Annotated in this window: 53 protein-coding genes (1 of these 53 only partly in view); 34 read left to right on the top strand and 19 right to left on the bottom strand. The window is 66.4% G+C overall.

Features of this window, described 5'->3' with window-relative positions:
• The 15 genes from ACV7JP_RS00540 to ACV7JP_RS00470 form a co-directional block, all read left to right on the top strand.
• Window positions 1-803, top strand: partial view of a UDP-N-acetylmuramoyl-L-alanyl-D-glutamate--2,6-diaminopimelate ligase gene (locus ACV7JP_RS00540; RefSeq protein ID WP_457797341.1) — the 3' portion only. 652 nt of this gene lie to the left of the window's left edge; only the last 803 of its 1455 coding nucleotides appear in the window; its start codon lies beyond the left edge, outside the window; its stop codon occupies window positions 801-803.
• Window positions 800-2218, top strand: coding sequence for a UDP-N-acetylmuramoylalanyl-D-glutamyl-2,6-diaminopimelate--D-alanyl-D-alanine ligase (locus tag ACV7JP_RS00535; RefSeq protein WP_457797340.1), 1419 nt, complete (start codon window positions 800-802; stop codon window positions 2216-2218). Before ACV7JP_RS00540 ends, ACV7JP_RS00535 begins: the two co-directional genes overlap by 4 nt.
• A gap of 12 nt (window positions 2219-2230) precedes the next feature.
• Window positions 2231-3313: a phospho-N-acetylmuramoyl-pentapeptide-transferase gene (gene mraY / locus ACV7JP_RS00530; RefSeq protein ID WP_457797339.1), complete on the top strand. Its 1083-nt coding sequence runs from the start codon at window positions 2231-2233 to the stop codon at window positions 3311-3313.
• 2 nt (window positions 3314-3315) lie between these two features.
• Window positions 3316-4743, top strand: coding sequence for a UDP-N-acetylmuramoyl-L-alanine--D-glutamate ligase (murD, locus tag ACV7JP_RS00525; RefSeq protein ID WP_457797338.1), 1428 nt, complete (start codon window positions 3316-3318; stop codon window positions 4741-4743).
• Window positions 4740-5900, top strand: a complete 1161-nt coding sequence (locus ACV7JP_RS00520) for an FtsW/RodA/SpoVE family cell cycle protein (RefSeq protein ID WP_457797337.1) — start codon at window positions 4740-4742, stop codon at window positions 5898-5900. The genes murD and ACV7JP_RS00520 overlap by 4 nt, the downstream gene beginning before the upstream one ends.
• Before the next feature lies 1 nt (window position 5901).
• Window positions 5902-7002: an undecaprenyldiphospho-muramoylpentapeptide beta-N-acetylglucosaminyltransferase gene (gene murG / locus ACV7JP_RS00515; protein WP_457797336.1), complete on the top strand. Its 1101-nt coding sequence runs from the start codon at window positions 5902-5904 to the stop codon at window positions 7000-7002.
• A 15-nt stretch (window positions 7003-7017) separates the two neighbouring features.
• Window positions 7018-8427 carry a UDP-N-acetylmuramate--L-alanine ligase gene (murC, locus tag ACV7JP_RS00510; protein WP_457797335.1) on the top strand — a complete coding sequence of 470 codons (1410 nt, stop codon included), beginning with the start codon at window positions 7018-7020 and terminating at the stop codon, window positions 8425-8427.
• Window positions 8428-8653: 226 nt separating this feature from the next.
• A complete protein-coding gene (gene murB / locus ACV7JP_RS00505; RefSeq protein ID WP_457797334.1) occupies window positions 8654-9574 on the top strand; it encodes a UDP-N-acetylmuramate dehydrogenase in 921 nt (306 codons plus the stop codon).
• A gap of 1 nt (window position 9575) precedes the next feature.
• Window positions 9576-11129: a hypothetical protein gene (locus ACV7JP_RS00500; RefSeq protein ID WP_457797333.1), complete on the top strand. Its 1554-nt coding sequence runs from the start codon at window positions 9576-9578 to the stop codon at window positions 11127-11129.
• A gap of 422 nt (window positions 11130-11551) precedes the next feature.
• Window positions 11552-12475 (top strand): D-alanine--D-alanine ligase, encoded by a 924-nt coding sequence (locus ACV7JP_RS00495; RefSeq protein WP_457797332.1) that lies wholly within the window; start codon window positions 11552-11554, stop codon window positions 12473-12475.
• Window positions 12472-13440: a cell division protein FtsQ/DivIB gene (locus ACV7JP_RS00490; protein ID WP_457797331.1), complete on the top strand. Its 969-nt coding sequence runs from the start codon at window positions 12472-12474 to the stop codon at window positions 13438-13440. The genes ACV7JP_RS00495 and ACV7JP_RS00490 overlap by 4 nt, the downstream gene beginning before the upstream one ends.
• 4 nt (window positions 13441-13444) lie before the next feature.
• On the top strand, window positions 13445-14758 hold the full coding sequence (ftsA, locus tag ACV7JP_RS00485; protein WP_457797330.1) for a cell division protein FtsA: 1314 nt from the start codon (window positions 13445-13447) through the stop codon (window positions 14756-14758).
• A gap of 157 nt (window positions 14759-14915) precedes the next feature.
• Entirely contained in the window at window positions 14916-16619 is a 1704-nt protein-coding gene (gene ftsZ / locus ACV7JP_RS00480) for a cell division protein FtsZ (protein ID WP_457797329.1), read from the top strand.
• A gap of 518 nt (window positions 16620-17137) precedes the next feature.
• Window positions 17138-18049, top strand: coding sequence for a UDP-3-O-acyl-N-acetylglucosamine deacetylase (lpxC, locus tag ACV7JP_RS00475; protein WP_457797328.1), 912 nt, complete (start codon window positions 17138-17140; stop codon window positions 18047-18049).
• A gap of 283 nt (window positions 18050-18332) precedes the next feature.
• Entirely contained in the window at window positions 18333-19223 is an 891-nt protein-coding gene (locus tag ACV7JP_RS00470) for an outer membrane protein assembly factor BamD (RefSeq protein WP_457797327.1), read from the top strand.
• A 3-nt stretch (window positions 19224-19226) separates the two neighbouring features.
• Here the strand turns inward: ACV7JP_RS00470 and ACV7JP_RS00465 are convergent, their stop codons facing one another.
• Entirely contained in the window at window positions 19227-20117 is an 891-nt protein-coding gene (locus ACV7JP_RS00465) for an alpha/beta hydrolase (protein WP_457797326.1), read from the bottom strand.
• A 98-nt stretch (window positions 20118-20215) separates the two neighbouring features.
• Between ACV7JP_RS00465 and recN the strand changes: the two genes are divergently transcribed.
• Complete coding sequence (recN, locus tag ACV7JP_RS00460; RefSeq protein ID WP_457797325.1) at window positions 20216-21892, top strand: DNA repair protein RecN; 1677 nt, start codon at window positions 20216-20218, stop codon at window positions 21890-21892.
• 254 nt (window positions 21893-22146) lie between these two features.
• On the opposite strand, the gene nth is transcribed toward recN, so the two are convergent.
• Window positions 22147-22836 carry an endonuclease III gene (gene nth / locus ACV7JP_RS00455; protein ID WP_457797324.1) on the bottom strand — a complete coding sequence of 230 codons (690 nt, stop codon included), beginning with the start codon at window positions 22834-22836 and terminating at the stop codon, window positions 22147-22149.
• A gap of 49 nt (window positions 22837-22885) precedes the next feature.
• Between nth and ACV7JP_RS00450 the strand changes: the two genes are divergently transcribed.
• A complete protein-coding gene (locus tag ACV7JP_RS00450) occupies window positions 22886-23389 on the top strand; it encodes a DUF2244 domain-containing protein (RefSeq protein ID WP_457797323.1) in 504 nt (167 codons plus the stop codon).
• A gap of 2 nt (window positions 23390-23391) precedes the next feature.
• Here ACV7JP_RS00450 and ACV7JP_RS00445 read toward each other — a convergent pair whose 3' ends face one another.
• A complete protein-coding gene (locus ACV7JP_RS00445; protein WP_457797322.1) occupies window positions 23392-24036 on the bottom strand; it encodes a DedA family protein in 645 nt (214 codons plus the stop codon).
• Between the two features lie 106 nt (window positions 24037-24142).
• Here ACV7JP_RS00445 and ACV7JP_RS00440 point away from each other — a divergent pair, with 106 nt between their 5' ends.
• Window positions 24143-24586, top strand: a complete 444-nt coding sequence (locus ACV7JP_RS00440; RefSeq protein ID WP_457797321.1) for a hypothetical protein — start codon at window positions 24143-24145, stop codon at window positions 24584-24586.
• Between the two features lie 349 nt (window positions 24587-24935).
• Here the strand turns inward: ACV7JP_RS00440 and ACV7JP_RS00435 are convergent, their stop codons facing one another.
• Window positions 24936-25376 carry a VOC family protein gene (locus ACV7JP_RS00435; RefSeq protein ID WP_457797320.1) on the bottom strand — a complete coding sequence of 147 codons (441 nt, stop codon included), beginning with the start codon at window positions 25374-25376 and terminating at the stop codon, window positions 24936-24938.
• Between the two features lie 222 nt (window positions 25377-25598).
• On the opposite strand from ACV7JP_RS00435, the gene ACV7JP_RS00430 reads away from it, so the two are divergent.
• Window positions 25599-26999: a cation diffusion facilitator family transporter gene (locus ACV7JP_RS00430; RefSeq protein WP_457797319.1), complete on the top strand. Its 1401-nt coding sequence runs from the start codon at window positions 25599-25601 to the stop codon at window positions 26997-26999.
• A 49-nt stretch (window positions 27000-27048) separates the two neighbouring features.
• Complete coding sequence (locus ACV7JP_RS00425; protein ID WP_457797318.1) at window positions 27049-27306, top strand: exodeoxyribonuclease VII small subunit; 258 nt, start codon at window positions 27049-27051, stop codon at window positions 27304-27306.
• Between the two features lie 5 nt (window positions 27307-27311).
• On the opposite strand, the gene ACV7JP_RS00420 is transcribed toward ACV7JP_RS00425, so the two are convergent.
• From ACV7JP_RS00420 to ACV7JP_RS00395, 6 genes are all read right to left on the bottom strand, one after another.
• Complete coding sequence (locus tag ACV7JP_RS00420) at window positions 27312-28619, bottom strand: DUF3422 family protein (RefSeq protein WP_457797317.1); 1308 nt, start codon at window positions 28617-28619, stop codon at window positions 27312-27314.
• Between the two features lie 60 nt (window positions 28620-28679).
• Complete coding sequence (locus ACV7JP_RS00415) at window positions 28680-28901, bottom strand: cysteine rich repeat-containing protein (RefSeq protein WP_457797316.1); 222 nt, start codon at window positions 28899-28901, stop codon at window positions 28680-28682.
• A gap of 146 nt (window positions 28902-29047) precedes the next feature.
• Window positions 29048-30676: an alpha-D-glucose phosphate-specific phosphoglucomutase gene (locus ACV7JP_RS00410; protein WP_457797315.1), complete on the bottom strand. Its 1629-nt coding sequence runs from the start codon at window positions 30674-30676 to the stop codon at window positions 29048-29050.
• A gap of 130 nt (window positions 30677-30806) precedes the next feature.
• Window positions 30807-31211, bottom strand: coding sequence for a hypothetical protein (locus ACV7JP_RS00405; RefSeq protein ID WP_457797314.1), 405 nt, complete (start codon window positions 31209-31211; stop codon window positions 30807-30809).
• A 124-nt stretch (window positions 31212-31335) separates the two neighbouring features.
• Window positions 31336-31797, bottom strand: coding sequence for a cyclic nucleotide-binding domain-containing protein (locus ACV7JP_RS00400; RefSeq protein ID WP_457797313.1), 462 nt, complete (start codon window positions 31795-31797; stop codon window positions 31336-31338).
• A 33-nt stretch (window positions 31798-31830) separates the two neighbouring features.
• Window positions 31831-32424: a winged helix-turn-helix domain-containing protein gene (locus tag ACV7JP_RS00395; RefSeq protein WP_457797312.1), complete on the bottom strand. Its 594-nt coding sequence runs from the start codon at window positions 32422-32424 to the stop codon at window positions 31831-31833.
• A gap of 55 nt (window positions 32425-32479) precedes the next feature.
• On the opposite strand from ACV7JP_RS00395, the gene ACV7JP_RS00390 reads away from it, so the two are divergent.
• Complete coding sequence (locus ACV7JP_RS00390) at window positions 32480-33010, top strand: L,D-transpeptidase family protein (protein WP_457797311.1); 531 nt, start codon at window positions 32480-32482, stop codon at window positions 33008-33010.
• A gap of 189 nt (window positions 33011-33199) precedes the next feature.
• Here ACV7JP_RS00390 and ACV7JP_RS00385 read toward each other — a convergent pair whose 3' ends face one another.
• Window positions 33200-33871 (bottom strand): YggS family pyridoxal phosphate-dependent enzyme, encoded by a 672-nt coding sequence (locus ACV7JP_RS00385; protein ID WP_457797310.1) that lies wholly within the window; start codon window positions 33869-33871, stop codon window positions 33200-33202.
• Window positions 33872-34008: 137 nt separating this feature from the next.
• Between ACV7JP_RS00385 and ACV7JP_RS00380 the strand changes: the two genes are divergently transcribed.
• The 4 genes from ACV7JP_RS00380 (at window position 34009) to holA (ending at window position 39251) form a co-directional block, all read left to right on the top strand.
• Window positions 34009-34596, top strand: coding sequence for an HdeD family acid-resistance protein (locus ACV7JP_RS00380; protein WP_457797309.1), 588 nt, complete (start codon window positions 34009-34011; stop codon window positions 34594-34596).
• A gap of 106 nt (window positions 34597-34702) precedes the next feature.
• Window positions 34703-37336 (top strand): leucine--tRNA ligase, encoded by a 2634-nt coding sequence (gene leuS, locus ACV7JP_RS00375; protein WP_457797308.1) that lies wholly within the window; start codon window positions 34703-34705, stop codon window positions 37334-37336.
• 76 nt (window positions 37337-37412) lie between these two features.
• Window positions 37413-38006, top strand: a complete 594-nt coding sequence (locus ACV7JP_RS00370; protein ID WP_457797307.1) for a hypothetical protein — start codon at window positions 37413-37415, stop codon at window positions 38004-38006.
• Window positions 38007-38228: 222 nt separating this feature from the next.
• Window positions 38229-39251 (top strand): DNA polymerase III subunit delta, encoded by a 1023-nt coding sequence (gene holA / locus ACV7JP_RS00365; RefSeq protein ID WP_457797306.1) that lies wholly within the window; start codon window positions 38229-38231, stop codon window positions 39249-39251.
• Here the strand turns inward: holA and ACV7JP_RS00360 are convergent, their stop codons facing one another.
• The 5 genes from ACV7JP_RS00360 to purC all read right to left on the bottom strand — a co-directional run bounded on the left by ACV7JP_RS00360 (window position 39252) and on the right by purC (window position 42221).
• Window positions 39252-39608, bottom strand: coding sequence for a DUF1428 domain-containing protein (locus ACV7JP_RS00360; RefSeq protein WP_457797305.1), 357 nt, complete (start codon window positions 39606-39608; stop codon window positions 39252-39254). It abuts the gene before it with no gap.
• A gap of 95 nt (window positions 39609-39703) precedes the next feature.
• A complete protein-coding gene (gene purQ / locus ACV7JP_RS00355) occupies window positions 39704-40393 on the bottom strand; it encodes a phosphoribosylformylglycinamidine synthase subunit PurQ (RefSeq protein WP_457797304.1) in 690 nt (229 codons plus the stop codon).
• Window positions 40394-40500: 107 nt separating this feature from the next.
• Window positions 40501-40737, bottom strand: a complete 237-nt coding sequence (purS, locus tag ACV7JP_RS00350) for a phosphoribosylformylglycinamidine synthase subunit PurS (protein ID WP_457797303.1) — start codon at window positions 40735-40737, stop codon at window positions 40501-40503.
• Between the two features lie 87 nt (window positions 40738-40824).
• Window positions 40825-41391 (bottom strand): Uma2 family endonuclease, encoded by a 567-nt coding sequence (locus ACV7JP_RS00345; protein ID WP_457797302.1) that lies wholly within the window; start codon window positions 41389-41391, stop codon window positions 40825-40827.
• Between the two features lie 35 nt (window positions 41392-41426).
• The gene (purC, locus tag ACV7JP_RS00340) at window positions 41427-42221 is read right to left on the bottom strand and encodes a phosphoribosylaminoimidazolesuccinocarboxamide synthase (protein WP_457797301.1); all 795 of its coding nucleotides are present in this window, start codon (window positions 42219-42221) and stop codon (window positions 41427-41429) included.
• 360 nt (window positions 42222-42581) lie between these two features.
• Here purC and ACV7JP_RS00335 point away from each other — a divergent pair, with 360 nt between their 5' ends.
• The gene (locus tag ACV7JP_RS00335) at window positions 42582-42905 is read left to right on the top strand and encodes a DUF1476 domain-containing protein (RefSeq protein WP_457797300.1); all 324 of its coding nucleotides are present in this window, start codon (window positions 42582-42584) and stop codon (window positions 42903-42905) included.
• A gap of 121 nt (window positions 42906-43026) precedes the next feature.
• On the opposite strand, the gene ACV7JP_RS00330 is transcribed toward ACV7JP_RS00335, so the two are convergent.
• Window positions 43027-44358, bottom strand: a complete 1332-nt coding sequence (locus ACV7JP_RS00330; protein ID WP_457797299.1) for an IS4 family transposase — start codon at window positions 44356-44358, stop codon at window positions 43027-43029.
• A 378-nt stretch (window positions 44359-44736) separates the two neighbouring features.
• On the opposite strand from ACV7JP_RS00330, the gene putA reads away from it, so the two are divergent.
• The 3 genes from putA (at window position 44737) to ACV7JP_RS00315 (ending at window position 49074) form a co-directional block, all read left to right on the top strand.
• Complete coding sequence (gene putA, locus ACV7JP_RS00325; protein WP_457797298.1) at window positions 44737-47781, top strand: bifunctional proline dehydrogenase/L-glutamate gamma-semialdehyde dehydrogenase PutA; 3045 nt, start codon at window positions 44737-44739, stop codon at window positions 47779-47781.
• Between the two features lie 117 nt (window positions 47782-47898).
• The gene (locus ACV7JP_RS00320; protein ID WP_457797297.1) at window positions 47899-48411 is read left to right on the top strand and encodes an Hsp20/alpha crystallin family protein; all 513 of its coding nucleotides are present in this window, start codon (window positions 47899-47901) and stop codon (window positions 48409-48411) included.
• Between the two features lie 186 nt (window positions 48412-48597).
• Window positions 48598-49074 (top strand): ferritin-like domain-containing protein, encoded by a 477-nt coding sequence (locus tag ACV7JP_RS00315; RefSeq protein WP_457799128.1) that lies wholly within the window; start codon window positions 48598-48600, stop codon window positions 49072-49074.
• 295 nt (window positions 49075-49369) lie between these two features.
• On the opposite strand, the gene ACV7JP_RS00310 is transcribed toward ACV7JP_RS00315, so the two are convergent.
• Window positions 49370-50626, bottom strand: coding sequence for an FAD-dependent monooxygenase (locus ACV7JP_RS00310; RefSeq protein ID WP_457797296.1), 1257 nt, complete (start codon window positions 50624-50626; stop codon window positions 49370-49372).
• Window positions 50627-50812: 186 nt separating this feature from the next.
• Here ACV7JP_RS00310 and ACV7JP_RS00305 point away from each other — a divergent pair, with 186 nt between their 5' ends.
• From ACV7JP_RS00305 to rlmH, 3 genes are all read left to right on the top strand, one after another.
• Window positions 50813-51784 carry a quinone oxidoreductase family protein gene (locus tag ACV7JP_RS00305; protein ID WP_457797295.1) on the top strand — a complete coding sequence of 324 codons (972 nt, stop codon included), beginning with the start codon at window positions 50813-50815 and terminating at the stop codon, window positions 51782-51784.
• A 427-nt stretch (window positions 51785-52211) separates the two neighbouring features.
• Entirely contained in the window at window positions 52212-52634 is a 423-nt protein-coding gene (rsfS, locus tag ACV7JP_RS00300; protein WP_457797294.1) for a ribosome silencing factor, read from the top strand.
• Between the two features lie 274 nt (window positions 52635-52908).
• Entirely contained in the window at window positions 52909-53388 is a 480-nt protein-coding gene (rlmH, locus tag ACV7JP_RS00295) for a 23S rRNA (pseudouridine(1915)-N(3))-methyltransferase RlmH (RefSeq protein WP_457797293.1), read from the top strand.
• Here the strand turns inward: rlmH and ACV7JP_RS00290 are convergent, their stop codons facing one another.
• Window positions 53389-53670, bottom strand: coding sequence for a hypothetical protein (locus ACV7JP_RS00290; protein ID WP_457797292.1), 282 nt, complete (start codon window positions 53668-53670; stop codon window positions 53389-53391).
• Between the two features lie 667 nt (window positions 53671-54337).
• On the opposite strand from ACV7JP_RS00290, the gene ACV7JP_RS00285 reads away from it, so the two are divergent.
• Both ACV7JP_RS00285 and ACV7JP_RS00280 read left to right on the top strand, forming a co-directional pair.
• Window positions 54338-54628 (top strand): lysozyme inhibitor LprI family protein, encoded by a 291-nt coding sequence (locus tag ACV7JP_RS00285; RefSeq protein ID WP_457797291.1) that lies wholly within the window; start codon window positions 54338-54340, stop codon window positions 54626-54628.
• A gap of 12 nt (window positions 54629-54640) precedes the next feature.
• Window positions 54641-55741, top strand: coding sequence for an alpha/beta hydrolase (locus ACV7JP_RS00280; protein ID WP_457797290.1), 1101 nt, complete (start codon window positions 54641-54643; stop codon window positions 55739-55741).
• The last annotated feature ends 54 nt before the right edge of the window (window positions 55742-55795 follow it).

The raw sequence follows: 55795 nt of genomic DNA, 5'->3' as shown, positions 1-55795 counted from the left end.
ACACGCTCATGCAGCCCGGCCAGACGGTGGTGATCGACGCGGACAGCGACGTCGCGGCGCGCGTATCGGAAATTTGCGAGGCGCGCGGGTTGAATGTCTTTGGCGTTGGCGCGAAAGGCGAGGCGATCGCGCTGAAGGAAGCGCGCGCCCATGCGTTGGCGACGTCTCTTGCGCTGAGCCACGCCGGCAGGGATTACGCGGTCGAATTGCCGCTCGCCGGCGCCTTCCAGACCTCGAACGCGCTCGTCGCGGCGGGGCTCGCCATCGCCTCCGGCGACGATCCCGCGCGCGTTTTCGGCGCGCTGAACAATCTCAAGGGCGCGCCAGGGCGCCTCGAACTCGTCGGCGCCAGAAACGGCGCCCCGGTCTTCGTCGATTACGCCCACAAGCCCGACGCGCTGGAGAAGGTTCTCGCGACGGTGCGCCCGCTGACCAAGGGGCGCCTCACCGTCGTTTTCGGCTGCGGCGGCGATCGCGACAAGGGCAAGCGTCCGCTGATGGGCGAGATCGCCGCGCGCGCCGCCGACATCGCCATCGTCACCGACGACAATCCGCGCAGCGAGGAGCCCGCGCTGATTCGCGCCGCCATCGTCGCAGGCGCCAAAGGCGCGGGACCGGCGGAAATCATCGAGATCGCCGACCGCGGCAAGGCTATTTCCCGCGCGATTGCCGGACTTCGCGAAGGCGACGCGCTCGTCGTCGCGGGCAAGGGGCATGAGACTGGCCAGATCGTCGGCGATCGCATATTGCCCTTTTCCGATCACGAAGCGGTCGCGAAAGCGCTGCAGGAGCATGGTTCATGAAGCAGGAACCCCTATGGTCGGGGCTGGCGCTCGTCGGCGCCTTGCAGGCGCGCATCAGCGGTTCGCTGGCGCGCGAGGCGACGGGCGTCTCGATCGACACGCGCACGCTGCAGCCGGGCGATCTCTTCGTCGCCATCAAGGGCGAGGCCCGCGACGGCCATGAATTCGTGCGCGCCGCTTTCGAGAAGGGCGCCGCCGCCGCCGTCATTGACGAAGCCCATGCGCAAGGGCTCGCCGGCGCCGGGCCGCTCTTCGTCGTGAAGGACGTGCAGCGCTCGCTCGAATTTTTGGGCATGCGCGCGCGCGACCGCACCGGCGCCTTCATCGCCGCCGTCACCGGCTCGGTCGGCAAGACCTCGACCAAGGACATGACGCGGCTGATGCTGTCGCGTTTCGGCGACACGCACGCCTCGGCGGCTTCCTACAATAATCACTGGGGCGTGCCGCTGACGCTTGCGCGCATGCCGGCTTCCTCGCGCTACGGCGTCTTCGAGCTCGGCATGAATCACGTCGGCGAGATCGCCGGCCTCGTCGCGCAGGTGCGCCCGCATGTCGCCGTGGTGACGAAAGTCGCGGCCGTGCATCTCGAACATTTCGATTCCATCGAAGCGATCGCCGACGCCAAGGCCGAGATTTTCTCCGGCCTTGAAGGCGGCGTCGCGATCGTCAATCGCGACGACGAATATTATCAGCGCCTCGCGGACGCGGCGGGCGCCTATGCCGGCCATATTCTCGATTTCGGCGAGACGGAAGGCGCGCAGGCGCGGCTTCTGTCCTACAAGCAGATCGACGCGGGCGCGGAGGTCGAGGCCGACATTCTCGGCCGGCGCCTCGCCTATCGCATCGGCGCGCCGGGCAAGCATATCGCGCTGAATTCGCTCGCCGCGCTGCTCATCGCGGTCGCTTTCGATCTCGATCTCGACAAGGCCGCCGCGGCCCTCGCCGAATTCGCGCCGCCCCCGGGCCGCGGACAGCGCGAGACGCTTGCGGCCGCCACGGGCGATTTCACGCTGATCGACGAGAGCTACAACGCCAATCCCACCTCGATGCGCGCGGCGCTCGATCTGCTGGGCGCGACGGCGCCGGGCGCGGGCGGGAGGCGCATCGCCGTGCTTGGCGATATGCTGGAGCTCGGGCCGCAAGGCGCGGAGCTTCATGCCGATCTTGCGGGCGATCTCCTGCGCAATAATGTCGACCTGCTCTTCACGGCGGGCCCGCTAATGCAGCGCCTCTATTACGCCGCGCCGGAGGCGATGCGCGCCGCGCATCGCGCCACGGCGCTCGAGCTGGAAGAAGCCGCGCTCGCCGCAATTCGGTCAGGCGACGTCGTCATGGTCAAAGGCTCGAACGGGTCGCGCATGTCGCGGATCGTCGCGGCGACAAGAGCGAAATTCGCGCCCGATAAGTTGAGCTGAGGAAGTTAGACGATGCTGACCCTGCTTGCGGACCTTTCCTATCTCTACAGTCCGCTCAACATTTTCCGCTATATCACCTTCCGCGCGGCCATGGCCGCGGCGACGGCGCTGTTCTTCGTCTTCTTCTTCGGCCCGAACATCATTTCGGCGCTGCGCATCAAGCAGGGCAAGGGGCAGCCCATTCGCGAGGACGGGCCGCAATCGCATCTCATCACGAAGAAGGGCACGCCTACAATGGGCGGCCTGATGATCCTGTCCGGCCTTATCGCGGCGACGCTGCTCTGGGCCAATCTGCGCAATTATTATGTCTGGATCGTGCTCTTCGTCACGGCGTCCTTCGGCGCCATCGGCTTCTATGACGACTATCTGAAGGTCACGAAGCAGTCTCACGCCGGCTTCTCCGGCAAGGCGCGTCTCCTGCTGGAGTTCGTCGTCGCAGGTCTCGCCTGCTATTTCCTGATGAAGGTCGGCGGCGAGAACATGTCGAAGCTCGCCATACCGATGGTCAAGGGCTATATCGGCTCGCTCGGCGCCTTCTTCATCGTCTTCGGCGCCTTCGTCATCGTCGCGGCGGGCAATTGCGTCAATCTCACGGACGGTCTCGACGGCCTCGCCATCGTGCCGTCGATGATCGCGGTGGGGACCTTCGCGATCTTCGCCTATCTCGTCGGCAATTCGATTTTCTCGAACTATCTCGGCGTCAATTACGTCGCGGGCGTCGGCGAATTGACCATCGTCTGCTCCGCCTTCATCGGCGCGGGGCTGGGCTTCCTGTGGTTCAACGCGCCGCCCGCGCAGATCTTCATGGGCGATACGGGTTCGCTCGCGCTTGGCGGCCTGCTCGGCACGGTCGCCGTCGCGGTGAAGCAGGAATTCGTGCTCGCCATCGTCGGCGGCCTCTTCGTGCTCGAGGGCGCGTCGGTCATCATTCAGGTCGCCTATTTCAAGGCGACCGGCAAGCGCATCTTCCTGATGGCGCCGATCCATCACCATTTCGAGCAGAAGGGCTGGAAGGAGCCGCAGATCGTCATCCGCTTCTGGATCATCGCCTTCGTTCTGGCGCTCACGGGTCTTGCGACCCTCAAGCTGAGGTGACGATGACTCCGGTTACCACCTTCAAGGGCAAGCGCGTCGCGCTTTTTGGCCTCGGCGGCTCGGGCCTCTCCACCGCCAAGGCGTTGATGGCCGGCGGCGCGCAGGTGCACGCCTGGGACGACGGTGAAGCCGGGCGCCTCAAGGCCGTCGCCAATGGCGTGCCGCTCGACGACCTCTCCCAGGCCGACTGGTCGCGCTTTTCGGCGCTCGTGCTTTCTCCGGGCGTGCCGCTGACGCATCCCGAGCCGCATTGGACGGTGACGCTCGCTCAAGCGATGGACGTCGAGATCATCGGCGACATCGAGCTGTTTTGCCGCGAGCGCGCGGCCCATGCCGGCGGCGCGCCTTTCATCGCCGTCACGGGCACCAATGGCAAATCGACGACGACGGCGCTCATCGCGCATATTCTGCGCGAGGCGGGCCGCGACGTGCAGCTCGGCGGCAATATCGGCGTGCCGATCCTCGATCTCGAGCCGCCGTCGGACGAGCGCATTCACGTCATCGAATGCTCCTCCTTCCAGATCGATCTCACGCCGTCGCTGAAGCCGACCATTGGCATTCTGATCAATCTCACGCCCGACCATATCGACCGTCACGGGACGATGGAGAATTACGCGGCCGTGAAGGAGCGGCTCGTCGCGGGCGCGGAGGTCGCGCTTATCGGCGTCGACGATACCCATACCCATGCGATCGGCGCGCGGCTTTCCGCCGATCCGCGCGAGGGTCAGCGCGTCGCGCCCGTTTCAGCCGTCCGCCCGCTCGAATGGGGCTTCTATGTCGAGAATGGCGACATCTATTTCCGCGAGCGGGAGCATCCGCCGGAAGAAGCGGAACTGCTCGCCTCGCTGAAGAACGCCCGCGCATTGCGCGGGGCGCATAATGCGCAGAACGCCGCCTTCGCCGCCGCCGCCGCCTGGGAATGCGGGCTGGAAGACGAGGAAATCGCGGCGGGCGTTGCGAGCTATCCGGGCCTTCCGCATCGCATGGAGGAGGTCGGCCGCATCGAGCGGGCGCTCTTCGTCAACGACTCCAAGGCGACCAACGCCGACGCGGCGGAAAAGGCGCTGGCGAGCTTTACCGACATCTACTGGATCATCGGCGGCAAGGCGAAGGAGGGCGGCATCGAGCCGCTGCGGCCTTACTTTTCGCGAATCCGCAAGGCCTATCTCATCGGCGCCGCGAGCGACGATTTCGCGCGCACGCTGCAAGGCGCGCTGCCTTACGAGCGTTGCGAGACGCTCGACGTCGCGACGACGAAGGCCGCTTTCGACGCGCTCGACGGCGATGCGCAAGAGCCGATCGTTCTGCTTTCGCCGGCCTGCGCCTCCTACGATCAATTCGCGAATTTCGAGGCGCGCGGCGACGCCTTTCGCGGCCTCGTCAATGGACTGCCCGCCGTCATCGCCGCCCGCAGAGGAGAGCACCCATGATTTCGCGCGCCGAGCGAACCGCATTTTCGGATTGGGCGTGGACGATCGATCGCTGGCTCCTCGCCGGCATCGGGCTTCTCATTGTCGCCGGCCTGGTCTTCGCCATGGCGGGCAGCCCGCCCGTCGCCGAGCGGCTGCATCTGCCGACCTTTCATTTCGTCAACCGCCAGGTGGCCTATCTGCTGCCGGCGCTCGCGGTGATGATCGGAGCCTCCTTTCTGTCGCCGCGCCATGTGCGCCGCGTTGCGCTCGTCATCTTCGTCCTCTCGCTCGCGCTCGTCATCGCGACCTTGTTCTTCGGGCAGGAAGTGAAGGGCGCCAAGCGCTGGATCTTCGGCATTCAGCCCTCCGAATTCCTCAAGCCCGCCTTCGTCGTCGTCGTCGCCTGGGCCTTTTCCGAAGGCGCGCGGCGCAAGGACGTGCCGGGCAACTGGATCGCCCTGCTGCTCTTTCCGCTCGCTGTGGGGCCGCTGGTTCTGCAGCCCGATTTCGGCCAGACCATGCTGATCTCGATCGTCTGGGGCGCGCTCTTCTTCATGGCGGGTCTGCATGTGATCTGGGTGATCGGCCTTGGCGGCGTCGCCGTGCTCGCGGCGCTGCTCGCCTATAAATTCGTGCCGCATGTCCATGCGCGCATCGAGGCCTTTCTCGAGCCGCCGCCGCCCGTCGCCGGCGTGCCGTCGAACTTCCAGTCCGAGACGGCGCTCGAAAGCTTCATCGCCGGCTCCTGGTTCGGCAAGGGCCCCGGCGAAGGCACGGTGAAGCGCATTTTGCCGGACTCCCACACTGACTTCATCTTCGCCGTCATCGGCGAGGAGTTCGGCGTGATCGTCTGCGTCGCGCTCGCGCTCGTCTTCGCCTTCATTGTCGTGCGCGGCCTGTTGTCGGCGGCGCGCAACGAAGACCCCTTCTGCCGCTTCGCGACGGCGGGCCTCGTCATGCTCTTCGGCCTGCAGAGCTGCATCAACATGGCCGTGAACGTGCATCTCATGCCGGCGAAAGGCATGACGCTGCCTTTCGTCTCCTATGGCGGCTCGTCGCTCATCTCGCTGTCGCTCGGCATGGGCTTCCTGCTCGCCGTCACGCGCAAGCGCCCGCGCACCCGCGTTCTCACGCAGGTCGCGGCGAGCGGCGAAGCCATTCCCGCGGCGGCGTGACATGAACGATCGACCCATCCTTCTCGCCGCCGGCGGCACGGGCGGCCATCTCTTCCCGGCCGAGGCGCTCGCTCACGCGCTCGGCGCGCGCGGCGTTCCGGTGGAACTCGTCACCGACGAGCGCGCGCTCGCCTATGGCGGCAATTTCCCGGCGCGCGCCATGCATTGCATTCCCGCCGCGACGCCGCGCGGCGGCTCCTTCGTCGCCAAGGCGCAGGCGGTGGCGCGTCTTGCTTACGGAACGGCGCAGGCCGCGAAGGTCTTCCGCCATTTGCAGCCGCGCGCGGTGATCGGCTTCGGCGGCTATCCCACCGTGCCGCCTATGCTCGCCGCCGCATTTCTCAAAATCCCGACCGTGCTGCATGAGTCGAACGCCATTATGGGGAAGGCGAACCGCTTCCTCTCCGGCCATGTCGACAGGATCGCGGCGGGCCTGCCCAATCTGCGCGCGCCGCCGCCTTTGCAAAGCAAGATCCTCTTCACGGGCAATCCCGTGCGGCCGGCCGTGCTGGAGGCGGCGAAGCTTCCTTATCCTGATTTCGCGGACGGCGCCTTCCGCCTGCTCGTCACCGGCGGCTCGCAGGGCGCGCGCGTGATGGCGGACATCGCGCCCGAGGCGATCGCCGCATTGCCGAACGATCTGCGTTCGCGCATCCGTCTCGTGCAGCAGACGCGATCCGAAGACATTCCGCGTGTCGAGGCGATCTATCAGGGCGCCGGCGTCAATGTCGAAATCGCGCCCTTTTTTAGGGATCTTCCGCTGCGCATCGCGCAGGCGCATTTCGTTATCTCACGCTCCGGCGCCTCGACGGTTTCGGAGCTTGCCGTCATCGGCCGCCCGGCGCTCTTCGTGCCGCTGCCGCATTCGCTCGATGGCGACCAGGCGGCGAACGCCGCTTTCATCGAGCAGGCGGGCGCGGCGGAGACGGTGAAGCAGAGCGACTTCACGCCGGCCTTCCTGACCAACCGTCTCGTGGAGTTGATCGGCGCGCCCGAGGCGCTGGCGCGACGCGCCGAGGCGGCGAAGCGCGTCGGCGTCGCCGACGCCGCCGAGCGGCTCGCCGATCTTATATTGAGCGTGGCGCAAGGCCGCGCTTCCTGAGGGAGACTTTCCAGGATGAAACTGCCGCGCGATCTCGGCCCCATTCACTTCGTCGGCATTGGCGGCATCGGCATGTCGGGCATCGCCGAGGTGCTGCTCAATCTCGGCTACACGGTGCAGGGCTCCGACGCCGCCGAGAACGCCAACGTCAAACGTCTTTCCGAGAAAGGCGCGACGGTCTTTGTCGGCCATGACGCCAAGAATCTCGGCGAGGCGGCGGTGGTCGTCGTCTCGACCGCGATTAAGCGCGACAATCCGGAGCTCGTCGCCGCGCGCGAGAAGCGCCTGCCGGTCGTGCGGCGCGCGGAGATGCTCGCGGAGCTGATGCGCCTCAAGCAATGCGTCGCCATCGCCGGCACCCACGGCAAGACGACGACAACCTCGCTCGTCGCGACGCTGCTTGACGCCGGCGGGCTCGATCCGACGGTCATCAATGGCGGCATCATCAACGCCTATGGCACTAATGCGCGTCTCGGCGCCGGCGAATGGATGGTGGTCGAGGCGGATGAAAGCGACGGCACCTTCTTGAAGCTTCCCGCCGACGTCGCCATCGTGACCAATATCGATCCCGAGCATCTCGATCACTTCCACACCTTCGACGCCATCAAGGAAGCCTTCCGCAATTTCATCGAGAATCTGCCCTTCTACGGTTTCGCGGTGATGTGCCTCGATCATCCGACCGTGCAGGAGCTCGTCGGCAAGATCGAGGATCGCCGCGTCATCACCTATGGCGAGAACCCGCAGGCCGACGTGCGGCTGCTCGACGTGAATCTCGACGGCGGCGTGTCGCGCTTCAATGTGCTGCTGCGCGACCGCAAGACGTCGCAGGCGACCTATCTCGAAAATCTGCTTCTGCCGATGCCCGGCCATCACAATGCGCTGAACGCGACGGCGGCGATCACCGTCGCCTATCAGCTCGGGCTGTCGCCGGACCAGATCCGCAAGGCCCTCTCCGGCTTTGGCGGCGTCAAGCGCCGCTTCACGCGCACGGGCGAGTGGAACGGCGTGCAGGTCTTTGACGATTACGGCCATCATCCGGTGGAGATCGGCGCCGTGCTGCGCGCGGCGCGCGCCTCGACCAAGGGCAAGGTCGTCGCCGTGATGCAGCCGCATCGCTATACCCGCCTGCAATCGCTCTTCGACGGCTTTTCGACCTGCTTCAACGACGCGGACGTCGTGATCGTCGCCGACGTCTATCCTGCGGGCGAGCAGCCGATCGAGGGCGTCGATCGCGACGCGCTGGTCAACGCCATCCGCGCGCATGGCCATCGCCGCGCCGTCGGCCTGCCGTCGCCTGAAGTGCTGCCGGCCATGGTGCGCGAGATCGCCGCGCCGGGCGATTATGTCGTATGCCTCGGCGCCGGCAACATCACGCAATGGGCCTATACGCTGCCGGAGCAGTTGGCGGCCGGCGGGCAGGGGTGAGGACGACTCTCATGCTCGTCAAGCCGGCGATTGCGGCCTCGCCCCTCGCCCTAACCCTCTCCCCGCTTTCGCGGGGAGAGGGAATGAGCCCGCCTCCTGTGCGGCAAGCTCTCTGGGAACGGGCCAACTCTCACTCCCGTCATTGCGAGCGCAGCGAAGCAATCCAGAGTCTCATCACGGCCCTGGATTGCTTCGCTTCGCTCGCAATGACGGCGGAGACGCTTGAATGACCTTCCCCGACCTCATCCCCGGCCTCAAGGAGCTCATGCCCGAGCTGCGCGGCAAGCTCTCGGGAAACGAGCCGCTCGCGCCTTACACATGGTTTCGCGTCGGCGGGCCGGCGCAGCTTCTATTCATGCCGGCGGACGAGGCGGACCTCGCTTATTTCCTTGCGCGGTTGCCGAAGGAAATTCCCGTCACCGTCGTCGGCCTCGGCTCCAATCTCATCGTGCGCGACGGCGGCGTGGGGGGCGTGGTCATTCGTCTCTCGGCGAAGGGCTTTGGCGAGATCGCGGTGGAGGACGATTGCCGATTGCGCGTCGGCGCCGCCGTCCCCGACGTGAAGGCCGCGCGCGCGGCCGCCGACGCCGGGATCGACGGTCTTTCCTTCTTTCGCGGCATTCCCGGCGCCATTGGCGGCGCGCTGCGCATGAACGCCGGCGCGCATGGCGGCGAGACGAAGGATGCGCTGATCGAAGCGCGCGGCGTCGACCGCGCGGGCAATGTGCGCGTCTTCTCCAACGCCGATATGGGCTATACGTATCGCCACTGCTCGGCGCCGGAGGACGTCATCTTCACCAGCGCGCTTTTTCAGGGCCGGCCCGGCGACCGCGAGGCGATCCTCGCCGAGATGGATCGCATCACTCAGGCGCGCGAGGCCTCGCAGCCGATCAAGGAAAAGACCGGCGGCTCGACCTTCAAGAATCCGGACGGCCACAAGGCCTGGCAATTGATCGACGCGGCCGGCTGTCGCGGCCTCGTCGTCGGCGACGCGCAGGTGAGCGAGATGCACTGCAATTTCCTTATCAATCGCGGCGGCGCCACGGCGGCGGACATCGAGAATCTGGGCGAGGAAGTGCGCCGCCGCGTCAAGGAACGGAGCGGCGTCGAGCTGCATTGGGAAATCAAACGGATTGGCGAGCCCTGACATGAGCGCCCTGACGTCGCGCGATTTTGCGGAACGCCGGCCCGCGCGGCTGGCGGCCTCTCTCGCCAGCCCTTTCACGACGCTGGCGCTGATCCTGATCGCAATCGGCCAGCAGGTTGCAGGTCATCTCAATTGCGACGTGTCATGGTTCATCACCTTCGCCGAGAAGTTTCTTGACGGCGCCGTCCCCTATGTCGACGTCACGGACCCCAATCCGCCCGCGGCCTTCCTCGTCATGGCGCCGGCGGCGCTGCTTGCGCGCGCCTATCATGTCGCGGTCGAGCCGATCGTCGGCTTCCTCGTCTTTCTCTTCGGCATTCTGTCGATCGCCCTGAGCGTCGTCATCTTCCGTTTTGGCGCGCCGCGCTCGCGCGAGGATTGGGGACTCATCCTCAACGCTTCCGTCTTCACGCTGCTGGTCGCTCCGGCTCTGATCTTCGCCGAGCGCGAACACATTGCGCTGCTCGCGCTCTCGCCCATGCTCGCGACGCTCGCCGCCTCGGCGGAGGGCGGGCGCGTTCCGCGCGCATTGCGTATCGTCGCGGGGCTCGGCGCGGGGCTTGCGGTCTGCTTCAAGCCCTTCTTCGCGCTCGCCGTCATGCTGCCCGCGCTGGCGCTTGCTTTGCGCGAACGCTCGCCGCGCCTGCTGCTCACCATCGAACTGGCGACGACGGCCGGGCTTTGCGGCGTCTATGCGATGGCGACCTTCGTTTTCTTTCCGGCCTATGCGCAATATGCGCTGCCGGTGATCGCCGACGTCTATCAGCCTGCGCGCGACACGCTCGCAAATCTTGCGCTCTTCACGCTCGCGCCCTTCAATGTCGCGCTGCTCGCGGCGCTCTTCGTCGTGTCGGCGAAGGGCTTCGCCCACCCGCCGGTCGCGCCGGGCTTCGTGGCGCCGGCCGCCGCGCGCGTCTGCGCTTTCGCCTCCATCGGCTTTCTCGTCAGCTTCTTCTTGCAGGGCAAGGGCTGGAGCAACCATGCCTATCCAGGCATTATGCTCGCGCTGCTCGCCTGGTGCTTCTTCGCGCTCGACGGCCATCCGCGCGCCCGCGCCGCAAGGGAAGGGCGGCTGTTCAAATTCGTATTCCTGCCCGCGCTCGCCGCCGCGCCCTTCCTGTTCGGCGCCCTCAAGGTCCTGACCGATATCGAGGAGCATCCCGGTCTGCGCGCCGAAATCGCGCGCGTCGCCCCGGAGCATCCTCGCGTGATCGCGATGGCGCGCCAGCTTGATTACGGGCATCCCGTGACGCGCCAGCTCGAAGGGATATGGGTTGGTCGTCCCAATGCGCTCTGGACGGCGAGCCTCGCGGCCTATCTTCTGCGCGACACGCAGGACCCCGCCCGGCGCGCCCGCCTCGAAGACTATCGGCGCCGCGATCTCGCGGGCTTCGTCGCGGACGTTCGCGCCGGCAAGCCGGACGTCATCATCGTCGAGGACGGGGATACGCGCGAATGGGTCCTGAAGCAGCCCGAAAGCGCGGCCGCGCTCGACGGCTATGACAAAGCCGGCGAAGCCGGGGAAATCGAAATCTGGACCCGCAAGGCTCGGTGAAGGGGAAAAATGTGAAATCGGACCGTCATTGCGAGCGAAGCGAAGCAATTCAGAGCAATGATAACGACCTCTGGATTGCTTCGTCGCTTCGCTCCTCGCAAGGACGGCGGAACAACCTTGCGGCTGGCGGCTTGCTTCAATCAAATTGCCAGGTTTTTGGACCCCCACCCCGACCCTCCCCCTTTCAGGGGGAGGGGGCAAAAACGCGCCATTCCCCTCCCCTGGAAGGGGGAGGGTTAGACGATCTCGCCCAGGCGGGTTTGCCGTCGCCCTCGATCGTCAGGCCGTCAAGGTCGCAAATATCGAACCCGCGCGCATTCTCCGGCGCGCGGGCCGGCTGAATTCCAAGCGGGCCGCCGTCATTTTTGGCGCGGTCAAATCCTTCATCGGGCGCTAAAGCCCTGTCAAAGAATGGGCCGAACATGACTAAACACATCGCCGTTCTCATGGGCGGGCTCTCTTCGGAGCGAGAAATCTCACTGCGCTCCGGCGAAGCCAGCGCCAAGGCGCTCGAAGGCGAAGGCTACCGCGTTACGCGCGTCGACGTCGGCCCTGACGTCGCTCAGCTTCTCTCGGCTTTGAAGCCGGACGTCGCCTTCAACGCGCTGCACGGCAAGTTCGGCGAGGACGGGTGCATACAGGGCGTCCTGGAGATTTTGCGCATTCCCTATACGCATTCCGGCGTGCTTGCGTCCTCGCTTGCGATGAAGAAAGACATCGCCAAGAGCGTAATGGCTGCGGCCGGAATCCCCGTGCCGGGCGGCCGTGTCGTTCATCGGCTGGAGGCGGCGGAGAGGCACGTGCTTGAGCCGCCATATGTGTTGAAGCCGGTCAGCGAAGGGTCCTCCTTTGGCGTTTTCATCGTCAAGGACGGACGCTCTCATCCGCCTCAGGAACTCCTGCGGGCCGACTGGTCCTATGGCGACTTCATGCTCGCCGAACCTTTCATCGCCGGGCGGGAGCTCACTTGCGCGGTGGTGGGCGACCGCGCCTTGGACGTGATCGAGATTCTCCCCGTATCGGAGGATTTCTACGGTTACGATGCGAAATACGCCGCCGGCGGCTCGAAACACGTTCTTCCTGCAAATCTTAAAGAGAATATTTACCAAGAGGTTCAACATTTAGCCATCGAGGCTCACAGAGCGCTCGGCTGTCGCGGCGTCAGTCGCGCCGACTTCCGATACGACGATCGGCCCGACGGAACGGGCGAGCTCGTCGTTCTGGAGGTGAACACGCAGCCGGGCGCGACGGAGACCTCGCTCGTGCCAGAAATGGCGGCTTACGCAGGTTTTTCGTTCGGCGAGCTAGTCAGATGGATGGTGGAAGACGCGTCCTGCGATCGTTGAGGGAGTCGGTTTCGACTGCCCTTCCGCTTGTTCATTTCCCCGTCGCAGAGCCTCAAGCCGCCGTCGCCGGCGCGCCCTTCGCCGGCGCGGCGCCGGTTAACCCTAACGTTTCGCGGCCTGCGCCGCGCCGGCGCGTCGAGGAGACGACGAAGCTCGCGAGCCTCGCCTTCCTCGGCAAGCCAGGCGTCGGCCTCGTCGCCCTCATCCTGCTCTTCGGCGGCGTCGGTTTCGCCGGGCTCGTCCAGAATGGCGGCTATGACCGGATCGTCGCGAGCGAAGGCCAGCCCTGGGACATCGCCGCCCGCGCGATCGGCTTCGATATTTCGGCGGTGACGATCGCCGGCCAGTCCCGCCTCACGGAAAGGGAGCTGCTCGACGCCTCCGGAGTCGGCCCGAAGAATTCGCTGCCCTTCCTTGACGCCAACGCCGTGCGCGAGCGCCTCATGGCCGTTCCGCTCGTCAAATCGGCGCGGGTGATGAAGCTCTATCCCAATCGCCTCGTCGTCGCGATCGAGGAGCGACAGCCCCACGCGCTGTGGCAGCGCGAGGGCCGCGTGTCGGTCATCTCCGAGGACGGCGTCGCGATCGACGAATTGCGCGACGAGCGCTATCTCGGCCTGCCCTTCGTCGTCGGCGAGGGCGCGCAGAAGCGCCTGCCGGAGTTCCTGCAGCTTCTAAAGGGCATGGAAGACCTCGCGCAGCGGGTGAAAGCGGGCGTGATGGTCGCCGGCCGTCGCTGGGACATCGAGATGACGAATGGAGTCGTCGTGAAACTGCCGGAAGAAAATCCCGGCCCGGCGGTTGAGACGCTGAAACGCCTTCAGCGCGAGGCGCGCATCCTCGACAAGGACGTGATGTCCGTCGATCTGCGCGCCTCCGACCGCGCCACCGTGCGCCTGACCGAGGAAGCCGCGGCCGCGCGCGAGGCGGGGCAGTCTCGCAAGACCAAGAAGACGGGTGGGTAGAGTAATGAAGTCTCAGCTTGTTCCGCCGCGTTTGAAGCCTCTTTCGCCGCGCCGCTCCACGACGCTCGCGGTTCTCGACGTCGGCACGTCCAAGATCGCCTGCCTCATCGCGCGCCTCACCCCGGCGGGCGAGGTCGCGCCCGGCGACTGGCGCACCCATCGCATTCGCGTGCTGGGCATCGGCCATCAGCGCTCGCTCGGCGTGAAGCACGGGCTCGTCATCGACATGGACGAGGCCGAGCGCGCCATCCGGCACACGGTCGACGCCGCCGAGCGCATGGCCGGCCTGCAGGTCGACCAGGTCGTCGTCACCGCGTCGGGCGGCCGTCTCGCTTCCGAGCACTTCGCCGCCAAGCGGGCCATTGGCGGCCGCGAGGTCGCCGAGGCCGACATTCATCGCGTGCTGGAAGCCTCGGCCGCGCATCATCTCCATCGCGGCCGCGTCGCCGTGCATTCGCTGCCCACGGGCTTCTCGCTCGACGGCGTCAACGGCATTCGCGAACCCAAGGACATGATCGGCGACGAGCTCGGCGTCGATCTGCATGTCGCGACCTGCGATCAGGCGGCCGCCCGCAATCTGATCCTCGCGGCGGAGCGCGGCCATCTCGGCGTCGCGGGCATGGCCGCGACCCCCTATGCGGCGGGCCTCTCCGTGCTGGAGCCCGACGAAGCGGAGATGGGCGTCATCGTCGTCGACATGGGCGCCGGCTCGACCTCGCTCGCGGTCTTCTCGCGCGGCGAGATGGCGCATCTCGACGCCGTGACGCTCGGCGGCAATCACGTCACCATGGACATCGCCCGCGGCCTCGATGCGCGCCTCGCCGACGCTGAGCGCCTGAAGACGTTTCACGGCTCGGCGATCTCCTCATCCTCGGACGAGCGCGAGACGGTCTCCTTCGATCATGTCGGCGAGCGCGGCCATCACAAGGCGCATGCGCCGAAATCGCATCTCGTGCGCATCATTCGTCCGCGCGTCGAGGAGACGTTCGAATTCCTGCGCGACCGGCTGGCGCGCGCCGGCTATCCGGCGAGCCCGAGCCGCCGCATCGTTCTCACGGGCGGCGCGAGCCAGCTCACCGGCGCGGCGGAATGCGCGCATCGCATTCTCGGCGGCCAGGTCCGCGTCGGCCGTCCGATCGGCGTCGAAGGCCTTCCCGATCCCGCGCGCAGCCCCGCCTTCGCGGCGGCGGCGGGATTGCTCGTCTATCCGCAGGTCGCGGGGCGCGAATATTTCGAGCCTCATCGGGCGGGGCGGGCGGCGACGGGAACCGACGGCTACATGACGCGAGTGGGTAGATGGTTAAGGGAAAGCTTCTAGAATCGGGAGCAAGTGATTCTCTCAACCGAGGCGATCCGGCCGGCAAAAGGCGGGCCTCACGACGAAATAGCCGAGGACGACGCGTTCGGCGACGGGGCGTCCAAGGATTGGGACAACCGACGCCGATGAGCAGTGTAGATTTCGAGAGGCCTGGCACATGACGATCAATCTGAAAGCTCCCGAGCTGAGGGAATTGAAGCCCCGCATCATGGTGTGCGGCGTGGGCGGCGGCGGCTGCAACGCCGTCAACAACATGATCGCGTCGGGCCTTTCCGGCGTCGATTTTCTGGTCGCCAACACCGACGCCCAGGCGCTGGCCTCGTCTCCCGCCGAGCGCGTCATCCAGATGGGCCTGCAGGTGACCGAGGGTCTCGGCGCCGGCGCCCAGCCGGAGGTCGGCCGCGCCGCCGCCGAGGAGGCGCGCGAAGAAATTCGCGAGCATCTGCAGGGCGCGCATATGTGCTTCGTCACCGCCGGCATGGGCGGCGGCACGGGCACGGGCGCCGCGCCGGTCATCGCGCAGATCGCGCGCGAGATGGGCATCCTCACTGTCGGCGTCGTCACCAAGCCCTTCCATTTCGAGGGGCAGCGCCGCCTGCGCATCGCGGAGTCCGGCATTGGCGAGCTCCAGAAATGCGTCGACACGCTGATCGTCATCCCGAACCAGAACCTCTTCCGCATCGCAACGGAGAAGACGACCTTCGCCGACGCCTTCGCCATGGCGGACCAGGTGCTCTATTCGGGCGTCGCCTCGGTCACCGACCTCATGGTCAAGGAAGGCCTCATCAATCTCGACTTCGCCGACGTGCGCTCGATCATGCGCGGCATGGGCAAGGCGATGATGGGCACGGGCGAGGCGACCGGCGAGCGCCGCGCCAATCTCGCGGCGGAAGCCGCGATCGCCAATCCGCTGCTCGACGAAGTGTCGATGAAGGGCGCGCGCGGCCTGCTGATCTCGATCACGGGCGGCCACGACCTCACCCTCTACGAAGTCGACGAGGCGGCGAGCCGCATCCGTCAGGAGGTGGACGAGGACGCCAACATCATCCTCGGCGCCACCTTCGATTCCTCGCTCGAAGGCGTGATCCGCGTGTCGGTCGTCGCGACCGGCATCGACCTCGCCTCGATCACCGCCGACGATCCGACGAGCCAGGCCCGCATGGCCGAGGCCGCCGAGCGCATGCGCGCCCAGATGCAGCAGTCGAAGCCGCAGCAAACGGCGCCGATCGCCGAGCCGACGGCGCAGATCTACGCGATGCCCGAGCGCGCGCCCGCGCCGGTCTATCAGCCTGAGATCCGCGAAGCGGCTCCGGCCCCGGTCTATTACGCCGAGCCGGCTCCGGTCGCGCCGCAGATGACCACGAACGGCGTCTATCTGGAGCCGGTCGCCGCGCGTCCGACCTATGCCGAGCCGATGCCCGAGCCCGCCCCGCGCATGGTCGCGGAGCCCGCCCCGGCGCCTTACGTGCCGCCGGCTCCGGAGCTGCCGCGCGCGCCGCGCATGCCCTCGATCGAGGACTTCCCGAAGCCGGTTCAGGATCAGCTTCGCCAGCATCGCGCCGAGGCGGCTCACGACCCGCGCCGCAAGTCGATCTTCGAGCGCCTGGCTTCTTTCGGCGCGAGCCGCCAGGAGGAAGCCTTGCAGGGCGCCGCCGCCCCGGCTCCGACGCCGCCGCGCGTCCCGCAGCCTTCGCCGGCGCATGCCGAATATGGCAAGCGCCCCGCCGCCGCTCCGGCTCCCCAGCCGGCGCCGTCCCATGCGGCGCTCGACCCGCATGGCCGCCGTGCGCCGCAGCCGCGCCCGGTGGAAGAGGACCATCTGGAGATTCCGGCCTTCCTGCGCCGGCAGTCGAACCATTAAGGTCCAGTCGGACAGCCGCGACGAGGGCCCGTTTTCAGCGGGCCTCCGACCGCTGATAGAATCGCGTTGACGCCCCTCATGCTTCGAGACGCCTGCTGCGCAGGCTCCTCAGCATGAGGGATTTCTATATCTGCGCCGAATAGTTAGGCCTCATGCTGAGGAGCGAGCGACGCCCCATGCTTCGAGACGCCTGCTGTTCAGGCTTCCTCGGCAATGAGTTTCTGATTCTGCGCCAAATAGTTAGGCCTCATCCTGAGGAGCGAGCGAAGCTCGCGTCTCGAAGGACGAGGCCGCCCTTGGAGGTTTGTCGGCAAACCGAGGCCCGTCTCGCGCAGGCTTTTGTTTGTACGGCGCTTTAGCCTTTGTAACAAACTGTAAGAAACCGTTACTGGAGCCTGACCGGCCATTTGGAATAGGATATGCTCTAACTGGCTCAAGCTCGGGCTTTTTCAAGCCTTCGCCGGGAGGATCGCCTTATTCGCCCGAAGTCCCGCGCCCTAGACGCTCAAAGGGCAAGAGTGGCTCAACTGGCCGCGATTTTGAAATTCGAGACCGCCGCGCAGACCACGCTGGCGCGCCGGGCGACGTTGTCCGGGTTTGGCGTCCATGGCGGCAAGCCCGCGCGGCTGACCCTGGCGCCGGCGCCCGCCGGTTCCGGCGTCGTTTTCAATGTCGCGGGCGTGGACCTCGCCGCCGATTGGCGGGTCGTGGACGCTACGCAATTGCGCACCCGGCTCGCGGCCGACGGCGCGAGCGTCTCGACGGTCGAGCACCTTCTGGCGGCGCTCGCCGGTCTCGGCGTCGATAACGCCCTTATCGAGGTCGAGGGCGGCGAAATCCCGGCCATGGACGGCTCGGCCGAGGCCTTCGTCGCCGCGATCGACGAGGCGGGCATTGTCCCGCTCTCCGCGCCGCGCGCTTTTCTCCGCGTCGTCGCGCCGGTGCGGGTCTCCGACGGCGCGGGCTGGGCGGAGCTGACGCCCGCCAAATCGGGCTTGCGGCTTGACGTCGAGATCGCCTTCGGCGGACGCATCGGCCGCCAGCGCCGGACCCTCGACGTCTCCCCGGACGCCTTCCGCCGCGAACTCGCCTGCGCGCGCAGCTTCGGCTTTTTGCGCGACGCCGAGCGCCTGTGGCGCGCCGGATTTGCGCTCGGCGCGTCGCTCGACAATACGGTGGTGCTGGACGGCGACGCCGTCCTCAATCCGCAAGGGCTGCGCTACGCTGATGAATTCGTCCGCCACAAAATGCTGGACGTCGTCGGCGACCTCGCGCTCGCCGGCGCGCCGATCATCGGCGCGTTCCGTTCCTATCGTGGGGGGCATGCGCTCAATCTGGCGCTGATCCGGGCGGCGATGCGGGAGGGGGCGTTCGCGGCGCTCTCGGCCCAGTCGCCCGCCGAGGCGCAGGCCTTTCAGACCTCGCCATAATCTCGCCAGAAGGAAGTCTTTCTTTACCGGCCATTGTCCATCGCCGCGCGCCGCCGGCGCCGCGATGACGCGGGTCGGCCGTCCAGCGCGCCGGCTCCGCGAGCGGCGGGATTGGCGAGGAGCGCGCGGCGAAGAAGGCGGAGGCCGGTTTTTCGCGAGACGCGCGCTTTTTGAAATCGATCACGTTCCAGATCGGGAATTCCGCCCGATCGCGGCGTGATCTAGGCTAATAGGCTCGCGAGCCCGGCCCGGCCGGGGCTCTTTGCCGCAAGGGGCGCTTCATATGTCGGTTTTCGCTGTTTCCTTCCGCTCGTCCGCCCTGCTGGCCGCGCTTGCGGCTCTGGCCTTCTCGGTCGCGCCCGCGCGCGCGGACATCATGGATTCGCTGACGAGCGGCTTCGGCCTTTTCGGCGGCGGCGAAAAATACAAGACCGAGATCACGCCCGACGTTCCGGCGGAAACGCTCTATAATCAAGGTCTCTCCCGCCTGCATTCCAAGGATTACGAAGGCGCCGCGAAGCGCTTCGGCGAGGTCGACAAGAATTACCCGCGGTCGGAATGGGCCCGCAAGGCCCTGCTCATGACCGTCTTCTCGAATTATGAGAAGCCGAACTACGAAGACGCGGTGCAGGCCGCCCAGCGCTATATCGGCGTCTATCCGAATTCGCCCGACACGCCCTATGTCTATTATCTCGCCGGCATGTCCTACTATAATCAGGTGCCGGACGTGATGCGCGACCAGAGCTCGGCGGAAAAGGCGCTCGGCATCTTCTCGGAGCTTGTCCAGAAGTTTCCGAATTCCGAATATGTGGCCGATGCCAAATACAAGATCGGCGTCGCGCGCGACCAGCTCGCCGCCAAGGAAATGCAGGTCGGCCGCTTCTATCTGACGCGCAAGAACTATCCCGCGGCGATCAACCGCTTTCACGACGTGCTCGGCAAATATCAGACGACCCGCCACACCGAGGAGGCTCTGTACCGCCTGACGGAGGCCTATCTGGCGATGGGCGTCGCCAACGAGGCGCAGACGGCCGCGGCGATCCTCGGCCACAACTATCCGGACTCGCAATGGTACAAGGATGCGCATGCGCTCCTGAAGACCGGGGGCCTGGAGCCGCATGAATATACCGATTCCTGGATTTCCAAGGTCGGCAAGGCGCTTCACGCGATCTGACCTTCAGGCGCCGGTATGCGCCCGAATGAATTCGCCCGCACTTTCCAGCGCGCGCCGGCCCTCGGTCAGGCGCGCGTTCCACATCATCCATGCGTGGATCATATGCGGCCAGATTTCGAGCGTGACGCGAATGTCCGCCGCGCCGGCCTTAGCGGCGAATCGGGTAGAATCCGCCAATAGCGTTTCGGCCGAGCCGACCTGAATGAGCATGGGCGGGAGCCCCTTCAGCTCCGCATAGAGCGGCGAGACGCGCGGGTCCTTGCGGTTGATCCCGCCGGGGACATAGGCGCTCGCCAATTCCTCCAGATACGCCTTGTGAATTAGCGGATCGACGCCGTCTTTCGTCGTAAGCGTCCCGCCGGACATTGCAAGGTCCGTCCAGGGCGAGCAGAGCCAGAGGCAGCCGGGCAGGGGCTCTCCCATGTCGCGAAGGCGCAAGGCGAGCGCGATCGAGAGCCCGCCTCCGGCGCTGTCGCCGCCGACGGCGATGCGGTTCGGCGCGATTCCCTGCGCGCGCAGGAAACGCCAGGCGGCGAGCGCATCGTCATAAGCGGCGGGGAAGGGATGTTCCGGGGCCAGCCGAAAGGCGAGGGCGAGCGTGCGCGCGCCTGCGGCGCGGCCGGCTTCGGTGACCATGCGCCGGTGACTGGCGATCGACCCCGAGCAATAGCCGCCGCCGTGGAAATAGAGCAGCGCTCGGGACGGCTGGGCGCCCGGCGCCAGCGACCATTCGGCCGCAAGCCCGTCGATCCGCGCGGGCGTAAGGGAAATATCCGGCGCCGCCGGCCAGACGGCGCCGACCTCGTCGATCCGCGCCCGGCGCTCCGCCCAACCGACCGGGCGCGGCTTCGACGCCAGAAGGGCGCGAATCTCGTTGATTTCATCGGCCGCCATGCCCAACCTCCGCGTAAGCGGCGAATCGCCGTCCGCCCACAGGATAACGGCGCGGCCGCCGCGCCGTTGCATGCGGCCGTCGCGCCGGAGTCATGCGTATGCTGGTTCGTCTGTCCATTCGCGACATCGTGCTCATCGACGCGCTCGATCTCGATTGCGGGCAAGGGCTGACGACGCTCACGGGCGAGACAGGCGCCGGCAAATCGATCCTTCTCGACGCCTTCATGCTCGCCCTTGGCGGACGCGGCGACGCCGCGCTCGTGCGCGCGGGCTGCGAGCAGGGGCAGGTGACGGCGGTTTTCGATCTCGCGCCCGATCACCCGGCGCATCTCGCCGCGCGCGAATTCGGCCTCGCCAGCGAAGAGGAGATGGTGCTGCGCCGCGTGCAGGCGTCGGACGGGCGCACCCGGGCCTTTGTCAACGACCAGCCCGCGACCGCGCAGGCGCTCCGCGCCATCGGGCGCGAGCTCGTGGAAATCCATTGCCAGCACGACGACCGCGCGCTCGTCGATCCGGGCGCGCATCGCGCTTTGGTCGACGCGCATGGCGGATTGCTCGGGGCGGCGAGCGACGTGCGCGCGAAACATGCGGCATGGCAGGCGAGGCGGCGCGCTTTGGCCGATGAGGAGGCGCGTATCGCCAGGGCGCGCGCCGACGCCGAATATCTGCGCCATGCGTATGAGGAGCTGACCAAGCTCGCTCCGGAAACGGGCGAGGAGGAGACGCTTGCCGAGCGCCGTCTCTTCATGCAGCGCGCCGAGAAGGTCGCGACCGACCTGCGCGACGCGCTCGCGGTCTTCGCGGACGACCGCGCGCCGGCAGTCGAAATCGGCCACGCCGCGCGTCGGCTGGAGCGGCGGCTGTCGCAGGCGCCGCAAATATTGGAGCCGCCGGCGAAAGCGCTGGCGCACGCCGTCGACGCGCTCTCGCTGGCCGAGCAGGCGCTGGAGCAGGCGCTTGCCGAGACGCGCTTCGATCCGGCGGAATTGGAGCGCGTCGAGGAGCGGCTTTTCGCCTTGCGCGGCGCGGCGCGCAAATATCAGGTCAGCGTGGCGGAGCTTCCGGGGCTCGCCGCGAAATTCGCCGACGACATCGCCGCGCTCGACGCCTCGGAAGCGCGGCTCTTGAAGCTCGGACAAGAATTGGAAGCCGCCAAAGCCGCCTATGACGCCGCCGCCCGCGCGCTTTCCGAGGCCCGCAAGAAAGCGGCGAAGAAGCTCGACGCCTTGGTGGATGCGGAGCTCAAGCCCCTGAAGCTCGACGGCGCGCATTTCTCGACGCAGGTGACGAGCGATCCCGAAAATGGCGGGCCGGAGGGGATCGACCGCGTCGAATTCTGGGTGCAGACCAATCCCGGCTCGCGGCCCGGCCCGCTGACCAAGGTGGCCTCGGGCGGCGAGCTTGCGCGCTTCATGCTGGCGCTGAAGGTCGTGCTTGCCGATCGCGGCTCCGCGCCGACTCTGGTCTTCGACGAGATCGACACAGGGGTAGGGGGCGCCGTGGCCGACGCCATCGGCCAGCGCCTCGCGCGGCTGGCCATGCGCGCCCAGGTGCTTGCGGTGACCCACGCCCCGCAAGTCGCCGCCCGCGCGTCGCGCCATTTGCGCATCAGCAAGAGCGCATCGAGCAAGGGAAAGGAAAAGCGCGTCGCGACGAGCGTCGCCGTGCTGGCGGAGGAAGAACGCCGCGAGGAGATCGCGCGGATGCTGTCGGGCGCCGCGATCACCGACGAGGCGCGCGCGGCGGCGATGCGGCTGTTGGAGGGGGCGGGGTAGAGTCGCCCTCGCCCGTCATTGCGCGCGCGGCGAAGCAATCCAGAGCCACGGCGCGGCCCTGGATTGCTTCGTCGCTTCGCTCCTCGCAATGACGGCGCCGATTGCTGCCGCAGCCCATACGGAACGCACGGCTCGCATTCCGGCTTATGCAAGGCCGCGCCCGTCATTGCGAGCGCAGCGAAGCAATCCAGGGCCATGGCGCGGGCGCCGGCTTGCTCGTCGCTTCGCGATCACAATGGCGGCGGGCGGCTTGCTTAAGCCGTTTTGTCCTTGAACCTGCACAGCTCATACAAAACGCACCGTCCGCATTCCGGCTTGCGCGCCTTGCACACATAGCGGCCGTGCAGAATCAGCCAATGATGGGCGTGCAGCAGATATTTCTCCGGAATGACGGCCTCGAGCCCTTTCTCCACGGCGTCGGGCGTCGCCCCCTTGGCGATGGGCAGGCGGTTCGAGACGCGGAAGATGTGCGTGTCGACCGCGATGGTGGGCTGGCCGAAGGCGATGTTGAGAACGACATTCGCCGTCTTGCGGCCGACGCCCGGCAGCGCCGTCAGCGCGTCGCGATCCTGCGGAACCTCGCCGCCATGGCGCTCGATGAGCAGCCGCGAAAGGGCGATGACATTCTTCGCCTTTGTGCGGAAAAGGCCGATGGTCCTGATCGCCTCCCGCACGCGGTCCTCCCCGAGCGCGACCATCTTCTCCGGCGTGTCGGCCAGGGCGAAAAGCGCGGGCGTCGCCTTGTTCACGCCCGCATCCGTCGCCTGGGCCGAGAGCACGACGGCCACAAGCAGCGTATAGGGATTCGTATAATAAAGCTCGCCCTTGGGCTCGGGATTGGACTCCGCGAGCCGGGCGAAAATCGCTTCGATCCTGGCCGCTTCCGCCGCCGGCAGGCGCTTCGGCCCCGCGGGTTTGCGATTAGCGCTGTTTCTTCCTGCCATTTCGGCGTTATATCTTCAGGTTCGCAGGGACGAAAGCGCTGTTCAGCCCATGCCGGAAATCAAGCCGGAACCCTTTGACGAGCCAATATACAGCACGCGCCTCTCGCCGCATCGCTCCATGACGCCCCGGGCGTTCTATCTCTTCATCGTCGCCTTCTGCCTTGCGCAGGTGATCTTCGCGATCCCCTTTCTGGTGATGGGCGCGTGGCCGGTCGCGGGCTTCATGGGGCTCGACGCGCTGGCGCTCTATGTCGCCTTTCTCATTAGTTTCCGAGACGCCCGCGCCTATGAGACGCTCGACGTCACGCCGCTCGAACTGGTCTTCGCGAAGGTCGGGGCCGGCGGCCGGCGGCGCGAATGGCGCTTCAATCCGTCCTGGGTGCGGCTCGAGCAGAAGGTCCATGAGGAATTCGGCACGATGAGCGTAACCCTCGTCTCCCGCGGCGAGACGATCGAGGTCGGCTCCTTTCTCGGGCCGGATCAGAAGGCCAAGGTCGCGAGGGAACTCGCCCGCGCCCTCGCCATTGCGCGCCTGGGGCCGCGTTTTTCCTGAGACTATTGCTTGCGCTGCGACAGCACGTCTTCGGCCTCGCGCAGCAGCCGCGCTTCATTGGCCTTGTAGTAGCGCCAAAGCAGAAAGACCGCCGCGAGGCCGCACAGCGCGCCGGCGGTCGCGATCGGTCCTTCGATCTTCTGAAACGTCGCCGTCAGCCAATAGGCGCCGAGCCCGAAAACAAGCGCCCAGACGATTCCGCCCGCGGCGTTGTAGAAGAAGAAGCGCCCCACCGGCAGATGATTGGCGCCCGCGAGCAGCGCCGCGAGAATGCGCAGCAATGCGACGAAGCGGCCGAAGAACACGATGGCGCCGCCCCATTTGTAGAAGAGATATTGTCCCAGCCGCAGCTTCTCGGCCCCGAGCCCGACGCGCCAGCCATGCCGCTCCAGAAAGCGATAGCCGAATTCGCGGCCGATCCAATAGCCGATATTGTCGCCGACAATGGCGCCTGCCGCCGCGGCGAAGATAATCGTCTCGATCGAGAGCGCGCCGGATAGCCGCGCATAGATGGCGGCGCCGACGAGCATGGTTTCGCCGGGCAAGGGAAGGCCCGAGCTTTCCAGGGCGACGACGAGAAAGATCGCCCAATAGCCGTATATGGCGAGGAGGGAGGCGATCTGCGCCTGATCCAGAAAATGGCCCATCCGTCCCGACCTCGCCTAACCGGAAACATAGGCTTGAAAAGCAGAAAAGCGACACCGCGGCGCGATGTCGCTTTTCATGCGTAAGCAGTCAGAGGGGCTACTGATAATGATGAACGCCCGCGCAGCTCAGTTCAACCGGATAGGCCCGACCGAGGATAATCTCGTCGTCCACGAACAGCGCGCCGTCCTCGAGCGCCGGCTCCAGCACCGCGCGCAGTCCCTTCAGCAGCGGCTGGTCGTCGCCCGTTATCCTTTCGCGCAGCGCCTCGCGGACATTCTCGTCCGCGCGGCGGGCGAAGTCGCGGACAACGACCGCTACGAATCTGCCGACATTCATGCCCTTCTCTTTCGCGGCCACACGGACGCGCTCGGCGAAGCGGTCCCCGATGCACATAAGCGCAGCCTGGGCGACCTTTTCGTTGGAGCAGGAATGGATCAGATCCGCAACCAGCATGGCATCCTCCGCTTTGTTTCTTGCTTCAGCCTGTTACCTCTCGTTTGCCGCGCCGCCTTCGCTCTGAAGACCGGCGCGTTTGCTCTTGAAAACTAAAGCGGCGCCGACTGAACCGTCGATGAACCGCCGCTCGCGCTCAAAAAAGCGGGTCTTGCGACCCGGGCGCGTCTATCGAGCTGCGGTCCCGTCGCGCTTCGGCGATCGGGATCGCGGCTCCAGTTGTGCTCGCGAACCGCTCTATCATTCGCCCATGACCGGGTTGCGACGAGCAGTTACGAATTTACGTGGAGGAGGCGCTGCGCGCCCGTGCCGCGCCTCCGTATCGTTCCAACGCGCCACCCTGGCCAGAGTTTCACCGTGCGAGGAAAATTTCTTCGCTGCGGCTGCACAGTAAAGGTGCAGCATCGCGCCTTGTGCGGCGCAAACCGAGCCGGCGCCCAGAGCGTCACCATACGCCGATATTCTGCGCCGAGGCCCATGGCTCCGCGGGTTCGAGCGGCTTGCCGTTCTGCAGAAGCTCGATGGAAATCGCGTCGGGCGTGCGCACGAAGGCCATATGGCCGTCGCGCGGCGGTCGGTTGATCGTCACGCCGGCCTTTTGCAGCCGGTCGCAGACCTCGTATATATTGTCGACGCCGAAGGCGAGATGGCCGAAATTGCGCCCGCCGGCATATTCGCGCTCGTCCCAATTATAGGTGAGCTCGATCGTCGGCGCGCCGTTGCGACCGGCCTCCTCGACATCCGCGGGCGCCGCGAGATAGACGAGCGTGTAGCGGCCCTTTTCGTTCTCTGTGCGGCGCACTTCCTTGAGCCCGAGAATGTCACAGAAAAAATGCAGCGAATGGTCGAGATCGCCGACCCGGATCATCGTATGCAGATATTTCATCCCGGAGCTCCTTTTGATGATCCATTCTAGCATCCCGGGCGGCGGGCGCTCCATTGCAAAGGAGCCTGCCGGCGACAGCCGGTTTCGAAGGGGAGTCGGCGGGCGCAACCTTCGAGATTGTCGTTCGCCCGAGCGCCCGGCGGGATTTCCTGCCGCTTGCGCAATTCCATGCGGGCGGAAAGCGCGCTAAGCAACGCCCGTCAATCGTTCCGGACAGGCCACATGACCGAGACGCGTGCGCTGGACGCCGCCGGCGCCAGCCGAAAACTCTCCGCCGCCAAGGCCTCCATCGCCGCCAGCGCCTTCCTCGCCGCCGCCAAGCTCGGCGCGGGGCTCTGGTCCGGCTCGCTGGCGCTTCTCTCGGAAGCCGGCCACGCCTTTGTCGACACGGGCGCGACGGCGCTGACCTATTATGCGGTGCGCGAGGCGGAAAAGCCGGCGGACGCCGAGCATCATTACGGACACGGAAAATATGAGGCGCTCGCGGCGCTTGTCGAGACGGGGCTGCTCTTCGGCCTCGCCCTCGTCGTCGTCGGCGAGGCGGTCCGCCGCCTGGGCGAGGCCGAGGTCGAAATCGACGCCGGCTGGCCGGCCTATGGCGTGCTGGGCGTCTCCATCCTGATCGACTTCGTGCGCGCGCGGCAGCTGGGCGAGATCGCCAGGGAAGAGCGCAGCGACGCGCTCGCGGCGGACGCCATGCATTTCGCGAGCGACCTCGTTTCCTCGGTCTTGGCGCTGATCGGCGTCGCCGCCGCCCATTACGGCTTCCCGCAGGGCGACGCGCTCGCCTCCTTCGGCGTCGCCGGCTTCATCGCCATTGCGGGCTATCGGCTCGGCCGCCGCACCATCGACACGCTGCTCGACGCCGCGCCGGGCGATCTGACGCCCCGGATCGAAGCCGCGATCCGCGATACGCCGGGCGTCATCACGCTGGACGAGCTGCGCCTGCGCAGCGCCGGGGCGGAGGTCATCGGCGACGCGACCATCGGCGTCGCCCGCACGCTGCGGGTCGAGCAGGCGGCGCGCATCAAAGCGGCGGTCTCCGCCGCGATCCTCGCCGCGGCGCCGCATGCTCGCGTCACCGTCACCGCGGACGCTCGAGCGCTCGACGACGAGACGGTGGTGGAGCGCATCCTGCTCGTCGCCGCCCGGCGCCATGTCGCCGCCCATCACATTATCGTCCAGCAGCTCGGCGAGCGGCTCTCCATCGGTCTCGACATCGAGCTCGACGGCGCCATGCCCCTGGGCCGCGCCCACGCCATCGCCACGGATTTCGAAAGCGCGATCCGCGACGAATTCGGCGTCGACGTCGAGATCGAGACGCATATCGAGCCGCTTTCGCCGCACGTGCTCGTCGGCCGCGACGTCGATCCCGAGCTGACGCAAGAGATCGCCGCCGCGCTCGACCGCTATAGCGGGCAGGTGGGCTATATCGCCAATGTTCACGATATTCGCGTGCGGGAGACCGCGGGCGGCCTCGTCGTGAATTATCATTGCGCCGTCGATCCCAGCGCGCCCGTCGAGACGGCGCATGAGGCGGTGGACGCGCTGGAGCGACATCTGCGCGGGGAATATCCCGAGATTCTGCGCATTGTCGGCCATGCGGAGCCGGACGATCACTGAGCCGGGCGCGCATAGCCAAGGGCGGATGGCTGGGCTAGAAGGTTTTCCCATGACAGAGAGTGAGAAAGCGGCCGACGACGTGGACGCCCTGCCTTTCGAAAAGGCGATGGCCGAGCTGGAGCGCATTGTCGGCGATCTGGAGAAGGGCTCCGTGCCGCTCGACGAGTCCGTTCGGCTCTATGCGCGCGGAAAGGCTTTGCAGGAGCGCTGCGAGAGGCTTCTCGCCGACGCGGAGGCGCGGGTCGAAAAGATCACGCTGGGGGAAAACGGCGCTCCGAAAGGCGTCGCGCCGCTCGACGTGGAATAGTTCGGCTAATCCACCTGCTCCTCTTTCGCGGCGCGGTTCGAGAGAACGCGCACGCGCGCCATGAAGGCCCAGGAAAAGAGAAGCGCGAAGGGCACGGAAACCGCCTCGACCATATCGGCCGAGAGCGCCGGCGGAAGGACGCCCGCCTCCTTCAGGCCCTTTGCGACGAAGGCGAAGAGGCCGACGAGATAATAGGCGAGGCCGGCGACGGAGATGCCCTGAACCATGCGGTTCAGGCGCATTTGCAGCCGCGTGCGCCGGACCATGTCGTCGAGCAGCGCGCCGTTCTGGCGCTCCATCTCCAGCGTGACGCCGGTGCGCATGAGATTGGTCGCGCGCGCGACGTCGGTCGAGAAACGCGTCTGCCGCGCCTGCACCGCGTTGCAGGTCTCTATCGCCGGATCGAGGCGGGCGTTGAGGAAGCTCGAAATCGTCGGATACTGCCCCTCCTTCGTTTCCTGCAACAAATCGAGCCGGCTTCTGACCAGCTTATGATAGGCGCGGCTTGCGCCGAAGCGAAAGGCCGTGCGCGTGGAGAGGGCCTCGTTCGCCGCGAGGAGGTCCGAGAGGCGTTTCAGCAGATCCTGGTTGTTGTGCGCCTCGCTCAGGCAGAGCGCATGCGTGATCTCGGAGAGCTCCTCCTCCATTGTCGTGAGATCGGGCGAGACGGCGCGCGCCAGCGGCAGCCCGAGCAGGGCCATGCTGCGATAGGTCTCGACCTCCAGCAGGCGTTGCGCGAGACGGCCCGCCTCCAAAGGCGGCGCATGCAGGATTCGGATCGCCATGCGCGTGAAGCCGTGGGAGTCGGCCGCGAAATCGGTGAAGGCGTGGCCCGCGTCCTTGCCGAGGCCGACGACGCAGAGGCTCTGTGAATTGAACATGCCGGCGAGATCGTCGAGCGGGATCGCGCGATCGACGACGCTGAGATGCGTCGCGACGATGAGCCGGCCCGGCGGGCGGAACTCGATCTCGCCGCTCGCCAGCGGATCGGGGCGCAGGAAGGGCGTCTCGGCGTCGAGGCCGGCGGCCCATGTATAGGTCGTGAATTCGGTATGCTGCTCCCAGCGCAGCCGCCAAGCGCCGAAATCGAAATGATGAAACTTGGCTTCGGGCCCCGGCGCCTCGACGCCCGCAAGTTTCGCAAGCGCCTCTATCGCGTCGCGGTCGGCCGTCGCCTCTTCATGGTTCGTCGCGAAAGCGAAGTGATAGATGCGGCGCGGGACCTGCAGCGGCAGGAAGGGCCGCGCGTGCAATTCCGCGAGAATGGCCGCGCGCGATTCGTGCTCCACCCAATGCGCGCTCGCCTTGTTCATTTTCCCCTCCCGGCCGGAACGTCCTTATAGCGGCGTCGGACGCCGGAAGGCGAGGGCGGCTTATTTTTCGAACTGAGCGCGGCACTCGGGGCTCAGGGCGCGCATATATCGGCGCAGGCAGGCTTCCGTCTTCTCCGGGTCCGGCACGTCATAGGGGCAGTATTTATAGGCGTCGTCCTTGCATGCGCGGCGCTGCTCGGGCGTGCCTTGATCGTCTTGCGCAAGAGCCGCGCCGAAGGAGAAGGCTTGGATAGCTGCGAAGACGAGGAGGACCTTGCGCATTGAAGAACTCCCGATTGACGGCGGGGGCCGTAACTGTAGGCGAGACTTTATCGATTCGTAAGACCGGATCACGCTGAGAATGAGGCGATTCCGCCTGTCCCCAGCGCCATCCGACGAGCTTCCGCAAAGCCGCTTTTGCTTAACTCTCAGGTGATCACGGTTGGCGCGTCTCGCCCTGTGAACCTTTCGATCTCGGCGATGCCGCGCGAGAGCGCGACGAGATCGGAGAGCGCATGTTGCGTTTCGATGAACTGCCTGGCGGGGTCCGGCTCATAGCGCTCGATATAGACGCGCAGCGTCGCGCCGGCGGTGCCCGTGCCCGAAAGCCGATAGACGATGCGCGAGCCGTCCGCGAACATCACGCGAAGGCCCTGATTCCTGGAGTCCGAGCCGTCGACCGGATCGTGATAGGCGAAATCGTCGGCTTCCTTCACTTCGAGCGCGCCGAACGTCTTGCCCTTCAGCGTCGGCAGCTTGCCGCGCAACGTCTCGATCAGCGCATGGGCGCCGCTCGCGTCCACCTCTTCATAATCGTGACGCGAATAATAGTTGCGGCCATAGGTCGCCCAATGCTCGCGCACGATGGCGTCGACGCTCCGCCCGCGCGCGGCGAGCACGTCGAGCCACATCAGCACGGCCCAAAGCCCGTCCTTCTCGCGCACATGGTTCGAGCCCGTGCCGGCGCTCTCCTCGCCGCAAATCGTCACCAGCCCGGCGTCGAGCAGATTGCCGAAGAATTTCCAGCCCGTCGGCGTCTCGTAAATGTCGACGCCGAGCTTCGCCGCGACGCGATCGGCGGCGGCGCTCGTCGGCATGGAGCGCGCAATGCCCGCAACGCCGTTTTTATAACCGGGCGCGAGATGCGCGTTCGCCGCGAGGATGGCGAGACTGTCGGACGGCGTGACGAAACGGTTGCGGCCGATGATGAGGTTGCGGTCGCCGTCGCCGTCGGACGCCGCGCAGAGATCGGGCGCGTTCGCGGACATGGCCAAATCATAGAGATGGGCGGCGTGAACGAGATTGGGGTCGGGATGATGGCCCCCGAAATCGGGCAGGGGCTCGCCATTCAGCACGCTGCCCGGCGCCGCGCCGAGCATGTCTTCGAGAATGGCCTTGGCATAGGGTCCCGTCACCGCGGACATGGCGTCGAACTTGATCGCGAAGCCGGCGCGGAAAGCGTCGCGAATGCGGTCGAAGTCGAACAGCGTCTGCATCAGCGCCGCGTAGTTCGCCACGCTGTCGACGATCTCGACGCACATGGCGCCGATCTGCGAGACGCCGATCGCGTCGATATCGACATCCGGGGCCTCCTCGATCCTGAACGAGGCGATCTCCTTCGTGCGCGCGTAGATCGCCTCCGTCACCTTCTCCGGCGCGGGGCCGCCATTGGCGACGTTGTATTTGATGCCGAAATCGCCGTCGGGTCCGCCCGGATTATGGCTCGCGGAGAGCACGACGCCGCCGAAGGCCTTGATGGAGCGGATGAGCGCCGAGACGGCGGGCGTCGAGAGAATGCCGCCGCGCCCGACCACCGCGCGGCCGAAGCCATTGGCGGCGGCGATCTTCAAAATGGTCTGGATCGCCTCCCGATTATAGTAGCGGCCGTCGCCGCCGACGACGAGCGTTTGACCCTGGAAGCCGTCGAGACAGTCGAAGATCGACTGCACGAAGTTCTCGACGTAATGGCGCTGCTGGAAGACAGGAACTTTCTTGCGCAGGCCCGACGTGCCGGGCCGCTGGTCGGTGTAGGGGGTAGTCGCGATCTCTTTCGCCATTCCTGCCTCTGCGCGAATGGAGCGCTCGAAGCGGCGCCCGGTGCGGCCGGAATCTATAGGCGGCAGGCGTTAAAAAAACGGCGGCGCATGGTCGCGCCGCCATCCGTGACGTGGTCCCGTGCGGGCGGTCTCACCAGCCCCAATAGCCGTAGGACGGATAGCCGTAATAGCCGTAGCCATAGGACGGATAGTAGCCGCCGTCGTAATAGGGGTAGTAGCCGCCGTAATAGCCGCTGCTCGAGGCCGCGAGGCCGGCGCCCAGAAGGCCGAGACCGACGCCGGCCGCGATCGCCGCGCCGGGATTATAGTGACGGCGGTAATAGCCGCCGTAATAGGGGCGATAGCCGTAGCCGCCGCGCCAGCCATAGCCGCCGCCCCAACGGCGATACCAGACCTTGTCGACCGGAGCCGACAGTCCGATGGTGGACGGCGGAGCCACGCCCATGGGTCCGGCCAGAGTCTCAGTGGGGATCGCGGTCGCCGTCATGGCGCCGAGCAGCGCGCCGGTGAGGGCCAATTTCAGGCTCTTACGCATTAATACCTCCCGTTAGCGGGCGAAAGGATGACGCAACGCAATTGGCCCGCCGAGCTCACGCGTCAATAAAACTAATCTAAACCTGAATCGGATCGAGTCGAGGGGGCCGGCGTCATTTCGCCGCTTAGCGTGAATCGTCCGCGCGGGGCGCGAGGCCCGCCGCCGCATGGCGCGAGAAATCGACGAGCCGGTCGCGGAAAAAATCGCGCGCGCGCGCGGCCGTGGCGGGATGCTGCTCTAAAATCTGATGAAAAATGCCGCGGCCGATCTTCAGGACGGTCGTCGGCTCCAGCGCCCGCGCGGTCACGGGACGCATGGAGGGCGCGACGAGCGCCATTTCGCCGATCAACGCCCATGGATGGAGAATATGCGCCGGCGGGCGGCCGTCGTCATGCGGCGAGAGGCCGACCGACCCCATGGTGAGGATATATCCGCCGTCCGACTCCTCGCCCCTTCGAAACAGCGCGTCGCCTGCGCGCAGCAGGCGCGTTTCCGAGGCGAAGGCGAGATTGCGCAGGGCTCCTGCCTCGAAAATCGCGAAAAGCGGAATGCGGGTGAGATTGTCGATATCGTCATCAAGCGTCATTTGCGATTCACAAACTGCGGAAGTGCCGCTTTATTATGGCGAAACCGGCTTTGATGAAGTTTCTTCCCCGGCATTCGCGAGACGGTAGCCGCCTTCTTCCGTCAGCAACCTGAGCGGGCGCCGCGGGTCCGCCTCGATCTTGCGCCGCAGCCGGTGAATATGCGTCTCCAGCGTGCGGGTGGAGACATTGGGGCCATAGCCCCAGACATCGGCGAGCAGCGCCGCCTTGGAGATGATGGCGCCTCCGGCTTGCGTGAGGCGATGCAGGATCGCCGCCTCCTTTTCGGTCAGCCGCGCGTCGCGGCTTTCGGGCGCGGCGGGGAGCGGCGCGTCGAGCAAAGCGAGGAGATCGGCGAAGCGGAAGGGGCGGGGCAGCGTCGCGCTCGCCTCCGGGGCGTCGGCGCCGACCAGAATGACGGCGCCGGGAAAGCCGGCGGCGCGCAGGCGGCGGGCGAGGGCGGGGGCGTCGCAAAAGGCGCCGTCGAGCAGCGCGGCGCGCGGCCAAGGCGCGGCGAAGGGCGCCGCCGCGCCGATCTCGCGCAGCTCATAGCGCCCGAGCGCCTCGAATTGCTCGGCGAGGCTCGCCATGAGCCCGGGGCTGGCGGCGACGAACAATGTGCGGATCATCGCGTCGGCGGAACTCTGCTAAGAAAGCGGGAAAGACGAAAGGCGATCTTGGTCCATGGCTGATCTGCGCGCAACAGGCGTCTCCCTCCTTCGCGTCTCCCGGCGGATCGGCGGCGAGCCGCATGAGGGGCGGCTGATCGCCGGCGGGCTTGTCCTCCCTTGCGCGCTGGGCCGCGCCGGGATCGCGCATAACAAGCGTGAGGGCGACGGCGCGACGCCGGCCGGGCGCTGGCGGCTCTTGCGGTTCTACCTGCGGAAGCCGGCGCCTTTGCGCATGCCCTGGCGGCTCACGCGCAAGGATGACGTCTGGTGCGACGATGCGCGCAGCTTTCTCTATAACCGCCCGCTGCGCGCGCCCTCGCGGCTCGGCCACGAAGAAATGTGGCGAAAGGACAGGCTCTACGACGCCGTGGGCGTGATGGACTATAATCTCGTCCCGCGCCGGCGCGGACGGGGCAGCGCGATTTTCTTCCACGTCGCGACGGCGGATCTGGGTCCGACCGCCGGATGCGTGGCGCTGCGGGCGCGGGATATGGCGCGGCTGCTGCCCAGGCTTTCGCGGGGAACGATAATCGCCGCGCGCTGATGAATTCGCGACGGGAGGAACAACAACCACCGCCGTCATTGCGAGCGAAGCGAAGCAATCCAGAGTCGCGATGAGGCTCTGGATTGCTTCGCTTCGCTCGCAATGACGCCAATTTTGCCTTTTCCCGCCGCGCGATCAATGCGCGGTAACGCTCCCTCTCCCCGCAAGCGGAGAGAAGGGACAGTGGGATTACTGCGAATAATCCCGCGCCCCCATGATCGCCGACCCTACGCGCACATAGGTTGCGCCGAGCTGGATCGCGAGCTCGAAATCGGCGCTCATGCCCATGGAGAGCGCCTTGATTCCGTTGCGCTCGGCGATGTCGGCGAGCAAAGCGAAATGGGGCGAGGCCTGTTCGTCGACCGGCGGCACGCACATGAGGCCCGCAATTTCGAGCCCGTATTTCTCGCGGCAGGCGGCGATGAAGGCGTCGGCGTCTTCGGGAAGCACGCCCGCCTTTTGCGGCTCGGCGCCCGTATTGACCTGGACGAAGAGGCGCGGGCGCTTGCCCTGCTTCTTTATTTCTTCCGCCAGCGCCGCCGCGATCTTCTCGCGGTCGACGCTCTGGATCGCGTCGAAGGTCTCGACGGCCTCCTTCGTCTTGTTGGACTGAAGGGGTCCGATGAGATGCAGCTCGATCCCCGGAAAGCTTTCGCGCAGCCCCGGCCATTTGCCCGCGGCCTCCTGCACGCGGTTTTCGCCGAAGACGCGATGGCCGGCCTCCAGCAGCGGAACCACGTCCTCGGCCGGGAAGGTCTTGGTCACGCAGACGAGCGTGACGCTCGCGGGATCGCGCCCGCAATCGGTCGCGGCGCGGGCGATGGCGGCTTTGGCGTCGTTATAGCGGTCGATGATGGTCATGAGCGCTGGTTAAGGCCGCCGGCGCGCGAGGGCAAGAAGCGGATCAAGCCACTCGGCGGGGAACGATCCCCCGCGGCGGCGGTTAGCGTGCCGATATCCTCCTCCGCCGCCGTCGAGGCGGCTCTCCCGGGAGACTGATGATGACCAGCAGCGAAGCCTTCCCCACTCATCCCTCCGGCGTCCACACGGCGCATTGCCGCGCCAAATGGGGCTGGATCGTCGCCATGGGCGTCCTGTTCATCATCGGCGGCGTCGTCGCGCTCTTCAACGTCCTCGCGGCGACGCTCGTCGCCATCATCTATATCGCCGCCGCCATGGTCGTGGCGGGGGCGTGGGAGATCGTCACCGCCTTTCAGATCCGGCCATGGGGCCGCGCGGCGTTATGGGCCGCCGTCGGCGCGATCACGCTCCTGGCGGGCGTGGCGGCCGCGCGCTTTCCGTTCCTCGCCGCAATGTCGCTCACGGCGCTCGTCGGCGGGCTGCTGATCGCGGGCGGGGTCCTGAAGCTCGTGCTGGCCTATGAACTCCGGGACCTCAGCCGCTGGGAGCTGATCGCCATTGCGGGCGCCCTGAGCTTTTTGCTCGGCGTGCTTATCCTTGCGGAATGGCCGGCGTCGGGGCTCTATGTGCTGGGGCTGTTCCTCGGCGTGAACCTGCTTTTCGAGGGCGTGAGCTGGGTGGCGATGGGACTCGCGGCGAAACCGGCGGCGAGGCGGGCGGTCTAATTGGCGGTTGATCCAGGAGAGGCGCGGGTCTCCCTTTGACATCCCCCCGTCCGACCGGCATTTAGAGGCGCAAAATCCAACGCCTTCCATCGGACAGCCGCCCTCCATGAGACCCGACCGCTATAATTTCGCCGAAGCCGAGCCGCGCTGGCAGAGGACCTGGGAGGGGCGCGAAGTCTTTAAGGCGGGGGCGAAGCCCGAGGCGCCGAAATACTACGTGCTGGAGATGTTCCCCTATCCGTCGGGGCGCCTCCATATGGGCCATGTGCGTAATTATTCCATGGGCGACGTGATCGCCCGCTATATGCGCGCCAAGGGTTTCGATGTCCTGCATCCCATGGGCTGGGACGCCTTCGGCCTGCCGGCCGAGAACGCCGCGGCGCAGACCGGCGCGCATCCGGCCGAATGGACCTACGCCAATATCGCGGCCATGCGCGCCCAGTTGAAGACGCTCGGCCTGTCGCTCGACTGGTCGCGGGAGATCGCGACCTGCGATCCGGAATATTACAAGCATCAGCAGAAGCTGTTCCTGGATTTCCTGACGGCGGGCATTGTCGACCGCAAGAAATCCAAGGTGAATTGGGACCCGGTCGACCACACGGTGCTCGCCAATGAGCAGGTGATCGACGGGCGTGGCTGGCGCTCCGGCGCGCTCGTCGAGCAGCGCGAGTTGACGCAGTGGTTTCTGAAGATCACGAGCTATTCCGTGGAGCTGCTCGAGGCGCTGGATACGCTCGACCGCTGGCCCGACAAGGTGCGCCTCATGCAGCGCAACTGGATCGGCCGGTCGGAAGGCATGCTGGTGCGCTTCGCGCTGGCGCAGCCACTCGATGAAGCGCGCGAGATCGAGGTCTTCACCACTCGCGCGGATACGCTCTTCGGCGCGAAGTTCGTGGCGCTCGCCGCCGACCATCCGCTGGCGAAGGCCGCTTCGGAGAAAAACCCCGAGCTTGCCGCCTTCTGCGAGGAATGTCGCCGCGGCGGCACGTCGGCCGAGGCGATCGAGACAGCCGAGAAACAGGGCTTCGACACGGGGCTGCGCGTCATTCATCCCTTCGATCCGAACTGGACCCTGCCGGTCTATGTCGCGAATTTCATCCTGATGGATTACGGCGCGGGCGCCATTTTCGGCTGTCCGGCGCATGACCAGCGCGACCTCGATTTCGCGACGAAATACGGTCTCGGCTTCAAGGTCGTCGTGAGCCCCGAGGGCGTCGACGCCGCCGAGCTGGAAACGAAAATCGTGCAGAGCGGCGAGGCTTTCGACGCCGACGGCGAGCTCGTGAACTCCGCCTTCCTCGACGGCCTGACCGTCGAGCAGGCGAAGAGCGAGGTCGCCAACCGACTGGAGACGACGGCGCTGTTCAACGCGCCGCAGGGCGTGCGCAAGGTCAATTACAAGCTGCGCGACTGGGGCGTTTCTCGCCAGCGTTATTGGGGCTGCCCGATCCCCATCGTCCATTGCGAGACCTGCGGCCCCGTCCCCGTGCCGGAGGGCGACCTGCCGGTGACGCTCCCCGAGGACGTCACCTTCGATCAGCCGGGCAATCCGCTCGACCGCCATCCGACCTGGAAGAACGTCCCCTGTCCCTCCTGCGGCAAGCCGGCGCGCCGCGAGACGGACACGATGGACACTTTTGTCGATTCGTCCTGGTATTACGCGCGCTTCACGGACCCGCTGAACGCCGACGCGCCGGCCAGTCCCGAGGCGCTCAAACGCTGGCTGCCGGTCGACCAATATATTGGCGGAATCGAGCACGCCATCCTGCATCTCCTGTATTCTCGCTTTTTCGCCCGCGCCATGCGCGACTCGGGCCATGCGGCCGTGGCCGAGCCTTTCGCCGGCCTCTTCACGCAGGGCATGGTCGTGCACGAGACCTATAAGGGGCCGGACGGCTGGGTTTCGCCCGCCGCCATTCGTATCGAGGCGGGAGGGAACGGCCGCCGCGCCTTCCTGCTGGACACCGGCGCCGAGGTCGATATCGGCCCCATCGAGAAGATGTCGAAGTCGAAGAAGAATACGGTCGACCCCGACGACATCGTCGCGAGCTATGGCGCCGACACGGCCCGCCTCTTCGTGCTTTCCGACAGTCCGCCCGACCGCGACGTGATCTGGTCCGACGAAGGCGCGCAGGGCGCGTGGCGCTTCGTGCAGCGCCTGTGGCGCATCACCGGGGAGCTGGGCCGCGTCGCCGCGCCGGTGGGCGCGGAAGCGCCATCGGATTTTGACCCGGAGGCGCTGAAAATCCGCAAGGCGACGCACAGGACCGTCGCTCAGGTGAGCGAAAACATCGAGCGCCTGCGCTTCAACAGCGCCATCGCCCGCATCCGCGAATATGTGAACGAGCTGACGGCGGCGCTGGACGCCGTGACGGAGGCGCCCGTTTCCGCCGATCTTGCTTTCGCCTTCCGCGAGGCGGCCGACGCGCTCGCCCGCCTTGTCGCGCCTATGACGCCGCATGTGGCGGAGGAGTGTTGGACCGATCTCGGTCACAAAGGGCTGGTATCCGAAGCGCCGTGGCCGGAAGCCGATCCCGCGCTCGTCGCGCAGGACATGATCGTCCTGCCGGTTCAGGTGAACGGCAAGAAGCGCGCGGAGATATTGGTGGCGCATGACGCCGACGAGGAAACGATTCGCAAAGTGGCTTTGGCGCAAGATGGCGTGATCCGCGCCATCGAAGGCAAGCCGCTCAAGAAATTCATTCTCGTGCCGAAGAGGATCGTCAATGTGGTCGTTTAGCAGGGCGAGCCGTGCGGCGACGGATTTCCTCACCCAGAGGAGCCCGCTTGGCGGGCGTCTCGAAGGGCGAGGAATTATGTCGAGATGCTTCGAGACGCGCCGTTCCGGCGCTCCTCAGCATGAGGGGTTGAGAGGCTTGCGCTTCCTTTGCGCGCTCACGGTTTTGGCGTCGGCCCTTCCGCTCGCAGGCTGCATCGAGCCGCTCTATGGCGTAAATGGCGGCCTCGACAATTCGCCGCTCGCCTCGGAGCTGCAGGCGATTGAGGTGGACGAAATCCCCGGCCGCATCGGCCATTATGTCCGCAACGAATTGATCTACGGCTTCAATGGCACGGGCTCCACCGTGCAGCCGCGCTATCGCCTCAGCGTCACGCTGCGCGAGCGCGTGCAGACGCCGATCCTCGATACGGTGACGGGCCGAGCGACCTCGGCCACGGTCATCGCCGACGCCGACTACCGTCTCGTCACCTGGCCGCAGAATGTGGAAGTGACCCGGGGCACGGCCTTCAACATTGTGAGCTACGACCGTTTCTCGAACCGCTTCGCCAATGTCCGCGCCGCGCGCGACGCGGAGATCCGCGACGCCAAGGTGATCGCGGATTCGATCCGCACGCGCGTCGCGACGGAGATGGCGACGCGGGGGCCGGCCGCGACCCTAACGCCGCGCTGACGCTTTGAGAGGCTGATTGATGAGAGAGGCTGTCGCCGCTGAATCGCCCCCATCCCTCCCCGCGCTTTGCGGGGGAGGGATTGCGCGGCGCCGTTCGTGATCGCCGGCTTGCGTTGCGGTTTCGGCAAATTTGGGCGCGAACCGCCTCCCTCCCCCTTGTGGGAAGGGATAAAGGGTGGGAGGCGGCGCCGCTTCTTCTCTCTTCGGGATATGAGCTGAGCCTTGGCTGTTATCTCGAGCCGCGACGCCGAACGCTTCGTCGCCTCTCCGCCGGAGAGCGTCTTTCTCTTCCTCGTCCACGGCGCCGACGCCGGCATGGTGCGCGAGCGCGCTTTGGCGATCGTCAACAAGCGCGTGGATGATCGACATGACCCCTTTCAATTTGTGGAGCTCTCCGGCGACGCGGTATCGGCCGATCCGCTGACGCTTTTGGACGAGGCGAACACCCAGCCGCTTTTCGGCGGCAGGCGCGCCATTCTTGTCGAAACGGGCGCGAAGTCGGTCATCCCCGCCGTCACGTCTCTCATCTCGGCGCCGCCCGTCGCCTGCGCCGTGGTGCTCACGGCGGGCGCGCTGAAGAAGGACGCGCCGCTGCGCAAGCTTGTCGAGGGCGCGAAGCAGGGCGCGGGGATCGAGTGCCAGCCCGACACCGAGCAGGACATTCACGCGCTGGTCGACCGCACCCTGAAGGAGGCCAATCTCGTCGCGAGCCCGGAAGCGCGCGCGCTGCTGCTTGCGGCGCTCGGCGAAGACAGGCTCATGAGCCGCGCCGAGCTTTCCAAGCTCATCCTGTATATGCGCGGGCGCGAGCATGTGGAGGCCGCGGATGTTGAGGCGATCGTGGCGCATGCGTCGAGCATCGCCTCCGACCGCGTGGTGGCGGCGGCCTTTGCCGGCGAGGCGGGCGAAACGCTCGACGCCTATTTCGCGCAAGGCGGCGACGCCGGTTCGGTTCTGTTCGGCGCGCTGCGCTACGCCGTGGCGCTGCATCGGGCGCGCGCCGCGATGGAGCGCGAGGGCGGGCGCACGGATGTGGGCGTCAACGCGCTCTTCCGCGCCGGCTTCGGATTCATGCATCGCGCACTGATGGAGGAGCAGCTCAAGGCCTGGACCGCGGCGCGGCTGCAAGCGCTCATCGAGCCTTTGCGCGAAGCCCAGACCCGCGCCCGCGCCAACGCCGCGAGCGCGCGGATGGAGGCGGAGCGGGCGCTGTGGCGGGTGGCGAAGGCGGCGCGGCGGCGCTGATTATTCCTTGCCGAGATCGAGGAGCGGCGCGAAGCCGCCAAAGATCATGCGCTTGCCGTCGAAGGGCATGGAGAGATCCTTCATGCGGGGATCGTCCTTCATCTTCAGATGGCCCGCGTCGCGCGCTTCTTTCGACGGCCAGACGATCCAGGAGAAGACGACGTTCTCCTGCGCTTGCGCCGCGACGGCGCGCTTGAAGTCGGTGACGGTTCCGTCCGGCACGTCGTCGCCCCAGCATTCGACGACACGGAGGGCGCCGAAATCCTTGAGCATGGCCCAGAAGCATTCGGCCGCGTTGCGATAGTCGTCCTTCTTGTCATTCGGCACGGGAATGACGAAGCCGTCTATATAGCTCATGGTCACGCTCCCTCTCGGCTTCCGGCCCCCTTGGAGCCATCCACTTAACTTTCAAGGCGCGGTCGTCCAGCCCTTGGAGCCTGCGCGTCGGCGGATCAAGCCGCCGCGGCGAGGCTTTCGAACAGCGCCCGGCCGTCAACCCCGCCGACGAGCGGGTCAATGAGATTTTCCGGGTGCGGCATCAGGCCGAGGACGTTCCGCTTCTCGGAGAAAATGCCGGCGATGTCGTTGCGGGAGCCGTTGGGATTGGCCGCGCCGCCCACGACGCCGCCTGCGTCACAATAGCGGAAGGCGACGAGCCCTTCGCCCTCGAGCCGCTCGATCGTCGCGTCATCGGCTTCGTAATTGCCCTCGCCATGGGCGATGCAGACTTCGATCACCTGGCCCCTGGCGTAATGGCGGGTGAAGGCCGTGTCGTTCCGCTCGACGGCGAGATGCTGCATTTTGCAGACGAAGCGCAGATTTGCGTTGCGCATCAGCACGCCGGGCAGCAGGCCGCTTTCGCATAAAATCTGAAAGCCGTTGCAGACGCCGAGCACGAGGCCGCCGCGCGCGGCGTGCGCCCGCACCGCCTCCATGATGGCGGCGCGGCCGGCGATGGCGCCGCAGCGCAGATAATCGCCATAGGAGAAGCCGCCCGGCAGCACGACGAGGTCCGTGCCCGCCGGCAGCTCATGGTCGGCGTGCCAGAGCATGTCGGGCTTCCGCCCGGCGGCCCGTTCGAGCGCGCGCGCCATGTCGCCCTCGCGATTGGAGCCGGGGAAGACGATAACGGCGGCTTTCATCTTCTATTTCCTATAGCGGCCTCATTGCGAGCCGAAGGCGAAGCAATCCAGGAGCGCCATCATGGCCCTGGATTATTTCGCTGCGCTCGCAATGACGGGTGAGTGTGTCACAAATCGATCTGGTAGTTCTCGATGACGGTGTTGGCGAGGAGCTTCTCGCAGGCGGCGGTGAGCTGCGCCTTGGCGCTTACGGGGTCCGCGCCCGCCATCTCGACGTCGAACACCTTGCCCTGACGCACGCTCGCGACGCCCTCGACGCCGAGCGATTTCAACGCGCCCTCAATCGCCTTGCCTTGCGGATCAAGGACGCCGTTTTTCAGGGTGACGACGATGCGTGCTTTCATGGGACTCGGTTTCCATTCGGGATTGGCCCACGGTTAGCGGCCTTGCGCGCAAAGGGCAAGCGGCTGCGCCTCTCGATTGGAAGGCGGCTATAAGAGGCCCGTGTCCCGATAAATGTCTCGCAAGGTCAGACGCGCGCCGATGACCGGCAGGTCGAGCGCGTCGTCGGCCGATTCGAAGCGGCGCTCGATGAAATTATTGGCGCGGTCGTAGGAAACGACCTCGACCGCGTCCTGCGCGACGACGACATAATGCCGTAACGAAGGCAGCGTCGGATAGGCCCGGCGCTTCCAGCGCAGGTCGTGGTTCGCCGTCGAGGGAGATAAAATCTCGAATGCGACGATGGCGTCGGCGCATTCGACCGAAGTCAGATTGTTCCCGGGACGCACGACGACGTCGGGAACGGGGACGCTGGTCGGGGCGATGCGCACGCCGATTCCAGGAACAGCCACCCAAGCTTGCCGTGTTTCCCGAGCGATCTGGTCGAGCTGGACGATCAGGTTTCTAGCAATGATCTGATGCAAAAAACTGGCGGATGCGTTCAAGACCGGCTCCCCGTCGATCAGCTCCCACTTTTCGTCGTCGGGGCGCGTGACCGTGAACGCGAAGAAATCCTCCGCGTTCATCGGTCCGGGATCGAGGAAAGGAACGCCCATTTCGTCCTCTCGGGCTCCTCTCTTCGAGGAGCTTTTTACTGCACCAGCTTCGGGGCGCCGACGCGGACCGTCTCGCCTTCCTGCATGATGCCGAGCCGGCGAGCGACCTCCGTATAGGCCTCCACCAGCCCGCCGAGGTCGCGGCGGAAGCGGTCCTTGTCCAGCTTGTCGTTGGACTTGATGTCCCACAGGCGGCAACTGTCGGGCGAGATTTCGTCGGCGACGACGATGCGCATCATGTCGCCTTCCCAGAGGCGGCCGCATTCCATCTTGAAGTCGACGAGGCGGATGCCGACGCCCAGGAACAGGCCGGACAGGAAGTCGTTGACGCGGATGGCCAGCGCCATGATGTCGTCGATTTCCTGCGGCGTCGCCCAGCCGAAGGCGGTGATGTGCTCTTCCGAGACCATCGGATCGTCGAGCGCGTCGTTCTTATAATAGAACTCGATGATCGAGCGGGGCAGTTGCGTGCCCTCCTCGAGCCCGAGGCGCTTGGCGAGCGAGCCGGCGGCCACGTTGCGCACCACGACTTCCAGCGGGACGATCTCCACCTCGCGGATGAGCTGCTCGCGCATGTTCAACCGCCGGATGAAATGCGTCGGCACCCCGATATTGTTGAGATGCTGGAAGATATATTCCGAGATGCGGTTGTTCAGGACGCCCTTGCCGTCGATCACCTCGTGCTTCTTGGCGTTGAAGGCGGTGGCGTCGTCCTTGAAATGCTGAATCAACGTGCCAGGCTCCGGGCCCTCGTAAAGGACCTTGGCCTTGCCTTCGTAGATACGGCGACGGCGGTTCATTGGGATCAACCGGGGCTTGAGAAAGTCCATGGGGTCGGCCGCGGCTCCTCCGATATGGTCCGCGCCGGGCGTTTGACCAGGGAGCGGGGTTCAGGGTGGTCCGACCGCAACGATGCGCGGTCGTAGCGTCTTTGGGGGCCAGTGACAAGCCAGCGGTCGCCTTACAAAGGCGACGGCTCACATTATCCGAATATGAAAGCCGACACAACGCGCTCTTTTTTGTCGCGTTTCAGCTATTTTTGCGCCCCGCGCGGGAATGTCGCAGCTTCGCTGCTTGGCATTGGCGCCGCGCCCGGTTTTCGCCTATATGCGTGCGGCGCATAAAAAATGCGGCGCGCGGCGGATTCGCCGCCGGACTCCCTTACAAGACAAACCCGGCTGAGGATGGATATGAGCACTTTCGACCAGCGCGAAGATTCGTTCGAGAAACGCTACGTCCATGACGAGGAGCTGCGGTTCAAGGCCGAGGCGCGCCGCAACAAGCTCTTCGGCCTGTGGGCGGCGGAGAAGCTCGGCAAGACGGGCGCGGACGCCCAGGCCTACGCCGAAGCTCTGGTGGTCGCCGAGGTCGCGGCCGACGCGGATGAGCGCGTCGTCGCCACGGTGAAGAAGGACTTCGAGGCCGCGGGCGTCGATCAGTCCGAGCACCAGCTCCGCCGCACGCTGGAGGAATTTCTCGCCAAGGCCAAGGCCGAGATCAAGGCGGGCGAGTAGGCCCGGCTTTTAATAAATTACGTCGCTCAGAGTGAGCGACCCCCTCCCTGACCCTCCCCCTTTCAGGGGGAGGGAAGGCTGGCGGCGTTTCTACTCCCTCCCTCTGAAAGGGCTAGCAGATTCACACATCTGTGTTGGTTAGCGGCGGCGTTGGTTGGGTGACGGCGATGGCGTATTTTCCGTGCTGGAATTTGAGCCATCCGGCGAGCATGACGACGGGACCGGGTTTTCCGTAATAGCCGGTCCAGCCGCCGAGGCGGGCGAGCACCCAGGACGCATAGGCCAGGGACCCTCGCGGATGTGGGTTCTTCTGACGCTGCGTCTTGCCTTCGAGGGTGGCGCAATAGGCTTCCAGCAGCGGTTGGTCCTTGGGCTCGAAGGCGTCGAGGAGCGGGCGCAGACGTTGCGGGTCGCCGCCGTCCCGGGCGTGGACGAGTTGTTGGATCGTCACGGCCGCGATCAACGTCGCGGCCGCCAGGGTCTGGCGCGGCGCGTCGTCTTCCATCCGCACGGCCTCGATGTCGAAGCCGCCGGTCTTCATCGTGCGGAACAACTGCTCGATCGCCCAACGGCGTCGATACAGATCGACGACCTCGAGCGCTTGCGCGAGGCGGTCGACGGGGCGCGTCGTGATCAGACGCCAATGGACGTTTTCGCCTGGGGGCGGGTCGATCTCGCGCACGTCGACGAGATGGACCGCGATCGTCGAGGGGTCGTTCTGGGCCGCGCCGTTCCGGGGCCGCGCGAGATCAAAGCGCCCATGCCGGACGGCCAGTGTCGCTTCGCGCGCCGGCCGTCCGGGCCTCGCCGGAAGCGACAGCGTCGCCCGCCCGGCCTCCTCCAGCGCATCCAGGCGCGCAAACAGTCGCTCGCCATCCTCCAGCGCGCGGTCCTGCGCGGCGCGCACGAGGAGGTGAACTCCCGGCGGGCGCCGCGCGAAGGCGGAATAAATATCGCTCTCGCGATCGGCCACGACCGTGACCTCGCGCGCCGAAGCGCAAACTTTCGCCGCCGCCGCGCCCTCCAGCCAGCGCCGGCTTTCCTTGTCCTCGATCGGCCGCTGACGCCGATCCGCCTTGCGTCCCGTCGCGCGTTCAAGGAACTGCGCGTGCGCCAGACCCACGATCGAACCGTCCTCGGCGTCGACGACGAGGGTCGGATGCAGATAGAGCCCGCCGCCGCCCCCGGACTTGACGACCGTCGTGTCCTGTATCGCCAGGACCGCGCGCCCGGCGCAACGCGCCGACGCGCGCGCGGCCGCCGTGGCGAACATCTCCGCGCCGGTCACCGCCCGATTGCGAAGAAAGCGCGTGATCTTAATCTCACCGGCCCGGTCGCCGCCGAGCCGACGAATGCGTATGCCCCCGCCGCCCTCCGCCACCAGCCGGGAAAGCAGAAAGGCCCCCTTTTCCAGTCGCGCGTCGCCAAAGCGACCCAGCGTCCGTCCGTCCATCGTCCGTCCCTCCGAATTCCTTCAAATGGAATCAGACGCCCAGGCCACATGCAACCAAGATGTGTGAATGCGGTAGGCGCGCGGGGAGAGGGTTAGGGTGAGGGGCGAAGCGTCCGCGACATAGATGTGAGATCCATTCCGCGAGCCGCCGCCCGAGTCCGTCGAGGCGGCCTTGCCCCTCACCCCAACCCTCCCCGCAAGCGGGGCGAGGGAGACAGGCTCATTCCCGCTCCCCGTTTCACGGGGCGAGAGGGGACGGCGCTCGCATCTTCCTTCGGCGTCAGCAGCGCCGCGCGACGTATATTGTAGTCCTTTGTCCGGACACGCTCCCGCACCCATATTCCCGATATCGTCATCCGATCGGGACGCCGCGAAGTCATGCAGAAGGAACCGCCGCCTTTCGCCGCGCCCTATGCGCCGCCCGACGAGACATTTGCGGAGGCTTTTCTCGCCAGGCGGCCCGACGCGGCGGTCCGCGCCGATATCGACGCCAAGGCGCGCGCCCTTATCCGCGGCATGCGCGCGCAGCACAGCGCGCTCGGCGGCGTCGAGGACTTCCTGCACGAGTTCTCGCTCTCCTCGCGAGAGGGTCTCGCCGTGATGGCGCTCGCCGAGTCGCTTCTACGCGTTCCCGACGACGCGACGGCGGATCAGCTCATCGCCGACAAGCTCGCCGCCGGCGATTTTTCGCATCATGAATCATCATCCGACACGCTGCTTGTCCAGGCCTGCGCCTTCGCGCTCGGCTTTTCCGCTCGGCTTGTCGGCCAGGGGGAGCCGCGCGGCCTCGTCGCCGATCTCGCGCGCCGCCTCGGCTTGCCGACGCTGCGCGTCGCCGCGCGTCAGGCGATGCGCCTCATGGGCGCGCATTTCGTCTTCGGTGAGACGATCGAGGACGCGCTCGCCCGCTCCCAGGGCGCTCGCGAGCGATTTTCCTTCGACATGCTGGGCGAGGGGGCGCGAAGCGCGGCCGACGCCGAGCGTTACTTCGAGGCCTATGCGGCCGCCATCCGCGCCATCGGCGACGCGGCCGGCGGCGCGCCGCTTCCCAACCGTCCCGGCGTTTCGGTCAAGCTCTCCGCGCTTCATCCGCGCTATGAAGCGGTCTCGCGCGAACGCGTCTTGCGGGAGCTGCCGCCGCGCGTGCTGGAGCTTGCGCGCTTCGCGAAGCAAAGCGACCTCGCCTTCACAATAGACGCCGAAGAGGCCGACCGGCTCGAGCTCTCGCTCGACGTAATCGCGCGCGTCGTCGCCGACCCGTCGCTCGCGGGCTGGGACGGATTCGGCCTCGCCGTGCAGGCCTATCAGAAGCGCGCGGCCGCCGTCATCGATTACGCCGCGGCGCTCGCCGAGGCGCATGACCGCCGCTTCATGCTGCGGCTCGTGAAGGGCGCCTATTGGGACAGCGAGATCAAGCGCGCGCAGGAGCGGGGGCTCGCCGATTATCCTGTCTTCACGCGCAAGGCGATGACCGATCTTAATTTCGACGCCTGCGCCGCGGCGCTGCTTGCGCGGTCGCGCATCTATCCGCAATTCGCGACGCATAACGCCCGCAGCGTCGCGGAAATCCTCGCGCGCGGCGGGACGCGCCGGGACTATGAGTTCCAGCGCCTGCACGGCATGGGCGAAGCGCTTTACGCGGCGCTCGCGGAAAGGCGCGACATTCCCGTGCGCGTCTATGCGCCGGTCGGGCCGCATCGCGATCTGCTTGCCTATCTCGTGCGGCGCCTGATCGAGAATGGCGCGAATTCCTCCTTCGTCGCGCGCGCCGCCGATCCGCAGACGCCGGAAGACGCGCTCGTCGCCGAGCCGCACGAGGCGCTTCGCGACGGCGCGCGGCATCCGCGATTGCCGAAGCCGCCGCAAATCTACCAGCCGCTGCGCGCCAATTCGGCGGGCGTCGAATTCGGCGACCGAACGGCGCTTGCCGCGCTGCTCGACGAAATTGGCGCGGCGCGTGGACCTCATGAAGCGCGGCCAAGCGTCCTGTCGACGAAGGCGGCGCGCGACATTGTCTCGCCCATCGACGGCAAGGCGCTGGGGCGCGTCGTCGAGGCCGATGGCGATTGCGCAAAAGAGACGATGTCGGCGGCGGCCGAAGCCTTCCCGCAATGGCGCGCCGCGCCGGTCGAAGCGCGCGCGCAAATTCTGGAGCGCGCGGCCGATCTCATCGAAGCGCGGCGCGGCGCTTTCATGGCGCTGCTGCAGAGCGAAGGGGGCAAGACGCTCGACGACGCGCTCGCGGAGCTGCGCGAGGCCGCCGATATGTGCCGCTATTACGCCGGTCAGGCGCGGCTCGTCTGCCGCGAGCGCAGGCTCCCCGGTCCGACGGGCGAGGATAATCGCCTGCGCTATGACGGACGCGGCGTCTTCGTCTGCGTCTCGCCCTGGAATTTCCCGCTCGCGATCTTCCTGGGCCAGGTCGTCGCGGCGCTCGTCACGGGCAACACGGTCGTCGCAAAGCCCGCCGAGCAGACGCCGCTGATCGCAGCCAAGGCGGTCGCGCTGCTTCATGAGGCCGGCGTTCCGCTCGGCGCCTTGCAGATTGCGCCCGGCGCCGGAGACGTCGGCGCCGCGCTCGTCGCCGATGCGCGCGCGGCCGGCGTCGTCTTCACGGGTTCGGTCGACGTCGCGCGGGACATCAACCGCGCGCTGGCGGCGCGCGCCGGCGCCATCGCGCCGCTCATCGCCGAGACGGGCGGCGTCAACGCCATGATCGTCGATTCGACGGCGCTCGTCGAGCAGGCCGTCGACGACGTCCTGGCCTCCGCCTTCCGATCGGCCGGCCAGCGCTGTTCGGCCCTGCGGCTTCTGTGTCTGCAGGAGGAAATCGCGCCGGCGGCGATCCATACGCTCGCCGGCGCGACGAGGGAATTGCGCATCGGCGATCCGCGCGTTCTCGGCGCGCATGTCGGTCCGGTCATCGACCTGGAGGCGAAGCAGAGACTTGACAATTATATCCACGGACAAAAAGCGGCGGGTCGCGTCGTCTACGCCGGAGAGGCGCCGACCCACGGGACTTACGTCGCGCCACATATTGTGCGGCTCGATCGCGTCTCGGATTTGCGCGAGGAGGTCTTCGGTCCGGTGCTGCATGTCGTGACATGGCGCGCCGCGGATTTCGACGCGCTTCTCAAGGAGATCGACTCCTCCGGCTTCGGACTCACCTTCGGCCTGCAAACGCGCATCGAGAAGCGCATCCGCCATGTCGCCGCGCCCGCGCCGGCGGGCAATGTCTATGTCAATCGCAATATGATCGGCGCGGTGGTCGGCAGCCAGCCTTTCGGCGGCTTCGGCTTGAGCGGCACGGGGCCGAAGGCCGGGGGGCCGGATTATCTGCGCCGCTTTCTGCGCGAGACGACAGTGACCGTCAACACCGCGTCCTTCGGCGGCGATGCGGCGCTGCTGTCGCTTGGAGAATAGGCGCGACATTTTGTGCGGAGCCGCCCCGCTTGAATCGGGCAGGGACGGCGCCGATTTTTTTCGTGCAGCGAGATCGCGAAGCGTTGAGGTTTCGCGATTTACCTTACGGAGGCGGAAATGGCCCAAGAGCAGACACCCGTTAAGAAGGATGGCGGCGGCGCGCTGGTTCCTCCCGATCTGTGGGATTGGCGGCCCTTCGAGGCGCTGCGCCGTCAGCTCGACCGTTTCTTCGACGAGGCGCCCTTGCAGAGGCGTTCGGGCGATTTTGAGCCTTTCGAGCGCTTCATGGGATGGCAGGGAACCCCGCCGGTCGATTTCGTCGAGCGCGACGGCGAATATGAAGTGACCGCCGAGCTTCCAGGCCTCGACCAGAAGGATGTGGAAGTGAAGCTCGCCAATGACACGCTCGTCATCCATGGCGAGAAGAAGATGGAGCGGGAGGAGAACAAGGAGGGCATGTTCTTTTCCGAGCGTCGCTACGGCTCCTTCAGGCGCAGTTTCCGACTGCCCGAGAATGTCGACGTCGACAAGATCGCGGCGAAGTTCGAGAAAGGCGTGCTCAAGGTGACCCTGCCAAAATCGGCGCAGACGAAGACGCAAGAAAAGAAGATCGACATCGCCATAAAATAGGCGCCGTAATTAGAGGCCGTACGCACATCATATGGACTTTGCGAAGAGAAGGCGGCGCGAGATAATTGAGCGCGCCGCCTTCCGGCGCGTCCCGGGCGCGAGGCGAAAAAGCGGCTTTTCGCGAGAGGCGCGCGCGACCCTGGCTTCCGCAATCCAGATTGCAGCGTGATCGAGAGGACGCCCGTTATGAAGGTCGAGGAATTTCTCGCCCACGCCATTCAGCTCGAGTCGGAAGCCGCCATGCGCTTCGGGCAGTTGGCGGATGCGATGACGACCAATGGCAATGCGAAGGTCGGCAAGCTCTTCCGCCGTCTGTCCGACTATTCCCGTCTGCATCTCTCCGACGCCAGGGCGCGCGCCGGCTTTCGCGACGCGCCGGCGCTTCGTCCCGACGAGTTTGTCTGGCCGGATCTCGAGAGCCCGGAAAGCGCCGCCATTTGGGGGGCGGATCCCTTCATCGGCAGGGAAGAGGCGCTGAATATCGCGCTACAGGCCGAACTCGCGAGCCTCGATTATTACCAGTCGATTCACGATACGACCGACGACCCCGAGACGAAAATCCTCGCAAAGGAATTTGTGGAGGAGGAGCGCGACCACGTCTCCGAGCTGCGCAAATGGATCGCCGCTCACAAAGTCGGCGAGTCGCTGCCGAGCGAGCCGTGATCAGCGCAGCATGTGGCGCAGGGCTTCGTAAAGGCTGACGTCAATCGCAATCAGCATGGTTCCGATAAGCGCCGCTTGCGCGATGTAACGATAGCTATGCTGCGCCCGCATCCCGCGCTCCCTCTTTCGAAAGATGTGAGGTAGCGGGGGAAGAAGAGGCGGCAAGCGTGGGACAAGCCCCGAACGCCGTCCTCGCGAAGAGCGTTGCGACGAAGCAATCCAGCGCCGCGATGGGGCTCTGGATTGCGTCGCTTTGCTCGCAATGACGGGCAAGCGGGGCTGGCGGCGCGCCCCTTCACCTCGCCCGCGTTTCCCGAACCGGCTTGCGCATCATTCTCGGCAGCACGAGATGCGGCAGCACGCCCTCGCGGATGACCGCCCGGCGGAGCGGCCCGAGGGCCGCCACGGCGATGAAGCTTGCGCCGCGGAAAAGGTCCACCGGCAGATAAGGGATGATCAGCGAGCGGTTGAGCACGTCGACGCCATGGGTGCGGAACCCGATATCGGCGCGCCGGTGGCGGTCGTAGCGCGTCAGGGCGCGCGACAATTCGCGCTCATTGCGCAGATCGACGCTCGCCAGGCAATCCTCGAGATCGGCGACGTCGCGCAAGCTGAGGTTCAGGCCCTGGGCGCCGATGGGCGGGAAGACATGGCAGGTCTCGCCGACGAGCGCGAGGCGTCCCCTGGCGTGTTGCGACACCTGCATGCCGCCCATGCGGAATTGGCCGATGTCGCTTTCGATCTTCATCGCGCCGAATTCGGACTTTGCGTAGTCCTCGATCTCATATTCCAGTTCCTCGCGCGGTTTGGCGAGGCGGCGGCGGGCGTCGTCGACGCTCATCAGCCAGACGAGGCTCGAACGGTGCGGCGCGTCCTCGCGAGGAGGCAGGGGCACGAGGGTGAAAGGGCCGGAGCGCGTGTGCCACTCGGTCGACATGTTGTCATGCGGGAATTCGTGGCGCAGCATCATCGTCAGCGCCACTTGCGGATAGGTCCATTCCTTCACGTCGATGCCCGCGACCGCGCGCGCGCGGCTGTTGCGGCCGTCCGCGGCCACGATGAAATCGGCCTCGATACGGCGTCCGTCGGCGAGGATCGCCGCGGCGCCCGCGCCGTTCAGCTCGTAATCGACAATATCGGCCTCGATCAGCTCGATCTCCGTCTTGGCGCGAACGAGGTCGAGCAGGACGCCGACGAGCTCGTCGTTGGAGATGTTGACGCCCAGCGCCGGCAGGTCGATCTCGCTCGCGCGCAGCGTCAGCTCCGGCACGGGAAAAAGCTGGTCCGTGTCGTCGATCATGCGAATCGCTTCGACGGGGCAGCCAAGCGCCTTCACGCGCTCCAGCGCGCCGAGCGCGTCGAGGAAGCGGACCGAAGCCTCGAAGAGCGCGACCGTGCGGCCAGGCAGCGGCGGCGGAACGCGGCCGACAAGCGCCGTCTTGAGTCCCGAACGCGCGAAGGCGAGCGCGGCGGCCAGGCCGGTGGAGCCGGCGCCGGCGACGAGGATGTCGAACTTTGTCGTCGCGCCGTCCGGCGCGGAATGCTCGGTCATTTTGGGGCTCCTGATCTTGCGGCCGTTATAGCGGCCCGCGCCGCCCGGCGCGAGGGTCCGGCGCGGCGCGAATTGCCGCGCGCGAGAGCGTCATGGACATGTCCGCTTCGCCGGTTATGCGCAGGGGTTCGAGCCGTGATAACTAGGCGTCAAAACTGGTTTTCGCGGCGAAGAGTGGAGGTTTCGATGGTCAAGGCGATCCGCGTGCACCGGCCGGGCGGCCCCGAGGCGTTGCAGCTCGAGGAGGTCGAGCTGGCCCCGCCCGGACCCGGCGAGGTGCAGATTCGTCACCGCGCCATCGGCGTGAACTATATCGACGTCTATCGCCGCACGGGCGCCTATCCGGCCGAATATCCCTTCATTCCCGGCCATGAGGGGGCCGGTCAGGTCGTCGCGGTGGGCGAGGGCGTGAAGGATTTCGAGGAAGGCGACCGCGTCGCTTATGTCGGCGCGCTCGGCGGCTATAGCGAGGCGCGCAACATCGCCGCCGATTCCGTGATCCATCTGCCGAAATCCATCAGCTTCGAGCAGGGGGCGGTCATGATGCTGAAGGGCCTGACCGCGCAATATCTCCTGCGCCGCACCTTCCGGGTGAAGAAGGGCCATCGCGTGCTGGCGCATGCCGGGGCCGGCGGAGTCGGCCAGTTGCTCTGCCAATGGGCGAACGCGCTGGGAGCCAAGGTCATCGCCACGGTCGGCTCGCCCGAAAAGGCGGCGATCGCCGAGCAAGCCGGCGCGCAGCACGCCATTCTCTACCGCACGGAGGATTTTGCGCAGCGGGTGAAGGAGATCACCAAGGGGCGGCTCTGCGACGTAGTCTATGACGGGGTCGGGCGCGCGACCTTCCCGGCCTCGCTGGACTGCCTTGCGCCCTTCGGCATGTTCGTGAGCTTCGGCTCGGCCTCCGGGCCGATCGAGGCGTTCGACATCGGCCTTCTGGCGCAGAAGGGCTCGCTCTTCGCGACGCGCCCGTCGCTCTTCACCCATATCGCCAAGCGGCGCGACTATGAGGATATGACCGAGGATATGCTTCACGCCATCAAGCGGGGCCATTTGACGATCGCGGAGCCCGAGGCCTTCCCCCTCGCGGACGCCGCCCAGGTGCACGCCGCGCTCGAATCACGCCAGACCGCCGGGTCGATGGTTCTGATCCCCTGATTCGGGGATCGGCGGCCTGTTGGACGACGTCCAAGTTACAATTCCGGCGTGTGTTGCTTCTTCGTCACGCGGGGCGCGGCAGGCGGGAACGCGCTTCGGCAACTGTATGAAACTGAAAGATTCACGCCCGTCGCGCTTTGGCGCCTTGGCCGCCGCAGGGCCGGTTTGACCGGCGTCAAAACGGAATTTTCATCTCTTGATGGCGGTTCCGGCAAAAAAGGCGCGAGCAATTTCTCAAAAATGGGCTATCCTCGAATCGTTCCGGCTTTGAGGTTCCTCCCGCCTCTCGATTAGCCCGAACTGCCTTAAAGACCCGGCCGCTTAGCCGGGTTTTTTTCTGCGGCGCGGGCGGGCGGTCCCCTTTCATGTTGCAATCCGTGACAAAGAGTCCCATCCTCTACTCGCGGCCCGCAGATGGCCGCGAAGCATGAGGGTTGCAACGCTGTCGACAAGTGTTCATCCGGGGGCGGAGACCCGCTCCCAGCCGAAGATTGGCGCCGATGCGTCGCTTTCCGGCTCGATCGTGCAAAATGTCCTCCATGCGCTGGACGAGACCAAGGCCGAGGACATCATCGCCATCGATCTGCGCGGCAAGACCGCCCTCGCCGATGAAATGATCATCGCGACCGGGCGTTCGACCGTGCATGTCGGCGCCATCGCCGACAAGGCGCTCAGGGCGCTCAAGGACGTGGGCGTCGCGGCCCGGGTCGAGGGCCTGCCGCAATGCGACTGGGTGCTGATCGACGCCGGCGACGTCATCGTCCACATTTTCCGCCCCGAGGTGCGCCAGTTCTACAACCTCGAGAAAATGTGGGGCGGCGATCGTCCGGTGGAGATACGGCTCGTCTGACGCATCGCCCCCAAAAGTGCGCAGCGGTTTTGGGGTAAGGCGATGCGCAAGCAAGCTATCGCCCCCAAAGTGCGCAGCGGTTTTGGGGTAAGGCGATGCGCAAGCAAGCTATCGCCCCCAAAAGTGCGCAGCGGTTTTGGGGTAAGGCGATGCGCAAGCAAGCTATCGCCCCCAAAAGTGCGCAGCGGTTTTGGGGTAAGGCGATGCGCGAGCAAGCCTATCATCGCCGGAAGCGCCAAGCGGATGTGCGGCGAAGAGGAAGCCAGGCCGAGCCGTGCGACTGGGCATTATCTGCGTGGGCCGGTTGAAGGCCGGTCCCGAGCGCGAAATCTACGCGCGCTACGCCGAGCGCATCGCCGCGCTGCGACGCATCGGGCTGGAAGGGCTCGAGCTGAAGGAAATCGACGAAAGCAAAGCGAAGAGCCCGGCCGAGCGCATGGCGCGCGAGGGAGAGGAGATGCTCGCTTTCCTGCCCGGCGATTCGGCCCTCGTCGTCTTTGACGAGCGCGGCAAGACGGCCGACAGCGCCGCATTCGCCGGCTTCATCGGCCGAGAGCGCGACGCCGGCCGCAAGGCCATGTGGTTCGCCATCGGCGGATCCGAGGGGCTCGACGGCGCCGTGCGGTCGCGAGCGACGGCCGCGTTTTCCTTCGGCGCCATGACGCTGCCGCATCAGCTCGTGCGAATCCTCGCAGCCGAGCAGGTCTACCGCGCCATGACGATTCTCTCTGGCCACCCCTATCACCGAGCCTGATCAGTAGACCGGGTCGGTCCAGGGAAGGCTGACGGGGACGGCGTTCGACCGAACGCCCGTGGCGCTCCCGCCGCTGGGGCTTCGGGGAATCGCAGTGGGGCCAAAGGCGGACGAAGAGCTCGGCGTCTGCGGCAGCGTCGGATAGGGTCCGTAGAGCATCCCGGCGCCCCCGGCGATCGGCGGGCCGGCGCCGATCGCGGCGCTCCCGGCCGAAGAGCCGGCGGCGAGCGAAGCGGCCGGCGAGAGGGCGAGAATTGCGGCGGCGATCATGAAGTTCTTCATTGGCGGCCTCCAGTCGTCCCGTTCCAGATTGAAAGCCGGAAAAGCGTAGAAGAAGGCGGACTTGGCAGATAGGCGCCAATTTGGTCAGACCATGGCCGACGACGACGCATGTGGTCGAAGCCGAACGGACGGGCGAGCGGTCGGGACCGCGCCTCTTTTCGGCCCTCGGGCTTTAAGCGCATGGCGCAGGCAAGATCGCGGTCTATTCCTGGCCCGAAAGATCCATCAGCATGTGAATCTTGATGGCGATGTTCATGAAGGCGAGGACGAGGCCGAACCAGATCGCAACAGCGAGCGCCCAAAATCTCGGGTCGGAATGCATCGCGAAGTCTCCCTCGCGCGGAGCCGCCTCGGCAGGATGCGCCCACTCGCGGGCGCGGGCAAGGCGCGTTGAAAAAAGACGGCCTGCCGGGGCGATGCGCCGTCCGGCAGGCCGTCGCTTCCCCTCAAATTCCCGCCCTGAAACGAGAAAAAGCCTAATCTCGCCATAAGTTTCGGCCAAGCGTAGCAATTGCGGCGAACGGCGTTCTTCGCAGACTGAGTCCGACCGTTGCATGAAGGCCACATTCATGCGTGTCGAGAGGGCGGCCCGGCGCGCGGGGGGCCCACCCGCCGAGCCTGGCCGTCCGAAACGGGCAGAGAATCGGACGACTTGAACTTGACCATAATGTCCGAAGCCGAAACGACAAGGCGTCTCCGCCAAAAACAAGTCGGGAAAATTTCCAAAGGAGACCGGGATGAAACGCATCGTCGCCTTCTCGCCGCCGTCCCCGCCGCGGCGAGGGACAAGCTCCGCGACGCGCAGCGCGCCTGGATCGCCTATCGCGCCGCGCGTTGCGAGGTCGAAAGCGCCTTGCATCCCGCCCCGCTCGGGGAAGACAATCGCGCAGATCGCCTGATGGAGGAAACGGCGCGGCGTGCGCTGCAATTGCGCGCAATCGCGATCGACAGCTATTAGCCGGGGGCGCGCTTGAACAAATTTCCTTTCGCCATCCTCTCCAGCGCGCTGCTCGCCTTCCTGTCCGGCGCTTGGGCGAAGACGCGGCCGCCATCCCTGCCGTCCGACGCGCCGGCCGCGGCGGCGGCCAACGCGCAGCCCGGCCCGCGCCGCGTGCCGCCGCGCGTCATTCCCGTGCCGAGAGACGTCAGCAAGCCGCTGCAGGACTTTATCCGCATGCCCTATCCGCCGGGCGTGCTGTCGCCGCCGCCCAAGACGGCGGCGGAATGGAGCGCGCTCAACAAGCGCTTCGAGGCCGAATGGACGGCGCCGCTCGCCGATCTGCGCAAGCAATTGCGCGTTACGGTCGAGCCGACGACGATCGCCGGCGTCAAAGCCTATCTCGTGACGCCGCGCGACCTTCGGCCCGAGAATGTGAGCAGAATGCTCCTGCATTTGCATGGGGGCGGCTATGTCTTCGGCGGCGGCGAGGCGGCGACCAATGAAGCGATCATGATGGCCGGAATCGGCGGTTATCGCGTCATCTCGGTCGACTACCGGATGCCGCCGGAATTTCCGTTCCCGGCCGGGCTCGAAGACGCGCTCGCCGTCTGGCAGTCGCTCGCGCAGACGATCGATCCGAAGAATATGGCGGTGTTCGGCTCGTCGGCGGGCGGCGGGCTGGCGCTCGCCGTGACGCTGAAGGCGAAGGATGAGGGCCTGCCCACGCCGGCGGCGGTGTCGGCGGGAACGCCCTGGTCGGATCTCGACAAGATCGGCGACAGCTATTTCGCCAATGAATATGTCGACAACATGCTGGTCACCTGGGATGGCTGGCTCGGGGGCGCGGCGCGGCTCTACGCCGGCCGCCACGATCTCAAAAACCCCTATCTTTCGCCGGTCTATGGAAATTTCAAAGATTTCCCGCCGACGATCCTGACGACGGGGACGCGCGATCTCTTTCTGTCCAACACGGTGCGCGTGCATCGGGCGCTGCGCCGCGCGGGAGTCGATGCGGATCTCAACGTCTATGAAGGCATGAGCCACGCGCAATATGCGGGGCCGGGAATGCCGGAGGCGCGGGAAGCCTTCGAGGATATCGCCCGCTTTTTCGACGCGCGGCTCGGTCGGTAGCGGCGGTCGCCGCCTGATTGCCTCGCTTCATGGAATCAAGCGGAGCCGGCGTCA

This window comes from Methylocystis sp. S23 (assembly GCF_054106005.1).
This window is presented reverse-complemented; position numbering and strand designations above follow the sequence as displayed.

Coding starts and splice junctions, on each gene's coding strand:
- ACV7JP_RS00380 (WP_457797309.1), top strand. CDS start 34,009: ATGATGACCAGCAGCGAAGCCTTCCCCACTCATCCCTCCGGCGTCCAC.
- murG (WP_457797336.1), top strand. CDS start 5,902: ATGAACGATCGACCCATCCTTCTCGCCGCCGGCGGCACGGGCGGCCAT.
- ACV7JP_RS00320 (WP_457797297.1), top strand. CDS start 47,899: ATGGCCCAAGAGCAGACACCCGTTAAGAAGGATGGCGGCGGCGCGCTG.
- putA (WP_457797298.1), top strand. CDS start 44,737: ATGCAGAAGGAACCGCCGCCTTTCGCCGCGCCCTATGCGCCGCCCGAC.
- ACV7JP_RS00405 (WP_457797314.1), bottom strand. CDS start 31,211: ATGCGTAAGAGCCTGAAATTGGCCCTCACCGGCGCGCTGCTCGGCGCC.
- murB (WP_457797334.1), top strand. CDS start 8,654: ATGACCTTCCCCGACCTCATCCCCGGCCTCAAGGAGCTCATGCCCGAG.
- ACV7JP_RS00430 (WP_457797319.1), top strand. CDS start 25,599: ATGACCGAGACGCGTGCGCTGGACGCCGCCGGCGCCAGCCGAAAACTC.
- ACV7JP_RS00520 (WP_457797337.1), top strand. CDS start 4,740: ATGATTTCGCGCGCCGAGCGAACCGCATTTTCGGATTGGGCGTGGACG.
- leuS (WP_457797308.1), top strand. CDS start 34,703: ATGAGACCCGACCGCTATAATTTCGCCGAAGCCGAGCCGCGCTGGCAG.
- purC (WP_457797301.1), bottom strand. CDS start 42,221: ATGGACTTTCTCAAGCCCCGGTTGATCCCAATGAACCGCCGTCGCCGT.
- ACV7JP_RS00370 (WP_457797307.1), top strand. CDS start 37,413: ATGTCGAGATGCTTCGAGACGCGCCGTTCCGGCGCTCCTCAGCATGAG.
- ftsZ (WP_457797329.1), top strand. CDS start 14,916: ATGACGATCAATCTGAAAGCTCCCGAGCTGAGGGAATTGAAGCCCCGC.
- purS (WP_457797303.1), bottom strand. CDS start 40,737: ATGAAAGCACGCATCGTCGTCACCCTGAAAAACGGCGTCCTTGATCCG.
- nth (WP_457797324.1), bottom strand. CDS start 22,836: ATGGCAGGAAGAAACAGCGCTAATCGCAAACCCGCGGGGCCGAAGCGC.
- ACV7JP_RS00310 (WP_457797296.1), bottom strand. CDS start 50,626: ATGACCGAGCATTCCGCGCCGGACGGCGCGACGACAAAGTTCGACATC.
- ACV7JP_RS00315 (WP_457799128.1), top strand. CDS start 48,598: ATGAAGGTCGAGGAATTTCTCGCCCACGCCATTCAGCTCGAGTCGGAA.
- ACV7JP_RS00470 (WP_457797327.1), top strand. CDS start 18,333: ATGTCGGTTTTCGCTGTTTCCTTCCGCTCGTCCGCCCTGCTGGCCGCG.
- murC (WP_457797335.1), top strand. CDS start 7,018: ATGAAACTGCCGCGCGATCTCGGCCCCATTCACTTCGTCGGCATTGGC.
- rsfS (WP_457797294.1), top strand. CDS start 52,212: ATGAGGGTTGCAACGCTGTCGACAAGTGTTCATCCGGGGGCGGAGACC.
- ACV7JP_RS00395 (WP_457797312.1), bottom strand. CDS start 32,424: ATGATCCGCACATTGTTCGTCGCCGCCAGCCCCGGGCTCATGGCGAGC.
- ACV7JP_RS00415 (WP_457797316.1), bottom strand. CDS start 28,901: ATGCGCAAGGTCCTCCTCGTCTTCGCAGCTATCCAAGCCTTCTCCTTC.
- ACV7JP_RS00435 (WP_457797320.1), bottom strand. CDS start 25,376: ATGAAATATCTGCATACGATGATCCGGGTCGGCGATCTCGACCATTCG.
- murD (WP_457797338.1), top strand. CDS start 3,316: ATGACTCCGGTTACCACCTTCAAGGGCAAGCGCGTCGCGCTTTTTGGC.
- ACV7JP_RS00285 (WP_457797291.1), top strand. CDS start 54,338: ATGTCCGAAGCCGAAACGACAAGGCGTCTCCGCCAAAAACAAGTCGGG.
- ACV7JP_RS00400 (WP_457797313.1), bottom strand. CDS start 31,797: ATGACGCTTGATGACGATATCGACAATCTCACCCGCATTCCGCTTTTC.
- ACV7JP_RS00335 (WP_457797300.1), top strand. CDS start 42,582: ATGAGCACTTTCGACCAGCGCGAAGATTCGTTCGAGAAACGCTACGTC.
- ACV7JP_RS00360 (WP_457797305.1), bottom strand. CDS start 39,608: ATGAGCTATATAGACGGCTTCGTCATTCCCGTGCCGAATGACAAGAAG.
- ACV7JP_RS00495 (WP_457797332.1), top strand. CDS start 11,552: ATGACTAAACACATCGCCGTTCTCATGGGCGGGCTCTCTTCGGAGCGA.
- ACV7JP_RS00425 (WP_457797318.1), top strand. CDS start 27,049: ATGACAGAGAGTGAGAAAGCGGCCGACGACGTGGACGCCCTGCCTTTC.
- ftsA (WP_457797330.1), top strand. CDS start 13,445: ATGAAGTCTCAGCTTGTTCCGCCGCGTTTGAAGCCTCTTTCGCCGCGC.
- ACV7JP_RS00420 (WP_457797317.1), bottom strand. CDS start 28,619: ATGAACAAGGCGAGCGCGCATTGGGTGGAGCACGAATCGCGCGCGGCC.
- ACV7JP_RS00330 (WP_457797299.1), bottom strand. CDS start 44,358: ATGGACGGACGGACGCTGGGTCGCTTTGGCGACGCGCGACTGGAAAAG.
- ACV7JP_RS00450 (WP_457797323.1), top strand. CDS start 22,886: ATGCCGGAAATCAAGCCGGAACCCTTTGACGAGCCAATATACAGCACG.
- purQ (WP_457797304.1), bottom strand. CDS start 40,393: ATGAAAGCCGCCGTTATCGTCTTCCCCGGCTCCAATCGCGAGGGCGAC.
- ACV7JP_RS00445 (WP_457797322.1), bottom strand. CDS start 24,036: ATGGGCCATTTTCTGGATCAGGCGCAGATCGCCTCCCTCCTCGCCATA.
- ACV7JP_RS00500 (WP_457797333.1), top strand. CDS start 9,576: ATGAGCGCCCTGACGTCGCGCGATTTTGCGGAACGCCGGCCCGCGCGG.
- ACV7JP_RS00390 (WP_457797311.1), top strand. CDS start 32,480: ATGGCTGATCTGCGCGCAACAGGCGTCTCCCTCCTTCGCGTCTCCCGG.
- ACV7JP_RS00465 (WP_457797326.1), bottom strand. CDS start 20,117: ATGGCGGCCGATGAAATCAACGAGATTCGCGCCCTTCTGGCGTCGAAG.
- ACV7JP_RS00290 (WP_457797292.1), bottom strand. CDS start 53,670: ATGAAGAACTTCATGATCGCCGCCGCAATTCTCGCCCTCTCGCCGGCC.
- mraY (WP_457797339.1), top strand. CDS start 2,231: ATGCTGACCCTGCTTGCGGACCTTTCCTATCTCTACAGTCCGCTCAAC.
- ACV7JP_RS00385 (WP_457797310.1), bottom strand. CDS start 33,871: ATGACCATCATCGACCGCTATAACGACGCCAAAGCCGCCATCGCCCGC.
- ACV7JP_RS00410 (WP_457797315.1), bottom strand. CDS start 30,676: ATGGCGAAAGAGATCGCGACTACCCCCTACACCGACCAGCGGCCCGGC.
- recN (WP_457797325.1), top strand. CDS start 20,216: ATGCTGGTTCGTCTGTCCATTCGCGACATCGTGCTCATCGACGCGCTC.
- ACV7JP_RS00305 (WP_457797295.1), top strand. CDS start 50,813: ATGGTCAAGGCGATCCGCGTGCACCGGCCGGGCGGCCCCGAGGCGTTG.
- ACV7JP_RS00440 (WP_457797321.1), top strand. CDS start 24,143: ATGATGAACGCCCGCGCAGCTCAGTTCAACCGGATAGGCCCGACCGAG.
- ACV7JP_RS00345 (WP_457797302.1), bottom strand. CDS start 41,391: ATGGGCGTTCCTTTCCTCGATCCCGGACCGATGAACGCGGAGGATTTC.
- ACV7JP_RS00535 (WP_457797340.1), top strand. CDS start 800: ATGAAGCAGGAACCCCTATGGTCGGGGCTGGCGCTCGTCGGCGCCTTG.